Origin of the sequence: Acidovorax sp. MR-S7 (assembly GCF_000400995.2) — a bacterium.
Classification (GTDB): domain Bacteria; phylum Pseudomonadota; class Gammaproteobacteria; order Burkholderiales; family Burkholderiaceae_C; genus MR-S7.
Map to the genome: position 1 here is coordinate 1 of NZ_DF238948.1, position 50,021 is coordinate 50,021.

A 50,021-nucleotide genomic window follows, 5' to 3' on the forward strand; every position below is an offset into this window, starting at 1 on the left:
TACCATTCAGTTCGGAGACCGCATCTCCGTCAATTGAAGTCCGACCCGTTTACACAAAAATTCGGACACGCCCATCACAGGACTGCGCGAGAGTACAACGAGTTCACCGGCATTGCCCGCACTACCGTGCGCTCGATTGGGTCGACGATCGCCTCCCACACCTGATCCGCCATGGGCCCGACAACCCCTACCGGGTCCGTCGCCGCATCCAGCCCGAACTGACCCACGCCGAGGATGCCCGCGCGCTCCACGCCGTGCTGCAGCCAGTCCGCGGCACCGTACCCCTGCATGTAGCCCGGCAGCTCACCCGCGCCGAGCATCAGCCCCTTGGTGATGTCTGCGCCGATCATCGTGGGCACGTACCAGGCCAGCGCGCCCATGGGCGCGTAGTTGTTGTGCCCGGCCTCGTTCTTCGCGCGGGTGAGCATCGTGTGGTGGAAGCTGTATGCGAACTGCTTGAGGTGCCAGAACATGCCGAAGTGCGGGTCCGACCCCCACGCCGGGCGCTGGCCGGCGCTCGGGCTCAGGATCGCGCCCTCCACCCAGCGCACGATGGCGCTGTTGACCTTGTCCACGATGGCCTCGGCCTCGCGCACCGTCAGCTCCGGGCGCTCGCGCAGCAGTACGTCCTTGCGGGCGATGAGCTGGCCGTCCGCGTCCAGGGGCAGCTCGCCCACTGCGAAGCCCAGCTCCTTCATCCAACGCGCGCTGTGCTGGTCGCGCCCCTGGTTGTGGCGCAGCATGAACTGCACCGCGCTCTTGGTGGCGGCCACGCGCATGGCGCGGTTCCAAGGCTCCAGGCCGTTGGCCTTGAACATCATCTCGTTGGTGCGCCGCGCGAAGCCCTTGTGGTAGACCGACCCGTATTCGTCGGCCAGCAGGTGGCTGAAGGTCGCCGAGTCGATCACCCCGGCATGCTCGGCCAGCCGCTCCCACTCGTCCTTCTGCCGCTCGGCCGGCTCCTCGCGGATCATGTTGCCCCAGTTGCGGGCCACCTCCTTCATGCCCCGCACGAAGGCGTTCAGCGCGTCCTTCACTTCACCGCCGCGCACCACGATGCCCCCCGCCGTACGGAGACCGGGCCCATCCCGGTCAGCACCACGTCCCGATCCACCTGTCCAGCTGCATGCCCTCTCAAGGGCAACGGCTGCTATGCGGACTCTGGCCCGCTGGCGCTTCACTGGAACGCCGTTTCGAAAGGAACAAGAGGCCATGACATTGACCACTTCTGCAATGAAATCCGTCGGCTCCCCAAGGGCCAACTCTGGCGCTACGGCCAGGCCGGTGATCTCCCAGGCGACACCCATCAAATCGACGCTGAAAGCCTTCAGAAAATCGTCGATGCGAACCGCGGTCGGCGAGGTTTTGCCTATACGCACTACCCAGCTGCTGAGTCTGAGAACGCTCGCGCAGTTGAGAGCGCAAACGCTGCGGGGTTCGTGATCAACCTGTCGGCCAATGACCTCGACCACGCCGACCAGCTCGTTGATCTGGGGATCGCTCCCGTGGTCACCCTGCTACCGGCCGATCAGGTCACACCCACGGTCACACCCGCAGGGCGCACCGTTGCCATCTGCCCGGCCAGCGTCCGCGACGACGTCTCCTGCGCCACATGCGGCGTGTGCGCGGTCGCGCACCGCAAGGCCATCATCGGATTCCCTGCCCACGGCTCAGGTGCCAAGAAGGCGCAGCGCGTGTTTTTCATGCGCCAGGAGCCGGCTGGACACAGTGCGGTCACACTGGAAGACGCGCCGGCTGCCCCGCCGGCCTGAGCGCTGCACCACGGCGCGAGTGCTCAAAAATGGCACCAAAACAGGCCCAGTGTGACCAAACGATGTGTCCACGTCGTCGACGATCAACCGTTTTTAACCGCCGATCGTTCGGGACTGGACAAAGAAAAAGGACTTGAGGATTGCTCCTAAGTCCTTGATCTCATTCAGAAAAAACTGGTGGGTGATACATGGATCGAACATGTGACCCCTGCCGTGTGAAGGCAGTGCTCTACCGCTGAGCTAATCACCCGAACCGGGCCTGCGGTCCGCTTCGAAAAAACTGGTGGGTGATACATGGATCGAACATGTGACCCCTGCCGTGTGAAGGCAGTGCTCTACCGCTGAGCTAATCACCCGTGTCGTTTGCGACAGCCTGCGATTATGGCACAGCTTTCAGGCCGTCCTGGAAAGATCGCCAAATTGTTTTGCCGCCGCTGGCCTTGTCGATCTGCGCCAGCACGTCCTCGTGCTCGGCCAGCTCCTGGGCGCTGGCGGGCAGCACGACCAGCGCGATGCGGCTCAGGTCCACTGCCGCCACGCGCACGCCGCCCTCGCTGCCCTGCGCATCGTCTGCGATCAGCAGCGCGTCCTGGCCGCGGGTCATGTTGATGTAGACGTCGGCCAGCAGCTCGGCGTCGAGCAGAGCGCCGTGCAGCGTGCGGCCGGAATTGTCCACCTCCAGGCGGTCGCACAGCGCGTCCAGCGAGTTGCGCTTGCCGGGGAACATCTCCTTGGCCATGGCCAGGGTGTCGGTGATGCCGCCAACGTAGGTGGTGAACGGCGGGCGGCCCAGGCGCTCCAGTTCCTTGTTGATGAAACCGACGTCGAACGCCGCGTTGTGGATGATGATCTCGGCGCCCTGCATGAAGGCGAGGATGTCGTCGGCCACCTCGGCGAACTTGGGCTTGTCGCGCAGGAACTCCGTCGTCAGCCCGTGCACGCGCAGCGCGTCCTCGTGGCTGTCGCGCTCGGGGTTGATGTAGAGGTGCAGGTGGTTGCCGGTGAGCTTGCGGTTGAGCAGTTCCACGCAGCCGATCTCGATGATGCGGTCGCCGTTCTCGGCCGACAGGCCCGTGGTTTCCGTGTCGAAGACGATCTGGCGCGTCATACGTGCCCCCACGCTCGGCACTTCGTGTGCTCGCTGCCCCCCAGGGGAGCGCGAGCTTGCTTGGGGCGGCCCGGCGCTGCGCTCATCAGTGGTTTTCCTTGGCATGGTTGATGGAGTACTTGGGGATCTCCACGGTCACGTCGCTCTGCGCGAGGATGGCCTGGCACGACAGGCGCGACTGCGGCTCCAGGCCCCAGGCGCGGTCGAGCATGTCTTCTTCCTGCTCGTCGGCCTCGCCCAGCGACTCGAAGCCCTGGCGCACGACGACGTGGCAGGTGGTGCAGGCGGCGACCATGTCGCAGGCGTGCTCGATCTTGATGCCGTTTTCGAGCAGCGCCTCGCAGATCGAGGTGCCGGCGGGCGCGCTGACCTGCGCGCCTTCGGGGCAGTATTCGGGGTGGGGCAGTATCTTGATGACGGGCATGGGAGGTATCCAGGAGTTCAGAGCGAGCCGACATTCTTGCCGGCCAGGGCGTCGCGGATGCCGCGGTTCATGCGCTGGGCGGCGAAGGCCTCGGTGCCCTTGGCCAGCGCGCTGGTCGCGGCCTCGATGGCGGCCGCGGGGGCGCCGGACTGCAGCGCATCCTGCAGCGCCTGCATGAGCGCGTCGATGTCCGCACGCTCCGCTGGTGAGAGCACGTCGCCGTCGGCCTCCAGCGCGGAGCGGGTGGCGATCAGCAGGCGGTCGGCGTCCACGCGCGCCTCGACCAGCGCGCGCGCCTGCATGTCCTGCTGGGCGGTGGCGAAGCCTTCCTGCAGCATGCGCGCGATCTGGTCGTCGGACAGGCCGTAGGAGGGCTTGACGTCGATGCGTGCCTCCACGCCGCTGGTCTGCTCGCGCGCGCCGACGCTCAGCAGGCCGTCGGCGTCCACGGTGAAGGTGACGCGGATGCGCGCCGCGCCCGCCGCCATGGGCGGGATGCCGCGCAGCTCGAAGCGCGCCAGGCTGCGGCAGTCCGCCACCAGGTCGCGCTCGCCCTGCACCACGTGGATGGCCAGCGCCGTCTGCCCGTCCTTGTAGGTGGTGAAGTCCTGCGCCTTGGCGGTGGGGATGGTCTCGTTGCGGCCGATGATGCGCTCCACCAGGCCACCCATGGTCTCGATGCCCAGCGACAGCGGGATCACGTCGAGCAGCAGCAGGTCGCCCGCCGCGTCGTTGCCCGCGAGCTGGTTGGCCTGAATGGCGGCGCCGATGGCCACCACCTCGTCCGGGTTGAGGTTGGTGAGCGGCTCGCGGCCGAAGAACTGGGCCACGGCTTCGCGCACCTGCGGCATGCGCGTGGAGCCGCCGACGAGCACCACGCCCTGCACGTCGTCACGCCCGATCTGCGCGTCGCGCAGCGCGCGGCGCACGGCGGCGAGCGAGCGCTGGGTCAGCACGTCTGTGGCGGCGGCGAAGTCGGAACGCTTGACATCCAATTGGACGGTAGCGCCCGCCAGGAAAGCGCTGAATGCCACGGTTTCCGAAGCAGTCAGTGCCTCCTTGCAGGCGCGCGCGGCCAGGCGCACGGCGGTCTTGTCCTCGGGCGTCGTGGCCTGCAGGCCGAGCTGGCCGAGCACCCACTCGGCGAGCAGCGCGTCGTAGTCGTCGCCGCCCAGGGCCGAGTCGCCGCCCGTGGCGATGACCTCGAACACGCCCTGCGTGAGGCGCAGCACGGAGATGTCGAAGGTGCCGCCGCCCAGGTCGTAGACGGCATAGATGCCCTCGGCGGCGTTGTCCAGCCCGTAGGCGATGGCGGCGGCCGTGGGCTCGTTGATGAGGCGCAACAGGTGCAGGCCGGCCAGCTTGGCCGCGTCCTTGGTGGCCTGGCGCTGGGCGTCGTCGAAGTAGGCGGGCACGGTGATGACGGCGCCGTGGATGTCGCTGTCGAAGCTGTCTTCCGCACGGAAGCGCAGCGTGGCGAGGATCTCGGCGCTCACCTCCACGGGCGACTTCACGCCGGCCGCGGTCTGCAGGCTCAGCATACCGCCCGCGCCCTCGGGCGCGACGAATCGGTAGGGCAGCTTGTCATGGCCGGCGATGTCCGCCAGCCCCCGGCCCATGAAGCGCTTGACGGAGGCCAGCGTGTTGGCCGGGTCCTGCAGGTGGGCGGCGGCGGCCTCGTGGCCGATCTGCCGGCCGCCGTTCTCCAGGTAGCGCACGACGGAGGGCAGCAGCACCCTGCCCTGCGCGTCCGGCAGGCATTCGGCCACGCCGTTGCGCACGGCGGCCACCAGCGAATGCGTGGTGCCCAGGTCGATGCCGATGGCAACGCGCCGCTGGTGCGGGTCGGGGAACTGGCCGGGTTCGGAAATCTGCAGGAGCGCCATGGGGAATGTGGTTCTTGTGGTCGTGTGCGTGGAGGTGCAGGGGCTATTGTCCCAGTTGCTCCCGGCGCAGTTCGATGTCGTGCGCGAATCGCGCAATGAACATGAGGGCTCTGACCTCGCGCGCCGCGCCGGCCCAGTCCTGCCGGTCGTCGATCAGCGTGGCCAGGCGCTCCAGCGCGGCGCGGCGGGCGGCCTGGGTTTCGTCGTCCAATGCGTCAAGCGCGTCGCCGCCCCGTGCATCGTCCAGGGCCTCGCGCCACTCCATCTGCTGCATGAGGAAGGCGGCGGGCATGGCCGTGTTGTCCTCGGCCCGGATGGGCGCGCCGTGCAGCTCGCACAGGTAGGCGGCGCGGCGCTGCGGGTCTTTCAGGCGCTGGTAGGCCTCGTTGATGCGCACCGACCACTGCATGGCCACGCGCTGCGCGGCCGGCCCTTGAGCGGCGAAGCGGTCGGGATGGGCCTCACGCTGCAGTTCCTTCCAGCGCGCATCGAGAAACGCGCGGTCCTGGGCGAAGCGGCGCGGCACGCCGAAGAGCTCGAAGTCGTCGGATTGGAGGTTCATAAAAATGTGAGCGGCTTGCGCTGGCTGGCACTCGTTTTCAGGTGCTTTTCATATGAGAACTGGCTTGCAACAGGCGCAGGCAGCTCACTTTTTTGAAAAGCGTCCATAAAAAAACCGCCAGCACGGTCAGCGGTGGCGGTCTGCTCGGAACGCTCGGCGTCAGACGCGAAAGCTCTCCCCGCAGCCGCAGCGGTCGCGCTCGTTGGGGTTGTTGAAGCGAAAGCCCTCGTTGAGCCCCTCGCGCACGAAGTCCAGCTCGGTGCCGTCGATGTAGGCCAGGCTCTTGGGATCGATGAGCACCTTGACGCCGTGGTTCTCGAACACGATGTCCTCCGGCGCCGCCTCGTCCACGTATTCGAGCTTGTAGGCCAGGCCCGAGCAGCCCGTGGTCTTGACGCCGAGGCGCACGCCCAGCCCCTTGCCCCGGCGGGAAAGGTAGCGGTTCACATGCCGGGCGGCGGCTTCGGTCAGCGTGATGGCCATGGTCTTCAGGCGGCTTCCATGGCCGCGCCGTGCTTGGCCTTGTAGTCGTTGACGGCGGCCTTGATCGCGTCTTCGGCCAGGATGGAGCAGTGGATCTTCACGGGCGGCAGCGCCAGCTCCTGCGCGATCTCGCTGTTCTTGAGCTGCGCCGCTTCGTCCAGCGTCTTGCCCTTGACCCATTCCGTGACCAGCGACGACGAAGCGATGGCCGAGCCGCAGCCGTAGGTCTTGAAGCGCGCGTCCTCGATGACGCCGGTGTCCGGGTTCACCTTGATCTGCAGCTTCATCACGTCGCCGCAGGCGGGCGCGCCCACCATGCCGGTGCCCACGGTGTCGTCGCCCTTGTCGAACGAACCGACGTTGCGGGGGTTTTCGTAATGGTCGATCACTTTGTCAGAGTAAGCCATGGTGTGTTCTCCTTGTCTTTCAGTGGGCAGCCCATTGGATGGTGCTCAGGTCGACACCGTCCTTGTACATCTCCCACAGGGGGCTCAGTTCGCGCAGCTTGGCCACGTTGTGGCGGATGACGGAGATCGCGTAGTCGATCTCCTCCTCGGTCGTGAAGCGGCCGATGGTCATGCGCAGGCTGCTGTGCGCCAGCTCGTCGCTGCGGCCCAGGGCACGCAGCACGTAGCTGGGTTCCAGGCTCGCCGAGGTGCAGGCCGAGCCGCTGGAGACGGCCAGGCCCTTGATGCCCATGATGAGCGATTCGCCCTCGACGAAGTTGAAGCTCATGTTCAGGTTCTGCGGCACGCGGTGTTCCATGCTGCCGTTGATGAACACCTGCTCGATGTCCTTCAGGCCGTCCAGCAGGCGCTGCTGCAGGGCACGGGCCTTGGCGTTCACCTCGTCCATTTCGAGCTTGATGATGCGGAAGGCCTCGCCCATGCCCACGATCTGGTGCGTGGGCAGCGTGCCCGAGCGCATGCCGCGCTCGTGGCCACCGCCGTGGATCTGCGCCTCCAGGCGCACGCGCGGCTTGCGGCGCACGTACAGCGCGCCCACGCCCTTGGGGCCGTAGGTCTTGTGCGCGGTCATGCTCATCAGGTCGATGGGTAGGGTCTTCACGTCGATCTCGACGCGGCCTGTGGCCTGCGCGGCATCCACATGGAACAGGATGCCCTTCTCGCGGCAGATCGCGCCGATGGCGGGAATGTCCTGGATCACGCCGATCTCGTTGTTCACGAACAGCACGCTCACCAGGATGGTGTCGGGGCGCAGGGCAGCCTTGAAGGCGTCCAGGTCCAGCAGACCGTCTTCCTTGACGTCCATGTAGGTCACCTCGAAGCCCTGGCGCTCCAACTCGCGCATGGTGTCCAGCACTGCCTTGTGCTCGGTCTTCAGGGTGATCAGGTGCTTGCCCTTGCCCTGGTAGAAGTGGGCCGCGCCCTTGAGCGCGAGGTTGATGGACTCGGTGGCGCCGCTGGTCCAGACGATCTCGCGCGCATCGGCGCCGATCAGGTCGGCCACGTGGCCGCGGGCCTTCTCGATGGCTTCTTCGGCCTCCCAGCCCCAGGCATGGCTACGCGAGGCGGCGTTGCCGAAGTGCTCGCGCAGCCACGGGATCATCGCGTCGACGACGCGCGGATCCACGGGCGTGGTGGCGCCGTAGTCCAGGTAGATGGGGAAATGCGGGGTCATGTCCATGGCTGGCTCAGGATCGGTTCTGGCTGGCGGAAAAAACGGGATTTAGCGAAGGCGTTGCAGAAATCACGACTTGGCAAATGCATTGCCAAGGGCGAACACCGAGTTGGGCGCGTTCACGCGGATCGGCTTGACCACCGGCGTGGTGGAGATCGCACGGCGCGCGACGGGCTTGTCCTCGATCTGCACGCCCTTGGCGAGCTGGTCGTCCACGAGCTTTTGCAGGGTGACGGAGTCGAGGAACTCGACCATGCGCTGGTTCAGCGATGCCCAGAGCTCGTGCGTCATGCACCGGCCGGCCTCGCCCAGGCAGTTTTCCTTGCCGCCGCACTGGGTGGCGTCGATGGGCTCGTCCACCGAGACGATGATGTCGGCCACGGTGATGTCGGCCGCCTTGCGCGCCAGGGTGTAGCCGCCGCCGGGGCCGCGGGTGGATTCCACCAGCTCGTGACGGCGCAGCTTGCCGAAGAGCTGCTCCAGGTAGGACAGCGAGATCTGCTGGCGCTGGCTGATGGCCGCCAGCGTGACGGGGCCGTTGTTCTGGCGCAGGGCCAGGTCAATCATGGCGGTGACCGCAAAACGGCCTTTGGTGGTGAGACGCATCGCAAGCTCCTTTGGTTTGGCTTGATCGTTATGAAAACGCCATGGAGCGGGCTTGTGACCGCGTCCTGGCTCCGTCCCCGCCCTTTCCCGCAAATCAACCGCCGCTGTGGCGGCCGTCTGGGGCCCTTCTTCGTGTCGTGGGGTTTGCTTTCCTGAGTAATTGACCCGAGTATAGCACAAATCCCTATTGTTTTTGTCGGGTAAATGAACCGTGCGGTCGCGTTTTCGCCTGCTCCGTCACGCCGCGACGTGGTCCCCGCCGTGGGCGCCGAAGACCCGGTCCTTGAGCTTCGCCAGCTGGTCGCGCACACGGGCCGCCTGCTCGAATTCCAGGTTGCGCGCGTGCTCCAGCATGCGTTTTTCCAGCCGCTTGATCTCACGCGCGATGTCCTTCTCGGACATCTCCTCCAGCTCCGCATGGCGCGCGGCCTCCTGCTCCAGGCGCTGCGCCTCCTGCCCCGTCTTCTCGCTGTACACGCCGTCAATCAGGTCTCTCACCTGCTTGACAATGCTGCGCGGCGTGATCCCCATCGCCTCGTTGTGTGCGATCTGCTTGGCGCGCCGGCGTTCCGTCTCGTCGATGGCTTTCTTCATCGAGTCGGTGACGCGGTCGGCATACAGGATGGCCTTGCCGTGGAGGTTGCGCGCCGCGCGCCCGATGGTCTGGATCAGGCTGCGCTCGGCGCGCAGGAAGCCTTCCTTGTCGGCGTCGAGGATGGCGACCAGCGACACCTCGGGAATGTCCAGGCCCTCGCGCAGCAGGTTGATGCCCACGAGCACGTCGAACGCGCCCAGGCGCAGGTCGCGGATGATCTCCACGCGCTCCACGGTGTCGATGTCCGAGTGCAGGTAGCGCACCTTCACGCCGTTGTCGGCCAGGTAGTCGGTGAGCTGCTCGGCCATGCGCTTGGTCAGCGTGGTAATGAGTACACGCTGATTCTTTTCTGTGCGAATGCGTATTTCCTGCAGCACATCGTCCACCTGGTGCGTGGCCGGGCGCACTTCCACCTCGGGGTCCACCAGGCCCGTAGGCCGCACCACCTGGTCCACCACCTGGCCGGAGTGTTCCTTCTCGTAGTCCGCCGGCGTGGCCGAGACGAAGACCACCTGGCGCATGCGCCGCTCGAACTCCTCGAACTTCAGCGGCCGGTTGTCCAGCGCCGATGGCAGCCGGAAGCCGTATTCCACCAGCGTGGTCTTGCGTGAGCGGTCGCCGTTGTACATGGCCGAGAGCTGGCCGATCATCTGGTGGCTCTCGTCCAGGAACATGAGGGCGTCGGGCGGCAGGTAGTCGGTCAGCGTGGGCGGCGGGTCGCCCGGCTGCGCGCCCGAGAGGTGGCGCGTGTAGTTCTCGATGCCCTTGCAGTGCCCGACCTCGCTGAGCATCTCCAGGTCGAACCGCGTGCGCTGCTCCAGCCGCTGGGCCTCCACCAGCTTGCCCTCGCCCACGAAGCACTTCAGCCGCCCGTCCAGCTCCTGCTTGATGGTCTCCACGGCGGCCAGCACCTTGTCGCGCGGCGTCACGTAGTGGCTGCTGGGGTAGACGGTGAAGCGCGGCACCTTCTGCTGGATGCGGCCGGTGAGCGGGTCGAACAGCGAGAGCGTCTCGATCTCGTCGTCGAACAGCTCGATGCGGATCGCCAGTTCGCTGTGCTCCGAGGGGAACACGTCGATGGTGTCGCCGCGCACACGGAACGTGCCGCGCGCGAAGTCCTGCTCGTTGCGCGTGTACTGCATGCGTATGAGGCGCGCGATCACGTCGCGCTGCCCGATCTCGTCGCCCACGCGCATGATGAAGCGCATCTGCGTGTAGTCCTCCGGCGCGCCGATGCCGTAGATGGCCGACACGGTGGCCACGATCACCACGTCGCGCCGCTCCAGCACGCTCTTGGTGGCCGACAGGCGCATCTGCTCGATGTGCTCGTTGATGGCGCTGTCCTTCTCGATGAACAGGTCGCGCTGGGGCACATAGGCCTCGGGCTGGTAGTAGTCGTAATAGCTGACGAAATACTCCACGGCGTTCTTCGGGAAGAACTCGCGGAACTCGCTGTAGAGCTGCGCGGCCAGCGTCTTGTTGGGCGCGAACACGATGGCCGGGCGGCCCAGACGCGCGATCACGTTGGCCATGGTGAAGGTCTTGCCCGAGCCGGTCACGCCCAGCAGGGTCTGGAACACCTCGCCATCGCGCACGCCCTCCACCAGCTTGTCGATGGCCTCGGGCTGGTCGCCCGCCGGCGGATACGGCTGGAACAGCTGGAACGGCGAATCGGGAAACTGGACGAACTGCCCGGCGGCGGGCTCGGTGGCGACTTCATGCATGGCGGCGGTCAACGGCACGCGGGGGCGGCCGTTAAAATTGCGGGTTGACCCGAAAGACTACCGTAGCTGGGGTCACGCCGTCCGATTTCTACCCTCCCAAGGACTTTCCATGTCTCTGTTCACCGCCGTCGAAATGGCCCCCCGCGACCCGATCCTGGGTCTGAACGAACAATTCGCCGCAGATGCCAACCCCAACAAGGTCAACCTGGGCGTGGGCGTGTATTTCGACGACAACGGCAAGCTCCCCCTGCTGCAATGCGTGCAGGCCGCCGAGAAGGCCATGATGGACAAGCCCGCCGCCCGCGGCTACCTGCCCATCGACGGCATCGCCGCCTATGACAACGCCGTCAAGGCCCTGGTGTTCGGCGCCGGCTCCGACGTGGTCAAGGCAGGCCGCGTGGCCACCGTGCAGGCCATCGGCGGCACGGGCGGCCTGAAGATCGGCGCGGACTTCCTCAAGAAGATCAGCCCCAGCGCCAAGGTGCTCATCTCCGACCCGAGCTGGGAAAACCACCGCGCCATCTTCACCAACGCCGGCTTCGAGGTCGGCAGCTACCGCTACTACGACGCGGCCACCCGCTCGGTGGACTTCGACGGCATGCTGGCCGACCTGAACGCCGCCGCGCCCGGCACCATCGCCGTGCTGCACGCCTGCTGCCACAACCCCACGGGCTACGACATCACCGCCGCGCAGTGGGACCAGGTGATCGAGGCGGTCAAGGCCCGCGGCCTCGTGGCCTTCCTCGACATGGCCTACCAGGGCTTCGGCCACGGCATCCAGGAGGACGGCGCCGTCATCGGCAAATTCGTCGCCGCCGGCCTGAACATCTTTGTCTCCACCTCGTTTTCTAAGAGCTTCAGCCTGTACGGCGAGCGCGTGGGCGCCCTCTCGGTGGTCGCCAACGACAAGGACGAAGCCGCGCGCGTGCTGAGCCAGCTCAAGATCGTCATCCGCACCAACTACTCGAACCCGCCCACGCACGGCGGCGCCGTGGTGGCCGCCGTGCTGAACGACCCCGCGCTGCGCGCCCAGTGGGAGAAGGAACTGGGCGAGATGCGCGTGCGCATCAAGGCAATGCGCCAGAAGCTGGTCGATGGCCTCAAGGCCGCCGGCGTGCAGCAGGACATGTCCTTCATCACCACGCAGATCGGCATGTTCAGCTACTCGGGCCTGTCCAAGGACCAGATGGTGCGCCTGCGCAGCGAGTTCGGCGTCTACGGCACCGACACGGGCCGCATGTGCGTGGCCGCCCTGAACAGCAAGAACATCGACTACGTCTGCCAGGCCATTGCCAAGGTCATCTGACGACGGCGCGGCGCTGCGGCGCCGCTTCGTGGGCGAAGCGCTCCAGAACCCGTACAACGCGGCCATTCTGGAGCGCTTGCCGCTTCTGGGCCTGCCCGATGCCTGGCTGGTGGCGGGCTGCTTGTTCCAGACCGTGTGGAACCTGCGCTCGGGCTTCGCGCCCACGGCGCACATCAAGGACTACGACCTGTTCTATTTCGACGCGGCCGACCTGTCCGCGCAGGCGGAGCAGGCCGTGCAGGCCCGGGTCAGCGCGCTCGTCGCCGATCTGCCCATCACCGTCGAAGCCAAGAACCAGGCGCGCGTGCACCTCTGGTACGAGGACTGGTGCGGCCACCCCTATGGCGCGCTGCGTTCGTCGCGCGAGGGCATCGAGCGCTTCCTGATCCCCTGCACCTGCGTGGGCCTGCAGCCCGCCCTCGGGCAGCAGAGCCCCGTGCTGCATGCGCCCAACGGGCTGGAGGAGCTGTACGCGGGCCTGCTGCGGCCCAACCCGCTGTGCCCGCACCTGCCGCTGTTCCAGGCCAAGGCGCGAAGCTACCGGGACCGGTGGCACTGGCTCGGCATCCGGCAACCTGCGGCCACGGCGGAATAAGCATGTTTTTAGCCTCCAGCGCTTATCTAGCAAGCGCTGGCAGCTATCAACTCCAGAGCATCGACCGCATCGAGATCGACGCGCCCTGGAACCCCGTGTTGAAGAAGCGCACCGCCTCGCCCGGCTCCACGGCGCCCGCGGCATACAGCAGCGGCAGGAAATGCTCGTGCGTGGGGTGCGCGAGCTGCGCCATCGGCCCCCACTGCTGGAACTGCGCCAGCCCTTCCAGCCGGCCGCTCTGCACCTGGTCCACCACCCGCAGGTCGAACGCGTTGGCCCATTCGTAGGCCGCGTTGATGCCCGTGCCGGGGCGCATGGCGTGCAGGTTATGCACCACGTTGCCGCTGGCCACGATGAGCACGCCGCGCTCGCGCAGCGGCCGCAGCTGCCGGCCCAGCGCCCAGTGCTCGGAGGGCGGGCGGGCGTAGTCCATGCTGAGCTGCAGCACCGGGATGTCCGCCGCCGGGAACAAGGGCTGGAGGATGCCCCAGGCGCCATGGTCCAGCCCCCACTCCGCTTCGTCCACGCCCAGCGGCCTACCAGTCGCGGGCGAGCGCAGTTCGGCGGCCAGCGCCCGCGCCACGGCGGGCGCGCCCGGCGCGGCGTATTGCTGCTCGAACAGCTCGCGCGGGAAGCCGCCGAAGTCGTGGATGGTGCGCGGCGCGGCCATGCCCGTCAGAAACCAGCCGCCGCGCGTCAGCCAGTGGGCCGACACGCACAGGATGAGCTGCGGCCGCGCGCGCGCCAGCAGCTCCGCGCCCAGGTCCTGCCAGGTGCGGCGCCAGGCGTTGTCCTCGATCGCGTTCATCGGGCTGCCGTGGCCCAGAAACAGCACAGGCATGCGCGGCGAGGGGCCGAGCGCCTCCAGCACGGAAGAAGTCATGGAATTTCCTGAAACAATGCCCGCCATTGTGTTTCCAAGCCGCCCGCCATGCTCCAACCCCTCGCCCACACCCGCATCCTCAGCCTGGCCTTGAACCTGCCCGGCCCCGCCGCCCTGCTGCGCTGCCGCCGCATGGGCGCCGACTGCACCAAGCTGGAGCCGCCCGCCCCGGCAGGCCACGCCAGCGCCGACCCCATGGCGCTCTACAGCCCAGGCGCCTACGCCGCGCTGCACGAAGGCATCCGCGTGCTGCAGGCCCACCTGAAGACCGCCGAGGGCCAGGCCGCGCTGCAGGCCGAACTGGAGCGCGCGGACGTGCTGCTCACGTCCTTCCGCCCCTCGGCCCTCGCCAAGCTCGGGCTGGCCTGGGAAGCACTGCACGCGCGCTACCCGCGCCTGTCGCTGGTGCGCATCGTGGGCACGGCGGGCGCGCGCGCCGAGGAGCCGGGGCACGACCTGACCTACCTGGCCGACGCGGGCCTGGTCACCGGCACCGCCATGCCTCCCACCCTCTACGCCGACATGGCCGGCGCCCTGATGGCCAGCGAAGCCGTGCTGCAGGCGCAACTGGCCCGCGCCGCCACCGGCCTGGGCCAATGCGTGGAGATCGCCCTGGCCGACGCCGCCGCCTGGCTGGCCCAGCCGCGCGGCTGGGGCCTTACGGTGCCTGCCGGCGACGTGGGCGGCGCCCACGCGGGCTACCGCGTCTATGCCTGCGCCGATGGCCGCGTGGCCGTCGCGGCGCTGGAGCCGCATTTCGCCGCCCGCCTGTGCGAAGCCGCCGGCCTGTCGCCCGCCGCCGACCCGCGCGCCGCCGCCACGCACGCGGCCATTGCCGCCTTCGTGCGCGGCCACAGCCGCGCGGCGCTGGATGCGCTGGCGCAGGAGCGGGACATTCCGCTGCATACGCTGGCAAGCGATTGAAGGGCCCCTCGCGCACACGGGAACGCAGCCGCCCCGCCCAGCTCCGCGCGTCCTGGCAGCGGCCCTGGAATGGCGGCCCGATATGCTTCTGTTTTCGTAGCTGCCGGCGCTTTCTGGACAAGCGCTGGAGGCCGATTTGATTTCAATCAACGGCGCATGCAGCGCGGCACCGTCCGACACGGTTGTCGCTTTGTCCCCGACAGCCGTGCTGCCGCGGCTGCGGCTTCAATCGATGGGTATCCATAGAGATTTTGGAGCCCGCCATGAAGCCCTTCGCCCTCGATCCCAGCATGACCTCTGCCGCCGGAACGTTCTACCCCACGGGCTATGTGTTTGCCCTGTTCGCGGACGAGGCCGCCGCCCGCTCGGCCGGCCAGGCCCTGCAGGCGCAAGGCCGCGAAGACGTGGCCCACGCTGCGCCGGACGCCATCCTGCAGCACGTGGTGCGCACGCTGGGCAACGCCGACGAGCCACTGCCGTCGGTGGGCGCGGAGGGCGTGATCGTGCGTCGCATCGCAAAGCACGCGAGCCAGGGCGCGCATGCGCTGTTCCTGAAGGCGCAGGACGGCGACTCGCCCGAGAGCCTGGGCACGCTGCTGCAGTCCCTGGGGGCGGTGGCGGCGTTCTACTATCGCCGGCTGGTGATCGAGGACCTGATTCCCCAGCCGGTGTGAACGCGCGTCAGCGCCTGCGGCCCGGTGCCTTGCCGCCCGTGCCGGCCCTCGGCGGCAGGCCGGTGTGCTGGGTGAGCAGGCGGCCCGGCTGGGGAGTGCTGCTGCGGAAGCGCACGTCGTCCTTCGGCTCCTGTGGCTCCTCGGGGCGGCGGCGCAGCGCGACCGGCTTGCCGTCCTTGTTGATGGCGTAGCCCACGCCGCCACCGCCCTTCGCGGACGTGCTGTTCTTCCTGCGCGCGCTCTGGTAGCTACCGTCGACCATCGGCTGGAAGGTGGGGATCAGGTGGTGCTTGCCGTTGCCGATCAGGTCGGCGCGGCCCATGCTCTTGAGCGCCTCGCGCAGCAGAGGCCAGTTGTTCGGGTCGTGGTAGCGCAGGAAGGCCTTGTGCAGGCGGCGGCGCTTCTCGCCGCGCACGATGTCCACGCTTTCCTGCGCCTCGTCGCGCATCCGGCGGCGCACGCGGGTGAGCGTGTTGCGGCCCGTGTGGTACATGGCCGTGGCCGTGGCCATGGGGCTGGGGTAGAAGGTCTGCACCTGGTCGGCGCGAAAGCCGTTCTTCTTGAGCCACAGGGCCAGGTGCATCATGTCCTCGTCGCTGGTGCCCGGGTGCGCGGCGATGAAGTACGGGATCAGGAACTGCTTCTTGCCCGCCTCTTCGCTGAACTTCTCGAACAGCTGCTTGAAGCGGTCGTAGTTGCCGATGCCCGGCTTCATCATCTTCGACAGCGGCCCCTCTTCCGTGTGCTCGGGCGCGATCTTGAGGTAGCCGCCCACGTGGTGCTGCACCAGCTCCTTCACGTATTCGGGCGACTGCACCGCCAGGTCGTAGCGCAGGCCCGAGCCGATCAGGATCTTCTTGATGCCCTTGAGGGCCCGCGCGCGGCGGTAGATGCGGATCAGCGGGCCGTGGTCGGTGGTCAGGTTCTGGCAGATGCCGGGGAACACGCAGCTGGGCTTGCGGCAGGCGGCCTCGATCTCGGGGCTGCGGCAGCCCAGGCGGTACATGTTGGCCGTGGGACCGCCCAGGTCGGAGATGGTGCCGGTGAAGCCGGCCACCTTGTCGCGGATGTCCTCCACCTCCTGCAGGATGGAGGCCTCCGAGCGGCTCTGGATGATGCGCCCCTCGTGCTCGGTGATGGAGCAGAAGGTGCAGCCGCCGAAGCACCCGCGCATGATGTTGATCGAGGCGCGGATCATCTCCCACGCGGGGATCTTGGTGGCGCCGTCGTGGCTGCCGGTCTCGTCGGCGTACTGCCGGTGCGGGCTGCGCGCATACGGCAGGCCGAAGACCCAGTCCATCTCCGCCGTGGTCAGGGGGATGGGCGGCGGGTTCAGCCACACGTCGCGCGCCGTCGCGCCCTCGCCATGGGCCTGCACCAGCGCGCGGGCGTTGCCGGGGTTGGTCTCCAGGTGCAGCACGCGGTTGGCGTGGGCGTAGAGCACCGGGTCGCTCTTGACCTGCTCGTAGCTGGGCAGGCGGATCACGGTCCGCTCGCGCGGCGGCTGCGCGCCCCTGGCGCGCGCGGGGGGCAGGAACTGCACCACCTTTTCAATGCCATTTTGGCCTGTAGCGCTTGTCTGGCAAGCGCTGGCAGCTCCCGAATCAGGAGCATCCTCCTTGGCGCAGCCCTGCCCCTGGGCGGCGGCCTGCTCGCTGGTGGTCATGTAGGGGTTCACGGGCGGGGCCAGCGGACCGGGCTCGTCCACGCTGGTGGAGTCGATCTCGAACCAGTCGCCGCCCGAAGCGCGGCGCACGAAGGCCGTGCCGCGCACATCGGTGATCTGCTCGATGGGCTCGCGTGCGGCAATGCGGTGGGCCACCTCGACCAGCGCGCGCTCGGCGTTGCCGTACAGCAGCAGGTCGCACTTGCTGTCCACCACGATGGAGCGGCGCACCTTGTCGCTCCAGTAGTCGTAGTGCGCGATGCGGCGCAGACTCCCCTCGATGCCGCCCAGGACGATGGGCACGTCCTTGTAGGCCTCGCGGCAGCGCTGGCTGTAGACGATGGCCGCTCGGTCGGGGCGCTTGCCGCCCACGTCGCCGGGGGTGTAGGCGTCGTCGCTGCGGATCTTCCGGTCGGCCGTGTACCGGTTGATCATCGAGTCCATGTTGCCCGCCGTCACGCCCCAGAACAGGTTCGGCCTGCCCAGCGCCTGGAAGGCCTCGCTGCTGTGCCAGCCGGGCTGCGCGATGATGCCCACGCGAAAGCCCTGCGCCTCCAGCACGCGGCCGATCACGGCCATGCCGAAGCTGGGGTGGTCCACGTAGGCGTCGCCCGTCACCAGCACGATGTCGCAGCTGTCCCAGCCTAGCTGGTCCATCTCTGCCCGGCTCATCGGCAGGAAGGGGGCCGTGCCGAAGCGCTTGGCCCAGTACGGGCGGTAGCTCGCGAGGGGCTTGGCGTCTCGCGGGAAGAAGGAAACGTCTACGAGGGCGTTCATCGGCGGGCTTTCATGGGGGCCGGGCATTTTAGGTGCCCGGCCTTGCCCTTGCACGCCGAAGGGCGCAAGCCCTTACTTGGCCAGCGTCAGCGTGCCCTTCATGATGCCGGCGTGGCCGGGGAAGGAGCAGAAGTAGCTGTAGGACTCGCCGGCCTTGAGCGCGCTGGTGGCGAAGCTCACCGAATCGGTCTCGCCGCCGCCGATCAGCTTGGTGTGCGCCAGCACGCGCGCGTCGCCCGCCTTCACGTAGTCCTTGGCGGCGCCGGCGGCAATGCCGTCGGTCACGGTGCCCTGCATGTCGGCAGTCTTGGTCAGCACCCAGTTGTGGCCCATGGCGGCCTTGGGCAGCTTGCCCACGTGCTTGAGCTTGACGGTGAACTGCTTGCAGCTGGCAGGCACGCTGATCGCCTGCTTGTTGAACTGCATCGCGTCGTTGCCTTCGATCTCCACCGCGCAGTCGGCGGCCCATGCGGGCGCCGTTGCGGACAGGGCCAGCGCCAGCGCGAGAGGCTTCCAGTATCGGGTCATGTGCTTTTCTCCTTCGTAAAAAACGGGCTCAATAGATGAGAACGACTATCAATCATAGGCGTTCCTGGCGCGCACCCTGTTGATGCATGTCAATTCCGCAAACAGGTGTGCCGGGCGGGTCCGCGCTGGCCGGCCCGGCATTGGCGGTACAGTCCCCGCGTCATGCCGCAGACCCTCCTGGCGCCCACCCACAGCGAACTCGTCATCAAGAAAAGCCGCTTCATCGGCTGCGTGCAGCCCGTGGCAGACCGCGCCGGCGCCCAGGCCGTGGTGGCTGCGCTGTGGCAGCAGCACCCGGGCGCCGCGCACGTCTGCTGGGCCCTGCTGGCGGGCGGGCAGTCCGCCGCCGTGGACGACGGCGAGCCCAGCGGCACCGCCGGCCGGCCCATGCTGGACGTGCTGCGCCACCAGGAGCTGGAAGGCGTGCTGGCCACGGTGGTGCGCTACTTCGGCGGCGTGAAGCTGGGCGCGGGCGGCCTGGTGCGCGCCTATACCGACACCGTGGCCCAGGCGCTGCTCCAGGCCGAGAAGATCCCGCTGCAGCGCCAGAGCACCTTGCGCTGCAGCGTGCCCTACCCGCTGGAAGGCCTGCTGCGCCGCGAAATCGAGGCCGCGGGCGCGCAGCTGCTCGACGTGTCCCACGGCACGCTGGTGGAGCTGCACCTGCGCCTGCCGCAGCCGCAGGCGGAAGGCTTCGTGGCACGGGTGAACGACCTGGGCCACGGGCGCGTGGCCTGGCTGCCGGACTGACTTCGGCCTGCAGGCCTACAGCCCGGCCGCCTGCCTGCGGCGACACTGCCCGGGTCGCCCGCCCAAGGGCTTTCTGCAAGGCCTGCCCATGCGTTCGGACCTCGACACCCTCATCATCGGCGCCGGCTCCGCCGGCCTGGCGGCGCTGCGCGAAGTGCGCAAGCGCACGCAGCGCTTCCTGCTGGTCAACGAAGGCCCCTGGGGCACGACCTGTGCGCGCGTGGGCTGCATGCCCTCCAAGATGCTGATCGAAGCAGCCAACGCCTTCCATGCGCGGCACACGTTCGACACGTTCGGCCTGCGCGGCGCGCAGGGGCTGTCTGCCGACATCGCGGCCGTGCTGGAGCGCGTGCGCGCGCTGCGCGACGACTTCGTGGCCGGCACGCTGCGCGCCAGCGACACGGGCGCGCACGCCCTGTCCGGCAGCGCGCGGCTGCTCGGCCCCGGGCGCGTGGACATCGACGGTCGCGTGCACGAGGCGCGCAGCATCATCGTCGCCACGGGCTCGCGCCCCATCGTGCCGCAGGAGTGGCTGGCGTTCGGCGACCGCATCCTGACCACCGACACGCTGTTCGAACAGCCCACGCTCGGCCCGCGCGTGGCCGTCGTCGGCCTGGGGCCGCTGGGCGTGGAGCTGGCGCAGGCCCTGGCGCGCCTGGGCCTGGAGGTGGCCGCGTTCGGCACCCGCGCCCAGGTGGCGGGGCTAGGCGACCCGGCGGTCAACGACGCCCTGCTCGCGCGGCTCAAGCAGGAATTCATCATCAGCGTGGACGGGGAGGTGCGCCTGCGCGAGGTAGCTGGCGGCATCGAGGTGTGCAACGACGCCGGCCCGGTGGTGGTGGACCAGGTGCTGGCCGCCATGGGCCGCCAGCCCAACCTGGAATGCCTGGGGCTGGAGACGCTCGGCGTGCCCCTGGACGCGCACGGCCTGCCGCCGATCGAGCCCTGCACCCTGCAGGTCGGCCACCTGCCGGTGTTCATCGCCGGCGACGCCGACCGCGACCGCCCGCTGCTGCACGAGGCCGCCGACGAGGGGCACATCGCGGGCATCAACGCCGTGCTGGCCGCGCAGGGCGAGCCGCCCCGGCGGTTCCGCCGGCGCACGCCGCTGTCCATCGTGTTCAGCCAGCCCAACGCGGCCGCCGTGGGGCTGCGCCACACGCAGCTCGAGGGACAGCCCCACCTGGTGGGCGAGGTGGACTTCGCGCGCCAGGGCCGCGCCCGCGTGGCCCAGCACAATTACGGCCTGATGCGCCTCTACGCCCAGGCCGGCACCGGCCGCCTGCTGGGCGCGGAGATGTGCGCGCCCGCGGGCGAACACCTCGCGCACCTGCTGGCGCTGGCGATCGACCGCGAGCTCACGGTGCACGAGCTGCTGCGCATGCCCATCTACCACCCCGTGCTGGAGGAAGGCCTGCGCACGGCGCTGCGCGACGCCGCCCGGCAGCTGGCGCCCGCGAGCGATTCCGACCTGTCGGACTGCGAGGCCTTCGGCTCCAGCGCGCTCGACTAGTCCTCAAGAAGAACGGCGAACTGCCGATACAAAGAATTGCCCCTGCGCTTTTCACAGGCCCACCCATGGACATCGCCCTGACCTCCTCCATCCTCCACGCCGCCACCGCGCAGACCCAGCGCGAGACGTCGGACGCCGTGCAGGTCGCCGTGCTCAAGAAGGCGATGCAGGCGCAGGCAGGCGCCGCCATGACGCTCCTGGAGGCCGTGCCGCAGCCGCCCGCCTCCACGCCGGCCGGCCCGCTGGGCCACCAGCTCGACACCTACGCCTGACGCGCGCCCGCGTCAACGCAGCCGCGCGGGCGAGAGCGCATCGCGCGTGATGCCCTCGTCCGCCAGGCGCGGCAGCAAAGGCTCCTCCAGCGCGAGCTGCCGCGCGAGCAGCGCCGCGCCCGCCGCGCTCTGGATGCCGTAGCCCCCCTGCGCCGCCAGCCAGAAGAAGCCGGGCACGTGGTTGTCCCAGCCGATCACCAGGTCGCCGTCGGCCACGAAGGAGCGCAGCCCTGCCCAGGCGTGGGACGGCCGCCGGATCGTGAAGGTGGTGACCTCCTCGATGCGGTGGATGCCCAGCGCCACGTCCAGCTCCTCCGGCACCACGTCGTGGGGCACCACCGGGTCCGCATTGGCGGGCGAGCCCAGGAGCTGCCCCGCGTCCGGCTTGAAGTAGTAGCCCTCGTCGATGCCGATGACGGCCGGCCAGCCGGTGGCGTCCATGCCCGCCGGCACGGGAAAGGTGAACGCGGTGCGCCGCCGCGGCTCCAGGCCGATGGGCGGCACGCCGGCCAGGCCGGCCACCGCATCGGCCCAGGCGCCGGCGGCATTGACCACGGCGCCGGCCGCCAGCGTCTCGCCGCCCGCCAGAGTGACGCGCCAGCCCTCTGCCTGCCGCTGCAGCCCCGTGACCTCCGCATGCGTGCGCACTTCGCCGCCGCGCTGGCGCAGGCCGCGCAGGTAGCCCTGGTGCAGGGTGTGCACGTCGATGTCGGCAGCGCCGGGCTCGCTCAGGCCGCCGCCCACGGCCTCGGGGCGCAGGCAGGGCAGCATGGCGAGCAGCTCCTCGCGCGCCAGCAGGCGCACCTGGGGGTTGCGCGGCAGCGCCTCGGCATGGGCGGCCGCCAGCAGGTCCATCTGGTCCGGCCCCGCCAGGAACACCACGCCGCGCGGCGTGAGGATGGGCGCGGTGCCGAATTCGGGCGGCGGCGCGTCGTAGAACGCCCGGCTGGCCCGCGTCAGCGCACGGATGCGGGGCGTGCCGTAGGTGGCCGAGTACAGTGCCGCCGAGCGCCCGGTGGTGTGGTAGCCGGGCTGCGCCTCGCGCTCCAGCAGCAGCACGCGGCGGTGCGCGGCCAGTTCCCAGCCAATGGAGGCGCCGGCGATGCCCGCGCCGATGACGATGAAATCGCAGGGTTGCATGGGGCGAGGATACGGCCCCGTTCAGGCCAGCATGCGGCCCCGCTGCACGAAGCGCTCATATTCCACGGGGGGAACGAACAGCCCCCCGGTCGTCCAGACCAGGTGCGTGGCCTGCGGCAGGTGCTCCAGCAGCCCGTGCGCGGCCAGCCAGTCCCGGCCGGCAGAGGTGCCCGCGAGCATCTCCGGGCCGCTGAACCCCGCGGCGGCCGAGGGCTCGATGCGCTCGCCCGTGGTGTCCAGCACCTGCACGAGGTGGCGAAACAGCGTGTCGTCGCGCACCGTGAAGGCGCCCGACAGCAACGGCGCCATCAGCTCGGCGGCGGGCAGCGACGCGCGCGGCACGGCCAGGCCGTCGGCCTCGGTGCGGTTGGTGAGGCCCAGGTCGTAGACCGAAGGGTGTTCGCCCGGCCCGGCCAGCATCTGCACCAGGAAACAGGGCGACTGCACGGGCTCTGCGAAGAAGCAGTGCACATGCGGGCCCAGCGCGTGCCGCAGCCCGAAGGTGATGCCCGCGGGCGCGCCGCCCACCCCGCAGGGCAGGTAGACGAACAGCGGGTGCCGCGCATCCACCGCGATGCCCTCCTGCGCCAGCTGCCGCTGCAGATGCGGCGCCGCGGCGCTGTAGCCCAGCAGCAGGGACAGCGAGCGCTCGTCGTCGACGAAGTGGCACAGCGGGTCCTGCGCGGCCTGCGCGCGGCCGGCCGCCACGGCGCCCTCGTAGTCGCCCGCATGCTCCACTACCTGCACGCCGCGCTGGCGCAGGCGCTCCTTCTTCCACTCCTTGGCGTCGGCCGACATGTGCACCACGGCGCGAAAGCCCAGCTTTGATGCCGCCACGCCGATGGCGAGGCCCAGGTTGCCGGTGGAGCCCACCGCCACCGTGTAGCGCCCGAACAGCGCCCGCGCCTGCGCGCCGGCCAGGGCCAGGTAGTCCTGCGGGCCGGCCTGCGCGGGCAGCAGGCCCTGCCGCAGCGCCAGGCCCTCGGCGAACTCCAGCACCTCGTGGATGCCGCCGCGCGCCTTGATCGACCCGGCCACGGGCAGCCAGTGGTCCGCCTTGATCCACAGGCGGCCTTGCCCGGGCGCCAGCCCCGCCGCGGTGTGCAACGCATCGGCCGCCAGCAGCGGCGACTCGACCGCGCCGCCGCAGGCCTGCAGCTCAGGAAACACCTGCGCCAGCACGGGGGCGAACCGCGCGAAGCGCGCCGCGGCCGCCTGGGTGTCTTCCAGGCGCAGGTGCGCCCCCGCCACGGGCTGGGCCGCAGCCACGGCGTGCTGCCGCCGCGGGTTCAGCCACAGGCAGGGCTCGGCTCGGCGCAATGCGCGGCGGACGGTGTCGGAGCGGGTGTCGGAAGGCTGCATGCGGGCCATTGTGACGGATGCTTTCCGTACCACAAAAGCCACTCTTGAATATCTTTTAAACAAAAAAGAGTATAAAAGCGATCATGCAACACGATCTGATCTCCTCCCTGGCCGACGCCCGCAAGGCCCGCCGCATGACGCAGGCCGATCTGGCCGCGCAGGCCGGCCTGTCGCGCATGGCCGTGCAGCGCACGGAAACCGGCGACGTGGACCCGCGCTTTTCCACCCTGGCCGAGATGGCCCGCGTGCTGGGCATGGAACTGATCGCCGTGCCCAGCGCGCTGCGCCCCGCACTGCAGGCCTTCATCCAGTCCGGCGGCAGGTTCCTGGCCCAGCCGCCGGGGGCCGACGCCCCGCCCTCGGTGGTGGATAGCCTGGGGCGCTGACCCGTGTCCACCGCCATCCGCTACCTGCGCCTGTACCTGCACCGGCCCGCGGCGCAGGGCGGCGGACGGCGTGCCATCGGCTACCTCTCGCAGTACGGCGACATCCTGCGCGTGTCGTTCGACGAGGACTACATCGCCGACCCCGCGCGGCCCACGCTCTCGCTGAGCTACCAGGGCGCGAGCGACGCGCAGACGCAGCAGATCCTGCGCTCGGCCCGCGACGCGCGCCTGGTGCGCACCGACGGGCGCTGGCCCGTGTACTTCCAGAACCTGCTGCCCGAGGGCCACAACCGCGAGCGCCTGGCGCGCGAGCGCGGCTGCGCGAGCGACGACGAGTTCGAGCTGCTGGCCGCCGCCGGCCACGACCTGATGGGCGCGCTGGAGGTCGAGCCCCTGCCCCCGCAGGAGGGCGTGCCCGACGTGGTGCGCCACTGGCACACCACCCAGGGGCTGGACGTGCTGGAGCCCGGCTTCGTCGAATACCCGGTGGAGGACGCCGCCTCCCTGCCCGGCGTGGTGACCAAGTTCAGCGCCGTGCACGACGGCCGCCGCTACCTGGTCAAGCGCCGGGGCGCGGCCGGCAGCGTGATCCTCAAGCTGCCCACCACGGCCCACCCCGACCTCGTGGCCAACGAATTCGCCTGCTACCGCCTCGCGGGCAGCCTGGGGCTGGACTGCGCGCAGGCGCGCGTCATCACCCGCGCCGAGGCCGAGCTGCCCGAGGCCGTGCCGTTCGGCGAGATCCTGGCCGTGCAGCGCTTCGACCACCTGCCGGACGGCTCGCGCGTGCACATGGAGGAGTTCAACCAGGCCCTGGGCTACGCGCCGCGCCAGAAATACGGCAAGGGCCTGCTGCAGGACTGGGCGACCATGCTGCGCGTGGTCGACCGCCTGAGCGCGCGGCCCGTGCAGGACACGCGCGAATTCCTCGCGCGCATGGCGGCCTTCGTCCTCATGGGCAACACCGATGCGCACCTCAAGAACTGGGCGCTGGTCTACCCGGATGGGCGCACGCCGCGCCTGGCGCCGCTGTACGACCCCGTCTGCGTGGCGGCTTTCTTCGAGGGCGCGCCGGAGCACCAGTACGCGGTGAACCGCGCCATCGACCGCAGCATGCAGGCGCTGGACTGGGACGGCCTGCAGGCCCTCATCCAGGCCGCCGGGCTGCTGCGCGCACCCCGCCACCTGGCCCTGCTGCGCGACCTCGTGCGCCGCGCGCAGGCCGACTGGCCGGCGCTGCTGGCGGATGCGCCCGAGGCCATGCAGCGCACCGTGCAGGCGCGGCTGGCCGGCGGCGTGGCGTTGGCGCGCGCGTGACACCGGGCCCCGCACAGCCGGGCCCGAAAGGCCGATAGTCGGGCCCTCGTCCACGAACCACGGAGAAACGATGCCCTCTTCACAACGCCGGCGCGTACTGCGCCTGGGCCTGGGCGGTGCGGCTGCCACGGCGGGTCTGGCCGCCACGGGGTGCGGCCCGGCCCAGGCCGTGGACCGCGCCCTGCGGTGGTCCTCGCTGTCCGAGGCGCAGGCCGAGGTGCTGCGCCTGGCGCGGGCGCCGCAGCGCGTGTCCTCCGCCCGGTGGGACTGGGCCGGCACGCTGGTGCACTGCGCGCAGAGCATCGAATACTCCATGGCGGGCTACCCCCAGCCCAGGTCCGCGCTGTTCCGGCGCACCGTGGGGCCCGCCGCGCTGGCGGTCTTCGCCTGGCGCGGGCGCATGGCGCACGACCTGGCCGAGCCCATTCCGGGCGCGCCCGCGCTGCCCGTCCAGAGCGACGCCGGCGCCGCGCTCGCGCGGCTGGAAGCCGCCATCGCCGCCTTCGGCCGGTGGGCGGGACCGCTGCAGCCCCACTTCGCCTATGGCACGCTCACCAGGGCCCAGTACGAGGCGGCGCACGCCATGCACCTGGCCGAGCACCTGTCGGAGTTCGACGCGCAGGCGCTGGCCTGAACGCTCCTCCATCGATAGCTGCCTGCGCTTGCTGGACAAGCGCTGGAGGCAATTTTGGCGATCAATGCCCGGTGGTCTTGGACAGCAGCTGGATCACCAGTACGCCGCCCACGATCATGGCCATGCCCGCAACGGCCGGCAGGTCCAGCTTCTGGCCATAGAGCAGCCAGCCCACCAACGAAATCAGCACGATGCCCAGGCCCGACCACACCGCATACACCACGCCCGTGGCCATGTGGTTCATCACCTTGGACACCAGGTAGAACGCCACGCAGTAGCCCAGCACCGCCAGCGCGCTGGGCGCCAGTCGCGTGAGCCCCTGCGAAGACTTGAGCGCCGAGGTGGCCACGACCTCCGCCACGATGGAGATGCCGAGCAGCACGTAGGGATGCATGGCGGCTCAGCCCCCGACGCAGGCCAGCCGCTGCTCGCCCAGCCCCGTGGCTCCCAGGCGCATCACATCGCCCGCGCGCAGGAAGCGCGGCGCGGGCTTGCAGCCCAGCCCCACGCCCGCCGGCGTGCCGGTGAGCACCAGGTCGCCCGGCTCCAGCGTCATGAAGCGGCTGATGTAGGCCAGCACCGTGGGCACGCCGAAGATGAAGTTGCGCGTGCTGCCGTCCTGCATGCGCTCGCCGTTCACCTCCAGCCACAGGGCGACGGCGTGCGGGTCGGGCACCTCGTCGGCCGTCGCCAGCCAGGGGCCCACGGGGGCGAAGCTGTCGCAGCTCTTGCCCTTGTCCCACTGGCCGCCGCGCTCCATCTGGTAGCTGCGCTCGGACACATCGTTGGCGAGCACGTAGCCCGCCACGTGGGCCAGCGCATCGGCCTCCTGCACATGCCGCATGCGCGTGCCGATCACGATGCCCAGCTCCACCTCCCAGTCGGTCTTGAGCGCGCCGGGCGGGATGCGCACCGCATCCGTGGGGCCGCACAGCGCGCTGGTGGCCTTCATGAACAGCACGGGCTCGGCGGGCGCGGGCAGGCCGGCCTCGGCCGCGTGGTCGGCGTAGTTCAGGCCCACGCAGACGATCTTGCCCACGCCGCCCACCGGGCAGCCCAGGCGCGGCGCGCCTTCCACGGCCGGCAGGCGCGCGAGGTCCAGCGCGGCCAGGGCCGCGAGCGTGCGCGGCGCGAGCTGCGCGGGGCCGATGTCGGGCAGCAGCATCGACAGGTCGCGCAGCACGCCCTGCGCATCGATCGCGCCGGCGCGCTCGGCGCCGGGCTGTCCGTAGCGGACGAGTTTCATGTGTGTCCTCCTGCGGGCAAAGCGCCGAGTGTAGTAACCCGCTAACACCCGCGCCGCAGTCAGCGCCGCAAGAATGACCAGCCATCAGCAACCACCGACAAGGAGACAAGCATGGCTGGCAAGAAAATCCTCATGGTCTGCGGCGACTATTGCGAAGACTACGAAACCATGGTGCCCTTCCAGGCGCTGCAGGCCGTGGGCCACACGGTGCATGCCGTGTGCCCCGACAAGAAGGCCGGTGACCACATCAAGACGGCCATCCACGATTTCGAGGGCGCGCAGACCTACAGCGAGAAGCCCGGGCACAACTTCACGCTGAACGCGAGCTTCCAGGACGTGAAGCCCGAGCAGTACGACGCCCTGGTCATCCCCGGCGGACGCGGCCCCGAGTACCTGCGCAACAACGCGGCGGTGTGCGCCGCCGTGCGCCACTTCTTCGACGCGGGCAAGCCCGTGGCGGCCGTCTGCCACGGCGCGCAGCTGCTGGCCGGCGCGGGCGTGCTCAAGGGCCGCACCTGCTCGGCCTACCCCGCCTGCCGCGCCGAGGTGGAGCTGGCCGGCGGCACCTATGCCGACATCGCGGTGGACCAGGCGCACACCGAGGGCAACCTGGTTTCCGCCCCCGCCTGGCCCGCGCACCCGGCCTGGATCGCCCAATTCCTCGCCCTGCTGGGCACGCGCATCACGCACTGAGCACAATGTGCGTCGGCGCCCGTTCCTGCGGGGCGCGAGGAGACAAAGCATGTGCGAGGTGTTCATCAGCGCAGATCCGCGCCTGTACGAGAGCCGGGCGCGGTCGGTGCGGCTGCACGGCGTGGCCACCAGCATCCGGCTGGAGAACCTGTTCTGGCAGGTGCTGGAGGAAATCGCCGCGCGCGACGGCATGACCGTGCCGCAGCTGTGCGCGCGGCTGCACGACGAGCTGGAGCACGAGCGCGGCGGGGTGGACAACTTCGCCTCGTTCCTGCGCGTGTGCTGCGGCCGCTACCTCGCGCTGCAGCTCTCGGGCGGTATCCCGCGCGACCGCAGCGTGCCCATCCGCAGCCTGGACGCGCGCAGCGTGCTCGCCACCGAGCCGCGGCACGCGCCCGCCGCGATGGCCTGACCCATCTGTTTCACGCATGCCCGCATCGCGCGCAGCGATGGCTGGCGCGCGGCGGGCTGCCCGTTTCGGCCGTACCATCGGGCGCCCACAGACCAATCCGACCCGCATGCCCGAGCCCCAGCCCCCCTCCCCCGCCACCGAGGAGCGGCCCCGGCCGCGCAGCACCGGCGACCTGTTCTGGTCGTTCACCTGGCTAGCCCTGCAGGGCTTCGGCGGCGTGCTGGCCGTGGTGCAGCGCGAGCTGGTCGAGAAGAAGCGCTGGATGACGAACGAGGAGTTCGTCGAGGACTGGGCCGTGGCGCAGATCATGCCCGGCCCCAACGTGGTCAACCTCTCGGTGATGATCGGCGACCGCTACTTCGGCCTGCGCGGCGCGGTGGCCGCGCTGGCGGGCATGCTCACCTTCCCCCTGCTGCTGGTGCTGGTGCTGGCCATCACCTATGCCCAGTTCGCCAGCCACCCGGCCGTGGCCGGCGCGCTGCGCGGCATGGGCGCGGTGGCGGCGGGTCTGGTGGCTGGCGTGGGCCTCAAGCTGTCGATGGCGCTGCGCCGCCACCCGCTGGGCGCGGTCGGCTGCGTGCTGGTGGCGGCACTCACCTTCGGCGGCATGGCGCTGCTGCGGCTGCCGCTGGCCTGGGTGCTGCCGGTGCTCGGCGGCACGGCCTGCGCGCTCACCTGGCGGAAGATTCCCGCATGAACGCCATCGCGCTGCAGCCGCTCGACTGGCTCAACCTCTTCCTCTACTACATCTCGCTGTCGCTGCTGGCCGTGGGCGGCGCCATCGCGGCGGCGCCCGACATGCACCGCTTCCTGGTCGAGCGCCAGGGCTGGCTGACCGACGTGCAGTTCAACGCCTCGATCGCCATCGCCCAGGCCGCGCCGGGCCCCAACGTGCTGTTCATCGCGCTGCTGGGCTGGAACGTGGGCCTCAACGCCGGGGGCGCCGGCGCCATCGGGTGGGCCAGCGGCGCGCTCGGCGTGCTGCTGTGCATGGTGGGCGTGATGCTGCCCAGCACCACCCTCACCTGGCTGGCCACGCGCTGGGGCCACCGCAACCGCGACCGGCGCGGCGTGCGCGCCTTCAAGCAGGGCATGGCGCCCGTGGTGATCGGCCTGCTGCTGGCCACGGCCTGGATCCTGGGCAGCGCGCACGGCAACCCGGCCACCGATTGGTCGCTGTGGCTGCTCACCGCGGCCACCATGGTGCTGGTGTGGCGCACGCGCCTGCACCTGCTGTGGCTGCTGGGCGCGGGGGCGCTGCTGGGTGCGCTGGGCTGGGTTTAACGCTTCAGCGCCGCCAACGGCTCCAGGGGCATGCCCTGCAGGGCAGCCTTCAGATCCGGCATGGGCATATGGCCATTGGACTCCAGCAGCACGCCGTTGGACAACAACATGGCAAAGCTCGACTGGCTGCCATCCTTGCGGTATTCCTCTTTGTGGAACACGCCATCCTTCTTGTACACACGCTCGACCTCCTCGGCCGTTTCGCGGTCCACCATGCTGCGCGACCATGAGGCCATGCCCATGGCCAGCATGGGCACGGCACCGATGTCGAGCATGCGCACCTCGATCATCCGCTCTCCTTCGGAGAACTGAGCGGTAACGCTGCTGAACTGCATGCCCGCCATGCCTTCGGTGCGCACGTCCACCGACGTGCGCGGCATGCCAGCCAACGTGGCGGGCATCAGGCCCTTCAAGGTGTCCGCGGGAATGGGATCGCCGCCCTGCCCACCCAGCGCTGCGCTCAGCGCCTCGCCCATGGCCTTGCCCGCCTCTTGCGCATTGCCGCGCGCCTGGGCCTGCTCCATGCGGCGCGAGGCCGCCTCGGCCTTGGCAGAGTCGATCACGATCTTCGTGCCTGGCACACTGATCTTGGCGTTGCCTCCCTCCCCGCCGACTGGGCCGCCCAGCCCCGCGGCCCCTCGCGGCATGAGCAGCGCGGACGCAGCACCCACCACCATCCCCAACAGCACGGCGCAGCCCACCAGCGCCGCCGTGTAGCCCACGGCCTTCTCAGGTGGAACGCGCATCAGCACGGACGCACCCTGGTAAATCAGATACACGCTGTACAACGCCGCCACCAGTCCCAGCATCGCCAGCGACGGCAGCAGGCTGAACACGCCGCCCGCCATGCCCGCCGTGGCCCCGTAGGCCAGCAGCTTGAAGGCCGAAGGCACGTGCGCCTGCCCTTGGAACCTAGGCGCCAGGGCGCTCGCCACCAACGCCATGCCGTATACCAGCGCCAGCGTCAGCGCATAGCCCACTGCCATGCCCGCCAGCCCTTGCACGATGGGCACTCGCACCGTGACGCCGAACGCCCCCACTCCCACCAGGCTCTGGCCGATGAAGCCCGACACCGCCGGGATGGCGGCAAGGTAGATGAGATACGTTTTGTAGATGCGGGCAGTGCTGTCGTCCTCGCTGGCGATCACGGGCCAAGTGGTGCCAGGGCGCAGAAGGATGGCCTGCGCACGCTCCAACATGCCCAGAGCGGCGGCACTGCCTGGGGAAGAGGCTGCGGGGGTCATGAATATCTCCTCAGAAAAATATGAATCAAACAGGCCTCTGGCGCTTTCCAGACGTGCGCAAGCAGCTATCAAAAGAAGAGTTCACTCGCAAGCCGCTCCGCCTTCCTTGACGATCTGGCGCACACCTTTCTTCACGCCCACGGCGTTGCCCGGATGCGCCTCGCTGGGCGCGCTCAGGGCAGCCACGCCGTCCCAGCGGAAGCACATGGGCAAGGTGCGAAAGTTGCTGCCTATGGCCTCGAATGCCCAGGCGGTGCAGGCCTTGTCGTCGTTGCACAACTTCTGGCATGAGCGTGCATCAGAGTCCGCACCCATTTCCATCGGGTCGAATGTCTTGGGCGTGGCAGAGCGGCTGGCATGTCCGCCCGTCGCCCAGGTACCCATGTTCATGGCGAACTCAGGACCTTCGACGAACTTGCCGCAATCAGGCGGCGGCGCGGGAGGGACCGGTGCGGGAGCAGGCGCCTGGGCCACCTCGCGCAGCGCCTTGTTCAGCTCGCCCGCGTCCTTAGCGTCCAGGTAGCGCCCGCCAGTGCTGCTAGCAAGGCATTGCAACTGGGCCTTGGCCTGGGGGTTCTTGTCGATGTCGAAGCCCACCACGTGCGCAGTGAAGTCCACACCCAGCTTCTCCAGCTCCTTGCCCAGCGCGCAGGGGTCGGCGTGGCAGGTTTCCTCACCGTCGCTGACCAAAATGACGGTGGCCTTGCGCTCGCTGAACTTGAGCTGCTCCGCCGCCATGCGCACCGAGGCCGATATGGGCGTCATGCCCTTGGGCTGCAAGGCGTTCACCACCTGCTGAAAGCGGGCCTTGTCTAGGCTGCCCGGGGCCTTGAGCAGTTCGATGTCGGCGCAGTTGCCCTTGCTGCGGTGGCCATAGGCCATCAGCCCCAGTTGCTGGCTGGCAGGCCAGCTTTGCAGCATGTTGCCCACCGCCTCGCGGGCAATCTCGATCTTGGGCGTGCCGCCGATCTGCCCCCACATGGAGCCGGAGGCGTCAAGCACCAGCATGGACTGGCCGGGGCCTTGCGGGACGGCGGGCTGGGTCTTCGCCTGCGCGCCGATGGCGCAGGCCAGCACGGCTGCGGCGAGCGTGGATGCATTTTTGGTCATGGAAACATTCCTGGAACGGGATCGACTCGTCATGGCGTCATTGGTCGCGCAGCGGCACTTCGGTGAAGGCAAAGCGCCCGTTCACGCTGGGCAGCGTCTGGCCTTTGAGCTTTTTGGCCATGACACCGGGCCTCAAGTCCGCTGCAGAGAAGCTGCCGGACACGGCAAATACGTTGCCGCCCACTCGCTCGATCTTGTCGATGCTCACGGTGGCCGGTACTTTCTTGTCGGTGGTGAAGTCGTTGGAGAAGTCCTTGCCTTCGGGGTAGTAGGACACTTTGGCGTCCAGCACGGCCAGGCTTTTCTCGTCCAGCTGCATGTTCAGCGCCACACGCGGACCGTTAGCGGCCTTGGCGTCCAGCGTGAGCATGTAGCGCCGCACCACCTTCACGTGCCGCATGGACGAGTCGTACACCGTCTTGCCTGCGTACTGGTCGGCAATGGCCTGCACGTCGGCGGCACCCACGCCCCTGCCCGTGGCCGCCTTGGCGCGGGCATCGCCCTTTTGCACAGCGGCCTGTCCTTCGGCCGTCTGCAGGCGCGCAGCGGTCTGCTGGCCCAGGTTGTCGGGCAGCGTGGTGGCACGCGAGGTCATCTCCACCATGCCGCGCCCAGCGTCGGCATGGATGGTGCCCTGCACGCGCTGGGTGCTGCCGGGGGCCAGATTCTCCTGCGCGCCGGCGGGGCCGACCACGCCCAGAACCACGGCTGCGAAGAAAGATACGAAACCCAGACGAAGGCCAGTACGTTGTAAGGGGTTCATGGAAATTCCTCCCAAGGTTGAAACGCAGCTACTGCCGCACAAAGGTGAACGGCGTGCTGAGCGTGCAGGCCGAGGGAACGCTGACGCGCACGATGGAGTCGCCCTCCATGCGCGTAGGGCTGGTCACGCGGACGTCCCATTCCATGCGCATGGCGCTGCCGCCCGCACCGGTGAGCGTGCCGCGCCAGTGGTTGGGCGCAATGCGCTTCCACGCCACCTGCGGGCTGCGGATGATTTGCGAGGCGTTGAACGGGCGCGCAAAGGTGACGGGGCCGGACTGCGGCGCGGGCATTTGCTTGCTGACGGCCTCGGCCACGCCGGGCAGGCACTGGCCGCTGGCTCGGGGGCGGCTGCCGTGGGTGAATGTCCAGTGGCCGTCCTGCGGCTGGATTTCGCCGCCGGGCGCGGGGGCGGGCGGGCGCAGGTCGATTTCCGTGGGGCCGGGCTTGTTGACCTCTACCTCGATGCCCCCGCGTGGCTTGGCGGGTGGCGTGCCCGCAGGTTTGGCGACGGGCGCTTGCGCCACGGCGGGCGGTGCGAGCGGCTGCCTGCCGCGCACGACCTCGGCGGGGGCGAAGGCTTCTTCGGGCAAGGGGATCATCACCCGCGCCTCGTTCTGCGTCATGTTCGTGCAGCCGCTGCCGGTGGCGGCGCAGCGCCACAGGTCGTCCGGGAAATCACGGCTGGCGTCGATGAAGGCGCGCTCGGCCTCGTGCTGGCTGTCGAAGCCCAGCACCACGCGCGCCTCATCCGGCGGCAGCGCGCCGCTGCAATGCACGCCCGCCGCGCAGGCCAGCTGGTCGAGCGGCTGGGCGCTGGCAGCGCCGCACAAGGCCGCCGCGCCCGCCAGCAGATACCGGGTTGCCTTCATCATCGCTTGGCGGCGGGCTTTGCCACGGGCTTGAGCGTGCCGCAGTCGGCGGACAGGCGGCGGGCCTCGGTGTTCATGTCGATACGGCCATGCTCCTTGCTGGTCAGCGCCGCCTGGGTGGTGAAGTGCGTGGAGCTGTGCAGCGTGGTGGTGAAGTCGCCCTGGCTGGGCGGCTCCTTGCAGGTCAGGCGGCCCGTCCAGGTGTTGCCGCTGCGCTTGACCTGGGTGTAGGTGCAGTCCCCTTCGGTATGGCCCTCGCGGATGGGGTCTTGCTTCGCGTCCTCGGAGCCGATGCACAGGCGCAGCGCGCCGTCCGCGCCCATGCCCATGCCGTGGCCCGCCATCTGCTGCTCCATCATCTTGCGCGCCTCGGGCGGCAGGTTCTTCATCTGCTCGCGCATCTGCGCCATCTGAGCGGCCACGTCGGGCCGGCTGGGCATGCGCATGTCGTGCTTGAACTCCCACAGGCCGGGCTGGATGGTCTGGGCCTGGGCGGCAAAGCCGATGCAAGCGGCGGCGAGGGCCAGGGTTTTTTTCATGTTGAACGCTCTCTTTCGGTGATGGTTTTTATTGCGCGTCGCGCTCGATGCGCACGTGCCAGCGGATGTCGCCGCGCGTGCTGCTCAGGGTGCCCTGCACCGCCTCGCCAGCCTTGGGACGGCGCACGAAATGCAGGGTGAAGGGGTCGTCCGGGTCGGCGCTCACGGCCAACGGCGCGGTAAGCCCGCCGCCTTGCGTCTGCCGCGCATGGGCCGATTCGCCCGCCGCGCCCGCCCATTCGCAAGGCTCGCCCGCGGGGTCTTCGCACATGGCACGCCCTGCTGTCCATTGCAGCTCCAGCACGCGGCTGCCCTGCTCCTGAATGATGTGCAGGCGGGCCAGCTCGGCCCCGGCGCGGGTGCGCATGCGCGGGTCGTCCCGCGTCACGCGCCAGTTGCCTTGCCAGGGGCCGGGCGCTGTCTCCAGCGCGCGTTCTGCGGCGGTCTGGCCGTGGCCCGCGCCGGCGGCCAGTGCCGCCAGGGGCAGGCAGACGGCGGCCAGCAGCAGGCTGAGTCGGTGCGGCGGCATAGCGCTTGTGTGTTTCATGGGAGCGGATGGTGCCCAGGCCCGGCCTGCGCGGCCATATGCCGATCGGCCTATGCCCGTCGCGAGGGCCGCAGGCTATCCTTCGTTGCGTGAAAAATGTCACGACAAAAGGAGACCCTGCCTTGGACGCGCTCGACGGTTTCGCCCTGCTGCTGGTGGACGACCACCCCCTGTTCCGCGATGGCTTGGCGGCTGCGCTACGCCACCAGGCGCCGGGGCTGCGCGTACAGGCCGTGGGCTCGCCCGCCGAGGCGCTGGAACTTTTGATGAACGATGGCGAAGGCTTCGACCTGGTGCTGCTGGACTACCGCCTGCCCGGCACCGACGGCCTGCGCTGCGCTGCGCAGGTGATGGAGCGCCACCCCGGCCTGGGCGTGGGGCTGATGTCGGGCGCGGACGACCCCACGCTGGGCCGCCGCGCGCAGGACGCCGGGCTCGTGGCCTACCTGCCCAAGACGCTCGAAGTACCTGCCCTGCTCGCCCAACTGCGCCAGCTGGCCGAGGGCGAGCCCGCCTTTGCCGATGCCGCGCGGGCGCCCGATGCCGACCAGGCACCCACCGGCCCCTACGGCCTGACGGTTCGGCAGGTAGACGTGCTGCGCATGCTGGCCTCGGGTGGCAGCAACAAGGAAATTGCGCGCGAGATGGGCATCTCCCCCGGCACGGTGAAAAACCATCTGAACGCCATCTTCACCAAGATGGGTGCGGCCAACCGCACGCAGGCGGTGATGATGGCGCGCAGCGCGCTCGAACAAGATGCCGCAGGCTGAACCCGCACTGCCTCCAGCCGCGCAGCGCTGGCGCGAGCGTTTCATGCTGTCGGGCGACAGCATGTTCCCCCGCATTGGCGATGCAACGCAGCGCGCGCAACTGGAGGCGCGTACGCTGGCATTGCTGGCCGCGGGCATTCGCACTGCGCTCATCACGGCACTGATCGGCCCGGCACTCATCGCCTGGCTCACCGCGCCCACCATCGGCCTGGCCGCTGCCATCGGCCCGGCCGCGCTCCTCTACCTCATCACCATCGACCGCGTACTGTTCGCGCGCCGCGTGGCGCGCTACCTGGCTGCTCCGGGCCGTGCCAGCGCGCGGCCCTGGCTGAATGCGTTCACCTGGCGCACGGGCCTGTCGGCGCTGGTGGTGGCGCTGTGGGGCTATCCGGTGGTCACATCGGGCGACACCACCCTGGTCTTCATGATCCTGGCACTGGCCACCATCGTGTCGGCAAGCTCCATGGCGCAGTTTTGCTGCTGGCCGCCCGCCATGTGGGCATCATTCACTCCGATCCTGCTGGGCCTGGGCTTGCAGCTGCTGGTGTTCGGCGGCAGCCACGGCGCGTTCGGCGTGGCCTTCACGGTGCTGCTGTGGATCACATTGGGCATGGCCGGCCTGCGTTTTGCGCGCACGCTGCACAACGACATGTCCACCCGCCTGCTCAACGAGCAACTGGTGCACGAGCTGGATGTGAAGCGCCAGCAAGCTGAGGCGGCCAATGCCGCCAAGTCCCGCTTCTTCGCCGCTGCCAGCCACGACTTGCGCCAGCCATTGCAGGCCATGGGCCTGTACCTGAGCGTGCTGCAAGGCGACGGCCCCACCCTGGCCCGGATGGGCGAGTGCATGGACGCACTCGACCGCCTGCTGGCGCAGGTCATGGACCTGTCGCGCCTGGACAGCGGTCAGACCACTGCCCACCCCGAACCCCTGGCCCTGCAGCCGCTGCTGCAGCGGCTGGCCGACACCTACGAGGCCGCAGCGCGAAAAAAGGGCCTGCAACTGCGCGTGCACCCCACCACGGCCTGGGCGCAAAGCGACCCGGTGCTGCTGGAGCGGGTGCTGGCCAATCTGCTGACCAACGCCATCCGATACACCGAACGCGGTGGCGTGCTGCTGGGCGTGCGCCGCCAAGGCGCGGGGCTGCGCCTGTGCGTGGCGGACACGGGCATCGGCATCCCGCCCGAGGCGCATGAGGCCGTGTTCGAGGAGTTCGTGCAGTTGGACAACGCCGAGCGCAACCCTGAGCGCGGCCACGGCCTGGGACTGCCTACCGTGCGGCGCATCGCCGCGCTGCTGGACCACCCCGTGGGCTTGCACTCCTGCGTGGGGCGGGGCAGCGTCTTCACGCTGGACCTGCCCGCCGCCCAGCCCAGCGACGCGCCCGCACCCCGCACGCAACCAGCCGCCGCGGGGCGCCTGCAAGGGCGCGTGCTGGTGGTGGAGGACAACGCCTTGGCGCGCGACGCGCTGGTGGTGCTATTGGGCGGCTGGGGCCTGGACGTAACCGCCGTCCACGACGCGCCCGGCGCGCTGCAGGCCCTGCGCGCCATGGCCTTTGACGCCGTGCTGAGCGACTGGCGCCTGCCGGGCGCCGACGACGGGCTGGCCGTGCTGCGCCAGGCACGGGCGCTGCAGCCGGGCCTGAAGCTGGCCGCCATGATCACGGGCGAGGACACGCAGCGCATGGCCGAAGCGCCGCCGGACTTCCCCGTGTTGCGCAAACCCGTGCGGCCCTTGCGCCTGCGCGCACTGCTGGCGCGGTATCTGCGCGAGCACAAGGCCACATAGACGGGAAATGCAGCTTGCGCCAACGGGCAATTTTTTCTATGCCTTTTCGGCCTCCAGCGCTTACCCATCAAGCGCTGGCAGCTATTTATTCAATAGCAATCAGCTAATCCGCCGCCCGTTCTCCGCGTACACGGCCAGGTAGATCGCTTCCGAACCGATGTAGGGCGCCTTGCTGCCGAAGCCCACGTTGAAGTCGCCGAACGACAGCGAGCGGATGCCGGCCAGGCCCGCGCGCAGGCGTTCGCGCGTGAGGTCCTTGCCGGCGTTCTTCAGGCCCTCGATCATGATCTGGGCGTTGAGCCAGCCTTCGAGCGCGCTGCCGCTGTTGAGGTAGGCGGCCTCGGCGCCCACGGCCTTCATCGTGGTCTGGAACTTGCGCACCGCCACCGACTTCTGCGAATTGGCGTCGGGGAACACCTGCACCAGCGCCAGGCCGCGCGTGGAGGCCGCGAGCTTGGGCATCTCCGAGGCGATCACCGTGACCGACAGGCCCGCCAGCGGCACGCCCGGTGCCTTGGCGCGGAAGGCTTGCACGAAGGCGGTGTTGGCCGTGCCCGTGGTGGCCAGCAGCACGGCGCCGGGGCGCTCGGCCGCCACCTTGTCGGCCAGCTCGGCGCCGTTCTTGCCGTCCACGGCCAGCGCGAACTCGCCGCCGCGCTCCACCTGGATCTCACCGAGCGCCTTGGACATGTCGCCCAGCACTTCCTTGCCGAAGGGGTTGTCCAGGTACACCACGGCGATGCGCTTGAGCCCCATGTCCACGATCTGCCGCACCAGGCGGTGGGTCTCCTCGCGGTAGGTGGGGCGCAGGAAGAACACGTGGCGGTTCTCCGGCGCGCGCAGCGAGGTGGCGCCCGTCACCGGCCCCACCGTGGGAATGCCCTTGGACTCCACCAGCGGCAGGATGGACGCGGTGTTGGCCGTGCCCAGCGGGGAGATCAGCGCGAACACCGACTGCGCCTCGACCATCTCGGTCACATTCTTGAGGGTGCGGCTGGCCACGTAGCCGTCGTCCTTCAGGTCCAAGCGGATCTCGCGGCCCTGCACGCCGCCGGCCTGGTTCACCTCGGCGAACGCCGCCTTCATGCCCGCCACCTGCTCGATGCCGGCCTGGCCCAGCGGCCCCGTGAGCGCGATGGAGCAGCCCAGCGTCAGCGACCGGGCCGTCAGCCCCTCCTCGGCCGCCATCGCCGTGTGGGCCCATGCGGGCAGCCCGGTAGCGGCGACGGCCTGGGTGGCGCGCAAGAGAAAGTGACGACGGCTCATGGTGTGGTCTGCCCCAGAAAACAAAAGGTGCAGCAGCCTACCGGCAATCGCGCCGTGCGCGTGTCAGTTCAGTGACAGAAAGCGGCAGCGGTGTTCAGGTGCCGCCCAGCAGATGCGGCAAGGCATGGGCGGCGTCGTTCAGAGGGAGCGCTGGCGCAGGGCTTCGTACAGGCACACGCCGCTGGCGACGGAGACGTTCAGGCTTTCTACCGCGCCCTTCATGGGGATGCTGACCAGCTCGTCGCAGGTCTTGCGCGTGAGTTGGCGCATGCCGTCGCCCTCGGCGCCCAGCACCAGGGCCACGGGGCCTTTCAGGTCCACCTGGTATACGGTCTTGGGCGCATCGTCGCTGGTGCCTATGCACCAGATGTTGCGTTCCTTCAGCTCATTGAGCGTGCGCGCCAGGTTGGTGACCATGAAGTACGGCATGGTCTCGGCCGCGCCGCTGGCCACCTTGGCCACGGTGGCGTTGATGCCCACGGCGTGGTCCTTGGGCGCGATGACGGCATGCGCGCCCGCGCCGTCGGCCACGCGCAGGCAGGCGCCCAGGTTGTGCGGGTCGGTCACGCCGTCCAGCACCAGCAGCAGGGGTTGTTCCACGCCGGCGGCTTCAAGGTCTTCGAGCAGTTCGTCGAGCGATGTGGCCTGCTTCACGGGCTCCACGCGCGCGGCCACGCCCTGGTGGCCGTGGCTGCCGGCCAGCTTGGCGATGCGCAGGGCGTCGGCCTCGATCAGGCGGGCGCCGGCCTCGCGGGCGCGGTCGAGGAACTGGCGCATGCGGGCATCGCGCCGCGTGGCTTCGTAGTAGATCTCGATGATGGATTTGGGCGCGGTTTTCAGGCGCACGCCCACGGCGTGGAAGCCGAAGAGGACTTTGGGGGTGGACATGATTTACTCTTATTTTAATAGCTACCAGCGCTTACTGTATAAGCGCCAGAGGCCAAAAATGCTTCAAATTTTTCAAACAACATGCCCGGCCTCGATGGTGATGCGCCGCTCGCACTGCGCGGCGATGGCGCGGTCGTGCGTGACCAGCACCAGCGTCGTGCCCTGCTCGCGGTTGAGCTCGAACATGAGTCGCATGATGGTCTCGCCCGTGGCGAAGTCCAGGCTGCCCGTGGGCTCGTCGGCCAGCAGCACGGCAGGCTGGACCACGAAGGCGCGGGCCAGCGCCACGCGCTGCTGCTCGCCGCCCGAGAGCACCTTGGGGTAGTGCGACAGGCGCTGGCCCAGGCCCACGCGGGCCAGCATGTCGGCGGCGCGCTTGCGGGCGTCGCGGGCGCCCGCGAGTTCCAGCGGCAGCATCACGTTCTCCAGCGCCGTGAGGTTGCCCATGAGCTGGAAGCTCTGGAACACGAAGCCCACCTTCTGCGCCCGCAGGGCGGCGCGGGCGTCCTCGTCGATGGCGAAGAGGTCGTGGCCGTCCAGCCGCACCGTGCCGCGCGTGGGCACGTCCAGCCCCGCGATGATGGACAGCAGCGTGCTCTTGCCCGAGCCGGACGCGCCCACGATGGCGGCTGTTTCCCTCGGGGCCAGGCGGAAATCGATATCCCGCAGAATGTCGAGCGTGCCGGTGGAGTCGGTGACGGACTTGGATACGTGCTCCACCGCGATGATCGGGGCGTGGTTCTCTGGCATACAGGCAATGGAAAGGTTTCGATGAATCGGCGTGACTTTATCGTGGCGGGAGCAATGGCCCTGGGCGGCGCGGCGGCTTGGGGCCAGAAGAAGCCGCCCGTGGTCCTGGTGGTGGGCGATTCGCTCTCGGCCGAATACGGACTGGCGCGCGGCACGGGCTGGGTGGCGCTGCTGGAAAAGCGGCTGGCGCAGGAGAAGATCGCCGCCACGGTGGTCAACGCCAGCGTGAGCGGCGACACCACGGCGGGCGGGCGCGCGCGGCTGCCCGCGCTGCTCAAGACCCACGCCCCAACGCACGTGGTGATCGAGCTGGGCGGCAACGACGCGCTGCGCGGCCTGCCGCTCAAGAGCACCGAGGACAACCTGGCCGCGATGGCCGCCGAGTCGCAGAAGGCCGGCGCACGCGTGCTGCTGGTGGGCATGCAGGTGCCGCCCAACTACGGCACGGACTACGGGCGCCGCTTCGCCGCGCTGTTCGGGACGGTGGCCCAGGCGCAGAAGACGGCGCTGGTGCCCTTCCTGCTGCAGGGCGTGGCCGACGGGCCGGACCCCACGCGCCTGTTCCAGCCGGACCGCATCCACCCCCGCGCCGAGGCGCACCCGCGCATGCTGGACAACGTCTGGCCGGAGCTGCACAAGCTCCTGAAATAGGAGCTGCTCGCGCTTGTCTGGAAAGCGCTGGAGCCCGATTTCATTCAAACTTTACGCGAAGGCCTGGCGCAGCGCCTGGGCCAGGTCGGCGCGCAGGTCCTCCACCGCTTCCAGTCCCACGGAAAAGCGCACCACCGTGCCGGGCTTGAGGTGCGGCGTGGCGCCCGCGCGCATGGCGGGCAGCTCGTAGGGCACGACCAGGCTCATCGGCCCGCCCCAGCTGTAGCCCAGCTTGAAGAGGCGCAGCCCGTCGCAGAAGGCATCGACCTGCGCCTGCGTGTAGCGCGCGTCGATCACCACGCTGAAGAGGCCCGCCGCCGCGTCCGCCTTGCCGCACAGCGCCTGCCAGTGGGCATGGCCGGGCGAGCCGGGCAGCGCCGGGTGCAGCACCTGGGCCACGGGGCCTTGCGCGCCCATCCAGCGCGCCAGTTCGCGCGCGGCGGCGTCGTGCGCGCGGTAGCGCAGCGCCATGCTGGGCAGGGAGCGCAGCACGGCCTCCACGTCGTTGGCACCCACGCCCAGGCCCAGGCGCATGTGGGTGAGCTTGATCTTCAGGTGCAGCGCTTCGTCGCGCGTGACGATGCTGCCCATGAGCACGTCGCCGCCGCCGCTGGGGTACTTGGTGAGGGCGTGCGCGGACACGTCCACGCCCAGGCGGCCGTCGCCCGCCAGGTCGAACGCATTGAACGCGAGGCCCGCGCCCCAGGTGTTGTCGAGCACGCTCGTCACGCCGCGCTCGCGGCAGATGCGCGCCAGCGCGGGCACATCGGGAAACTCCAGCGTCACCGAGCCCGCCGCCTCCAGCCACACGAGGCGCGTGCGCTCGCCGATCTTGGCGGCGAGGTCGTCCGGGTCCAGCGGGTCGTAGATGCGGTGCGTGATGCCGTAGTGCCGCAGCTCCACCTCGGCCAGCGCCTTGTTGGGGCCGTAGGCGTTGTCGGGGATCAGTACCTCGTCGCCCTGGCGCAGCAGCGCCAGCGACACGGTGGCGATGGCCGCGAGGCCGCTGGGCACCAGCAGGCACTGGCGGCCGCCTTCCAGGGTGGCCAGGCGCTCCTCCAGCAGGTAGGTGGTGGGCGTGCCGTGCAGGCCGTAGGTGTAGCCGCTCTTGTCCTTCCACTCGCGCTCGCGCATGGCGGCCACGTTGGGAAAGATGACGGTGGAGGCCTTGTGCACCGCGGGCTGCGGCGCAGCGAACCCCGCGGGCGGGGTGTACTCGTGGTGGACAAGGCGGGTGGGCAGGTCGTGGATAGGTTGCTCGCTCATCCACGCATGGTAGCCGCAGGAAAGGGGGTTATCCCCCGCTGCTGATGGTGAGGTTGTTCACCACCGAATTCACGCCCTGCACGCCCTGGGCGATCTGCGTGGCGCGCTCGCGCGCCTGTTCGGTCTTCACCGGGCCGTTGAGCGTGACCACGCCGGCGCGCGTGTCCACGTCGATCTTGATGGCGCTCAGGTCCGGGTCCTGCGCCAGGCCGGCGGACACCTTGGCGGTGATGCCGGCATCGTCCATGAGCGCGGCGGCGTCGGCGGCGGCCGAGCGCGTGGCATCGCCGGCCTCGTGCGCGGCGGACTCCATCTTCTGCTTGGCTTCCTGGGCGGCCTGCTCGGTCTTCTCGATCGCGGAGTCCAGGCGTTGTCCAGCGGTGGGCTCCTCTGTCTTGTTGCAGGCGGCCAAGCCCGCGGCCAGGGCCAGGGCAGCGGCGAGCGCGCCCAGGCGCGGCAGGGTGTGCGGTTGGAAACGCGAGGTGTTCATAACGGTCTCTCCTTCCAGTGGATATGCCTGCCACTGTAGGACCGGCAGGCCCGCCGTGCGGGTCGGAGAGGACCGAATCCGCAGTAGGACAAGGGCGCCCCGCCAAGCACCCTGTCGCGCGGGAGACGACAATCGCCCCCCATGTCCACCCCGCTGCTGCACCGCTGGTTCCCGTTCCTCGCCTGGCCCCGCCCTACGCCAGCGCTGCTGCAAGGAGAGTTCTGGGCCGGCATGACCGTCGGGCTGATGCTGGTGCCGCAGGGCGTGGCCTACGCGGCGCTGGCCGGGATGCCGCTGGTCACGGGCATCTACGCCTCGCTGGTGCCGGCGCTGGTGGCCGTGCTCTGGAGCTCGTCCACGCGGCTGGGCGTGGGGCCCACGGCGCTCACCAGCCTGCTCATCGGCGCATCGCTCACGGGCATGGCCGAGCCGGGCAGCGCGCACTGGGTGCAGCTCGCGGCATGGATGGCGCTGCTGTCGGGCCTGCTGCAGCTGCTGCTGGGGGCCCTGCGCTTCGGCTGGCTGCTCAACCTGGTCACCTCGCCGGTGCTGGGTGGATTCACGCAGGCGGCGGCGCTGCTCATCCTAGCCTCGCAGCTGCCCGCGCTGCTGGGCCTGCGCACCACCTGGGGGGCGCTGGCGTCCGACCCGTCGGTCCACCACTTCGACCTGCGCGCGCTGGCCTTCGGCCTGGGCAGCCTGGCGCTGCTGGTGCTGGCGCGGCGCTGGCGGCCGAGCTTTCCGGCCGCCATCGTGGTCATCGCCCTGGCGGCGCTGGCCAGCTGGGCCATGGGCTACGCCGATGCCGACGGCGCCGTGGTGGGCCACCTGCCCTCGGGCCTGCCCTCGCCGTACTGGCCGGGATGGCTGCCGTGGGACGAACTGGGCGGGCTGGTCATGCCGGTGATGGTGGTGACGCTGGTGAGCTTCCTGGAAACGGCGTCGAGCGCCAAGGTGGAGCACAGCCGCGGCGGCACCCGCTGGAACGAGAACCAGGACCTGATCGCCCACGGCATGGCCAAGATGAGCGCAGGGCTGTGCGGCAGCTTCGCCACCAGCGCCTCGTTCTCGCGCTCGGCCATCAACCTCTACGCGGGCGCCAAGAGCGGCTGGGCGACGCTGTTCGCGCTGCTGCTGGTGCTGGCCACGCTGCTGTGGCTCACGCCCGCGCTCTACCACGTGCCGCAGTCGGTGCTGGCGGCGGTGGTGGTGACGGCCGTCACGGGGCTCATCAAGCCCATGTCCATGCTGCGGCTGTGGCGCATCTCGCGGGTGGAAACCGCCATCGGCCTGGTCACCTTCGGCCTCACGCTGGCCACGGCGCCGCGCATGTACTGGGGCGTACTGGTGGGCCTGCTGATGAACCTGAGCCACTTCCTCTACCAGCGCCTGCACCCGCGCATCATCGAGGTCGGCCTGCACCCGGACGGCAGCCTGCGCGACCGCCACCTGTGGCAGCTCGCCCCGCTGGCGCCGCAGGTGCTGGCGCTGCGCATGGACGCGGAGCTGGACTTCGCCTCGGCCAACGCGCTGGAGCGGCGCGTGGCCGACGAGCTGGCCGCGCGGCCGGACACGCGGCACCTGTGCCTGTTCGCCCTGCCCATCAACCGCATCGACGTCACCGGCGTGGAGGCCTTCGTGCGCCTGCACCACCTGCTGCAGACGCACGGCGGCACGCTGCACGTCAGCGGCCTCAAGCTGCCCGTGCAGCGCACGCTGGAGAGCGCTGGCGCACTCGCCGAAGGCCCCCACCTGGCCACCTACCGCACCGACGCGGAGGCCATCGCCGCGCTGCAAAAGGCCGCCCCAGCGACCGCCTGACACCGGCAGGCGCGGGCATGCCCCGCGCCCCTGCCCGTCCATCCTTTGAAAACCGCCGCATTTCGCCCAGAATGGGCCGGCTTTACTTTTTCCATTCAAGGGACATGAACCTCGACGCATCCACATACTGGTGGCTTCTGGCCGGCGCTGCCGTGGTGGCCGAACTGCTCACCGGCACCTTCTACCTGCTGATGCTGGCCGTCGGCCTGGCCGCGGGCGCCGTGGCCGCGCATGCCGGGCTGGGCACGGCGGCGCAGATCCTGGCCAGCGCCGTGGTCGGCGTCGCCACCGTGCTCGGCGCGTATTTCGCGCGCCGCAGCCGCCCGGGCGAGCCCTCGGCCCGCGCGGACCGCAGCGTCAACCTCGACGTGGGCGAAACCGTCCACATCGACGCCTGGCAGCCCGACGGCACCGCCACCGTGAAATACCGCGGCGCGAGCTGGACGGCCATCCACCGCCCCGGCATCACGCCCGCCACGGGCCCGCACCGCGTGGCCGAGCTGGTGGGCAACCGGCTGCTGGTCGATCCCCTTTGATCCATTCCCTCGCAGAAAGACACTCCATGGAAATCGCCATCGTCCTCTTCGTGATCGCCGTGATCTTCATCGTGCGCGCCGTCAAGATCGTTCCGCAGCAGCACGCCTGGGTGAAGGAGCGCCTGGGCAAGTACGCCGGCACGCTCACGCCCGGCCCCAAGTTCATCATTCCCTTCGTGGACCGCATCGCCTACCGGCACAGCCTCAAGGAGATCCCGCTGGACGTGCCCAGCCAGATCTGCATCACCAAGGACAACACGCAGCTGCAGGTGGACGGCATCCTCTACTTCCAGGTGACCGACCCGATGCGCGCCAGCTACGGCTCGTCCAACTACATCATGGCCGTCACCCAGCTCGCGCAGACCTCGCTGCGCAGCGTGATCGGCAAGCTGGAGCTGGACAAGACCTTCGAGGAGCGCGACATGATCAATGCGCAGGTGGTGTCGGCCATCGACGAGGCCGCGCTGAACTGGGGCGTGAAGGTGCTGCGCTACGAGATCAAGGACCTGACGCCGCCCGCCGAGATCCTGCGCGCCATGCAGGCGCAGATCACCGCCGAGCGCGAGAAGCGCGCGCTGATCGCCGCGTCGGAAGGCCGCCGCCAGGAGCAGATCAACATCGCCACCGGCGAGCGCGAGGCCTTCATCGCCCGCTCGGAAGGCGAGAAGCAGGCCGTCATCAACAAGGCCCAGGGCGAGGCCGAATCCATCAAGGCCGTGGCCGACGCCACCGCGCAGGCGCTGGAGCGCGTGGCCGCGGCCATCCGCCAGCCGGGCGGCGAACAGGCGGTGCAGCTCAAGGTGGCCGAGCAGGCCGTCACCGCCTACGGCAGGCTGGCGCAGGACGCCACCACCACGCTGGTCGTGCCGAGCAACATGACCGAGGTCTCCGCGCTCATCACGTCGGCCATGAAGATGGTGCAGGCGGGCACGCAGCGCGGGTGAGCCCGGAGCCTGTGCGGCCATCGCCGCACGGGGCCTACCCCCACGTCGGATAGCGCTTACGGGGCCGCCAAAACCGGCGGCGCACATTTATCTCCGCAGGTTGGAATTCGCCAGCATGCTTCTTTTTCTTGGGAACTCCATAGGAGATATGTAATGCCTACCAACAATCCTCAGGGACATAACCAGCACACGAACGAGAGCAACCGCCAGGGCAGCCAGAGCCACAACCAAAGCAACCAGGGCAACCAGGGCAATCAGTCGGGTGGCCGCGGCTTCGCATCGATGGACCCCGAACGCCAGCGCGAAATCGCGGCGGAAGGCGGCCGCGCCGCACATGCCTCGGGCAATGCCCACGAGTTCAGCTCGCAGGAAGCCCGCGAAGCCGGCTCCAAGAGCCACGGCGGCAACCAGGCCTCCTCGCAGGCCGCCAACAACACGCGCAGCGCCTCCAGCACGGGCAGCACCCGCGGCGGCTCCAGCGAGCAGCCGTCACGTGCCGGCACCCAGAGCCACAAGAACGACCGTTGACGGTGTTCTGACCTGACCGGAAGGCCCGCAGGGCCTTTCGGCTCCGCGCCACGCGGCACTCAGGGGCCCCTCGGGTGCGCAGCACCCTGCCGCCCACCGTGCGGCGTGGCGTTTTTCCAAGGAGGCTTCCATGCGCATACCCAGCACATCCCGCGAACCGGCCGTCGATCCCTCGGACCGCACGGCAGCCGATCTTCCGAGCGGAGAAGATCTCAACGACCACCTGAGTGCGGAAACCGACGTGGCGGACGGCGTGAACGACCTTCCCGCTCATGCCCTCGACGACCTGCCGAACGACGGCCCGCTGAATTTCGACGACGGCACCGACATGAGCCACCCGCGGGGCGACACGCGCCGCACGGGCGGCAGCTGGGATGCCGAGGGAACCGATCAGGGCAGGCTCAAGCCGCCTTCGGAAATGTCCTCCACGCCGCCCCCTTCTTCCCGCCGGTAAGACGCCACGGCCCCCCGCCGAGGGCCGCGCCGCACTTCATGCGCCGTCTCCCGCATTGCCCGTGATGGGCAGCACGATGCCGGTGATGTAGCTGGAACAGGCGGGCGCCGCCAGGAACACATAGGCCGGGGAAATCTCCTCCGGCTGCGCGGGCCGGCCAAGGTGCGTGCTCTCGCCGAACTTGGCGATCTCCTCGGGCGGCTTGTCCGCGGGGTTCAGGGGCGTCCAGACCGGCCCCGGGGCCACGGCGTTCACGCGGATGCCCTTGTCCGCCAGGTTGTGCGCCAGGGCCTTGGTGAATGCATGGATGCCCCCCTTGGTCGCGGAATAGTCCAGCAGCTCCTTGCTGCCCCGCAGCCCCGTGACCGAGCCGGTGTTGATGATGCAGTCGCCCGGCTGCAAGTGCGGCAAGGCGGCCTTGGCCATGTGGAAGTAGCCATAGATGTTCGTCCTGAACGTCTCGTCGAAGTGCTCCTCGGTCAGGTCCTCCAGCGACTGCGCATGCTCCTGGAACGCGGCATTGTTGACCAGCACGTTGAGCCGGCCGAACGCCTTCACGGCCGCCTGCACCGCCTTCTTGCAGAACCGGGGGTCCTTCACGTCGCCGGCCATGGCCAGGCTGCGCCCGCCTTCGGCTTCGATCAGCCGGCAGGTTTCCTGCGCGTCCTCGTGCTCGCTCAGGTAGACGATGGCCACGTCCGCTCCTTCGCGGGCGAACAGCACGGCGACCGCCCGCCCGATGCCGGAATCGCCCCCCGTGACCAGCGCGGTAAAGCCCTGGAGCTTGCCGCTGCCGCGGTAATGCGGCGCCTGGAACCGCGGCCGCAGCTGCATGTCTTTTTCCACCCCGGGCTTGGCGAGGTGCTGCCTGGGCAGGGGCGGCTTGGGCTCGGCGCGGCCAGGCCCCGGGGCGCTGCGCCCGGATGCCTTGCCTGCGCCGGCCTTGGCGGGCGCGGCCTTTTTCTTGTCCTGGCGTTCCTGGATTTGCCGTTGCTTTTGCAGTGTCATGGTGGTGGCCTCGGAAAGTAAATGGTGCACCCGGGCTATCGCATGCAGGGCACCCATAAAAATCGGCTAATCCGCCCTATACCCCTCACTTGTACGCAGTTGTGCGTTCATGTAATGTTCTGCTCCGTGATTTATCGAAGCCCTCCACGTCCACTGACAATCTGTGCAACTTGCAAGGAGTGACCCGATGCCCATGGAACTCATGGTGGCGCTGGCGCGCGGCAAATTCCCTACTGCCGTGGATAATCCAGCAGACGTCGACAAACTGCGGGTGCTCGCGGCCGCAGGCCTGGTAGAAGCCCAGCTGCCGGATGTGGAAAGCGAGGCCCAGTGCGCGCAAGTGCTCGCCATTACGCCGGAAGGTAAAGCTGCCCTGGATAAAAGCATGGCGAAACCTGGATAGCGCCTATTTTTCAGCGCTATCCATTTGCAGCAGAGGGGCCTCCGTCGCAATGGCATTTTCACGGCCATCGCCGCCGATGCGAAAATGCGCAGCAGGGTTATTGACCAGTTGCAGGACGGAGCCAAAACACGACGCCGGCAGCGTGAGCGTGCCGATGGCGATGGATTCGTACAAGCCGAATCCCGGCGGCGGCAGTTCCGCCGCATTCGTGAAACCGATCTGGAGCAAGGTGCGCAGCGGGCCTGCGCGAGAGCCCAGCAACTCGATGAAACCCGTGGCCTGCGCCACGGAATAAGACCCCTGTGAAAATGTATGCAGGCCTGAAAGAGCAACGGCCCGGACGCTTTTCACCTTGATGGTGACATAATTTTCCCAATCATGGCTGAAATCCTGCGGCTTTAATGTCGATTTGCCCCAGGGGCGGGTGGTTTGAGGGGAGATCATTCATTGCTCCATATTTCGATGACTCCCAAGAGAGCCTGAAAACCCAAAAATAAACAGAAACCCTAACCCTCTCTGTCGGACAAGATCGGCTCCGGTTGCCAGCGTCCGGCAAAACAAAGCGGATGCAACCATTCGCTTCATATATTGCAGCCATGTTGCCCTTGTCGCTTTCCATGGTTGAAAATCATCCCTCCCCGGATTTTTTCTTTTTCTGAACGCTGATGCTGCCGTCGGCCTCCAGAAACGCATAGCGCAGCTCCTGCAGGTCGCAGTCCGCCTCGCGCAGGGCCTTTTCGATATCGTTTTGCGAGACGCGGTGCTTTTTCCGCGCGGAGTCGAAGATCTCTCCATCGCGCCCCAGCAGCACCGCCTCCCCTTCGAGCAGCTTTTCGGCCAGGCGGAACCGCGCCGTGACCACGCCCACTACGGTGTTCAGGCCGATCAGCACCAGGCACACCACGAGGCCGCCCCACAGGGACTGGTCCTTGCCCGTCATCGACGGGCCGGCCGCTTCGCTGACCAGCATGACCACCAGCAGGTCGAAGGGAGTGAACTGGCCCACTGTGCGCTTTCCGCTGGCGCGCATCAGCAGCAACAGCACGCCGTAGACCACGGCGGCACGGACCACCAGTTCCACGCCAGGGAGATCGAAGTCCAGCATGGGCGCCCTCCTTTGCAGATCTCACGCGCGGCGCCGCACGGCGGCATGCACGGAGCACTTGAAGACGCCATGGAGCTGGCGCAGCGCATCGCCCTTGCGGCGCTCCGACTCCGCGGCCGTGCAGTCCTGCGGCACCCAGACCTTGTAGCCCAGCATGCGCGCGTCGGTGGCCGTGAGCATCACGCACATGTCTGCGGCCACGCCCACGATGACGAGCTTTTCGGCTCCCATCCTGTCCAGCAGGTGCTGCAAGGGCGTGGAATGGAACGCCGAGTGCTGGGGCTTGAGGATGACCAGGTCCTGGCCGGTGGGCGCCAGCAGGCGGGCGATCTCGCCGCGCTCGCCCGGCAGGCTGGAGCAGGCGGCCAGGATGTCGCGGAACTCGCTGTGCCATGTGCCATAGTTGTCGTTCGCATAGATGGCGGCAACGCCGCGCCGTGCAAGCCGCGCCTTGAGCCGGGCAATCGCGTGCGACGCGGCCACGGCGCCCGGCAGAAGGTCGCGGGCCGTGGGGAAGTTCAGCGGATTGATCACGTCCACCAGCAAAAGCACCTCCTTGCTGCGCGGCAAGGAGGTACGCTTCAGCGAGGCGGGCCGCGGCACGGGCGTCACAGCATCTTGCTGCGCTGCTGCTCCGCGCGGGACGCGCCGATGGCGGTTTCCACCTGCTTGACCTCTTCGGGCGGAGGCAGCACCGCCGGCATGCCCAGGCTCTCGATCCACAGCTCGCGGCACCACCCTTTCGTGTGGTAGAGGTGGTGGTCCTCGTCCTTCTCCACCTTGTCGTGCGCGTCCTTCAAGGCCTGGCCCACGGGCCCGCTGGCCGCTTGCGCGACCTTGCCCAGCAGCTCCCAGTTGGCGTGGTCCTTGGTTTCCGCATGCACCACGCACTCGCAGGCCACGAGCTGCGCCGCGGCCGGGCCGCCGCCCTGCTTGGCCAGCTCCATGGCTTTCACCAGGGACTGGCCGATGTGCCGGACGACCAGGCGCGAGGGAACCGCCTCGTCCGCATCGATACCCAGGCTCTCGCAGGCCATGCGCGAGGGTGTGCAGAATTTTGTGTAAACGGACAATCCACCGCCGGCGCGAGCCGGCCTGTCCGTAAGCACAAT

At 69.2% G+C, this 50,021-nt stretch carries 57 protein-coding genes, 2 tRNA genes and 1 pseudogene; 25 read left to right on the plus strand and 35 right to left on the minus strand.

Annotated elements, in window-relative coordinates; all coding sequences use genetic code 11:
* Positions 1-74 precede the first annotated feature (74 nt).
* Positions 75-1,052, minus strand: a complete 978-nt coding sequence (locus AVS7_RS15775; RefSeq protein ID WP_200405932.1) for a hypothetical protein — start codon at positions 1,050-1,052, stop codon at positions 75-77.
* 160 nt (positions 1,053-1,212) lie between these two features.
* Between AVS7_RS15775 and AVS7_RS24920 the strand changes: the two genes are divergently transcribed.
* A complete protein-coding gene (locus AVS7_RS24920) occupies positions 1,213-1,443 on the plus strand; it encodes a hypothetical protein (RefSeq protein WP_200405933.1) in 231 nt (76 codons plus the stop codon).
* The gene (locus tag AVS7_RS24925) at positions 1,440-1,772 is read left to right on the plus strand and encodes a hypothetical protein (RefSeq protein ID WP_024001679.1); all 333 of its coding nucleotides are present in this window, start codon (positions 1,440-1,442) and stop codon (positions 1,770-1,772) included. The genes AVS7_RS24920 and AVS7_RS24925 overlap by 4 nt, the downstream gene beginning before the upstream one ends.
* Before the next feature lie 175 nt (positions 1,773-1,947).
* Here AVS7_RS24925 and AVS7_RS15785 read toward each other — a convergent pair.
* The 11 genes from AVS7_RS15785 to uvrB all read right to left on the minus strand — a co-directional run bounded on the left by AVS7_RS15785 (position 1,948) and on the right by uvrB (position 10,801).
* Positions 1,948-2,022 (minus strand) — tRNA-Val (locus tag AVS7_RS15785).
* Positions 2,023-2,053: 31 nt separating this feature from the next.
* A tRNA-Val gene (locus AVS7_RS15790) sits at positions 2,054-2,128 on the minus strand.
* Positions 2,129-2,151: 23 nt separating this feature from the next.
* Positions 2,152-2,880: a DNA polymerase III subunit epsilon gene (gene dnaQ / locus AVS7_RS15795; RefSeq protein ID WP_020229307.1), complete on the minus strand. Its 729-nt coding sequence runs from the start codon at positions 2,878-2,880 to the stop codon at positions 2,152-2,154.
* An 85-nt stretch (positions 2,881-2,965) separates the two neighbouring features.
* Entirely contained in the window at positions 2,966-3,304 is a 339-nt protein-coding gene (gene fdx / locus AVS7_RS15800) for an ISC system 2Fe-2S type ferredoxin (RefSeq protein WP_020229308.1), read from the minus strand.
* 17 nt (positions 3,305-3,321) lie between these two features.
* Positions 3,322-5,190 carry a Fe-S protein assembly chaperone HscA gene (gene hscA, locus AVS7_RS15805; RefSeq protein WP_020229309.1) on the minus strand — a complete coding sequence of 623 codons (1,869 nt, stop codon included), beginning with the start codon at positions 5,188-5,190 and terminating at the stop codon, positions 3,322-3,324.
* Between the two features lie 43 nt (positions 5,191-5,233).
* Entirely contained in the window at positions 5,234-5,752 is a 519-nt protein-coding gene (gene hscB / locus AVS7_RS15810; protein WP_020229310.1) for a Fe-S protein assembly co-chaperone HscB, read from the minus strand.
* 159 nt (positions 5,753-5,911) lie between these two features.
* Complete coding sequence (gene iscA, locus AVS7_RS15815; RefSeq protein ID WP_020229311.1) at positions 5,912-6,235, minus strand: iron-sulfur cluster assembly protein IscA; 324 nt, start codon at positions 6,233-6,235, stop codon at positions 5,912-5,914.
* Positions 6,236-6,240: 5 nt separating this feature from the next.
* Positions 6,241-6,642, minus strand: coding sequence for a Fe-S cluster assembly scaffold IscU (iscU, locus tag AVS7_RS15820; protein WP_020229312.1), 402 nt, complete (start codon positions 6,640-6,642; stop codon positions 6,241-6,243).
* Between the two features lie 19 nt (positions 6,643-6,661).
* Positions 6,662-7,882 carry an IscS subfamily cysteine desulfurase gene (locus tag AVS7_RS15825; protein WP_020229313.1) on the minus strand — a complete coding sequence of 407 codons (1,221 nt, stop codon included), beginning with the start codon at positions 7,880-7,882 and terminating at the stop codon, positions 6,662-6,664.
* A gap of 63 nt (positions 7,883-7,945) precedes the next feature.
* A complete protein-coding gene (iscR, locus tag AVS7_RS15830; protein ID WP_020229314.1) occupies positions 7,946-8,482 on the minus strand; it encodes a Fe-S cluster assembly transcriptional regulator IscR in 537 nt (178 codons plus the stop codon).
* A 237-nt stretch (positions 8,483-8,719) separates the two neighbouring features.
* Positions 8,720-10,801, minus strand: a complete 2,082-nt coding sequence (gene uvrB, locus AVS7_RS15835; RefSeq protein WP_024001680.1) for an excinuclease ABC subunit UvrB — start codon at positions 10,799-10,801, stop codon at positions 8,720-8,722.
* Positions 10,802-10,910: 109 nt separating this feature from the next.
* Between uvrB and AVS7_RS15840 the strand changes: the two genes are divergently transcribed.
* Together AVS7_RS15840 and AVS7_RS15845 are read left to right on the plus strand one after the other, a co-directional pair.
* Positions 10,911-12,107: an amino acid aminotransferase gene (locus AVS7_RS15840; protein WP_020229316.1), complete on the plus strand. Its 1,197-nt coding sequence runs from the start codon at positions 10,911-10,913 to the stop codon at positions 12,105-12,107.
* Positions 12,091-12,702 carry a nucleotidyltransferase family protein gene (locus AVS7_RS15845; RefSeq protein WP_200405934.1) on the plus strand — a complete coding sequence of 204 codons (612 nt, stop codon included), beginning with the start codon at positions 12,091-12,093 and terminating at the stop codon, positions 12,700-12,702. The genes AVS7_RS15840 and AVS7_RS15845 overlap by 17 nt, the downstream gene beginning before the upstream one ends.
* A gap of 46 nt (positions 12,703-12,748) precedes the next feature.
* Here the strand turns inward: AVS7_RS15845 and ygiD are convergent, their stop codons facing one another.
* Positions 12,749-13,585: a 4,5-DOPA dioxygenase extradiol gene (gene ygiD / locus AVS7_RS15850; RefSeq protein WP_020229318.1), complete on the minus strand. Its 837-nt coding sequence runs from the start codon at positions 13,583-13,585 to the stop codon at positions 12,749-12,751.
* Between the two features lie 48 nt (positions 13,586-13,633).
* On the opposite strand from ygiD, the gene AVS7_RS15855 reads away from it, so the two are divergent.
* Together AVS7_RS15855 and AVS7_RS15860 are read left to right on the plus strand one after the other, a co-directional pair.
* Positions 13,634-14,509: a CoA transferase gene (locus AVS7_RS15855; protein WP_020229319.1), complete on the plus strand. Its 876-nt coding sequence runs from the start codon at positions 13,634-13,636 to the stop codon at positions 14,507-14,509.
* 263 nt (positions 14,510-14,772) lie between these two features.
* A complete protein-coding gene (locus AVS7_RS15860) occupies positions 14,773-15,183 on the plus strand; it encodes a hypothetical protein (protein WP_020229320.1) in 411 nt (136 codons plus the stop codon).
* Between the two features lie 7 nt (positions 15,184-15,190).
* Here AVS7_RS15860 and AVS7_RS15865 read toward each other — a convergent pair whose 3' ends face one another.
* Both AVS7_RS15865 and azu read right to left on the minus strand, forming a co-directional pair.
* Positions 15,191-17,626: a YgiQ family radical SAM protein gene (locus tag AVS7_RS15865; RefSeq protein WP_020229321.1), complete on the minus strand. Its 2,436-nt coding sequence runs from the start codon at positions 17,624-17,626 to the stop codon at positions 15,191-15,193.
* A gap of 72 nt (positions 17,627-17,698) precedes the next feature.
* Entirely contained in the window at positions 17,699-18,154 is a 456-nt protein-coding gene (gene azu / locus AVS7_RS15870) for an azurin (protein WP_020229322.1), read from the minus strand.
* Positions 18,155-18,316: 162 nt separating this feature from the next.
* Here azu and AVS7_RS15875 point away from each other — a divergent pair, with 162 nt between their 5' ends.
* The 3 genes from AVS7_RS15875 to AVS7_RS15885 all read left to right on the plus strand — a co-directional run bounded on the left by AVS7_RS15875 (position 18,317) and on the right by AVS7_RS15885 (position 20,689).
* The gene (locus AVS7_RS15875; protein ID WP_020229323.1) at positions 18,317-18,904 is read left to right on the plus strand and encodes a YigZ family protein; all 588 of its coding nucleotides are present in this window, start codon (positions 18,317-18,319) and stop codon (positions 18,902-18,904) included.
* Between the two features lie 88 nt (positions 18,905-18,992).
* Positions 18,993-20,417 (plus strand): dihydrolipoyl dehydrogenase, encoded by a 1,425-nt coding sequence (locus AVS7_RS15880; protein ID WP_020229324.1) that lies wholly within the window; start codon positions 18,993-18,995, stop codon positions 20,415-20,417.
* Positions 20,418-20,482: 65 nt separating this feature from the next.
* Positions 20,483-20,689 (plus strand): YjfB family protein, encoded by a 207-nt coding sequence (locus tag AVS7_RS15885; RefSeq protein WP_020229325.1) that lies wholly within the window; start codon positions 20,483-20,485, stop codon positions 20,687-20,689.
* Positions 20,690-20,701: 12 nt separating this feature from the next.
* Here AVS7_RS15885 and AVS7_RS15890 read toward each other — a convergent pair whose 3' ends face one another.
* A complete protein-coding gene (locus AVS7_RS15890) occupies positions 20,702-21,829 on the minus strand; it encodes an FAD-binding oxidoreductase (protein ID WP_020229326.1) in 1,128 nt (375 codons plus the stop codon).
* 21 nt (positions 21,830-21,850) lie between these two features.
* On the minus strand, positions 21,851-23,200 hold the full coding sequence (locus AVS7_RS15895) for a D-serine ammonia-lyase (RefSeq protein ID WP_020229327.1): 1,350 nt from the start codon (positions 23,198-23,200) through the stop codon (positions 21,851-21,853).
* Positions 23,201-23,274: 74 nt separating this feature from the next.
* On the opposite strand from AVS7_RS15895, the gene AVS7_RS15900 reads away from it, so the two are divergent.
* From AVS7_RS15900 to AVS7_RS15910, 3 genes are all read left to right on the plus strand, one after another.
* The gene (locus AVS7_RS15900; protein ID WP_020229328.1) at positions 23,275-23,577 is read left to right on the plus strand and encodes a helix-turn-helix transcriptional regulator; all 303 of its coding nucleotides are present in this window, start codon (positions 23,275-23,277) and stop codon (positions 23,575-23,577) included.
* Between the two features lie 3 nt (positions 23,578-23,580).
* A complete protein-coding gene (locus AVS7_RS15905; protein WP_020229329.1) occupies positions 23,581-24,894 on the plus strand; it encodes a type II toxin-antitoxin system HipA family toxin in 1,314 nt (437 codons plus the stop codon).
* 70 nt (positions 24,895-24,964) lie between these two features.
* On the plus strand, positions 24,965-25,528 hold the full coding sequence (locus tag AVS7_RS15910; RefSeq protein WP_020229330.1) for a DUF1569 domain-containing protein: 564 nt from the start codon (positions 24,965-24,967) through the stop codon (positions 25,526-25,528).
* Positions 25,529-25,589: 61 nt separating this feature from the next.
* On the opposite strand, the gene AVS7_RS15915 is transcribed toward AVS7_RS15910, so the two are convergent.
* Positions 25,590-25,922 carry an SMR family transporter gene (locus tag AVS7_RS15915; protein ID WP_020229331.1) on the minus strand — a complete coding sequence of 111 codons (333 nt, stop codon included), beginning with the start codon at positions 25,920-25,922 and terminating at the stop codon, positions 25,590-25,592.
* A gap of 6 nt (positions 25,923-25,928) precedes the next feature.
* Positions 25,929-26,774 (minus strand): fumarylacetoacetate hydrolase family protein, encoded by an 846-nt coding sequence (locus AVS7_RS15920; protein WP_020229332.1) that lies wholly within the window; start codon positions 26,772-26,774, stop codon positions 25,929-25,931.
* Between the two features lie 111 nt (positions 26,775-26,885).
* Here AVS7_RS15920 and AVS7_RS15925 point away from each other — a divergent pair, with 111 nt between their 5' ends.
* The 4 genes from AVS7_RS15925 to AVS7_RS15940 all read left to right on the plus strand — a co-directional run bounded on the left by AVS7_RS15925 (position 26,886) and on the right by AVS7_RS15940 (position 29,163).
* The gene (locus AVS7_RS15925) at positions 26,886-27,467 is read left to right on the plus strand and encodes a DJ-1/PfpI family protein (protein WP_020229333.1); all 582 of its coding nucleotides are present in this window, start codon (positions 26,886-26,888) and stop codon (positions 27,465-27,467) included.
* Positions 27,468-27,516: 49 nt separating this feature from the next.
* Positions 27,517-27,879 (plus strand): ribbon-helix-helix domain-containing protein, encoded by a 363-nt coding sequence (locus AVS7_RS15930; RefSeq protein ID WP_020229334.1) that lies wholly within the window; start codon positions 27,517-27,519, stop codon positions 27,877-27,879.
* A gap of 106 nt (positions 27,880-27,985) precedes the next feature.
* Positions 27,986-28,576 (plus strand): chromate transporter, encoded by a 591-nt coding sequence (locus tag AVS7_RS15935; RefSeq protein ID WP_020229335.1) that lies wholly within the window; start codon positions 27,986-27,988, stop codon positions 28,574-28,576.
* Positions 28,573-29,163 carry a chromate transporter gene (locus tag AVS7_RS15940; RefSeq protein ID WP_020229336.1) on the plus strand — a complete coding sequence of 197 codons (591 nt, stop codon included), beginning with the start codon at positions 28,573-28,575 and terminating at the stop codon, positions 29,161-29,163. The genes AVS7_RS15935 and AVS7_RS15940 overlap by 4 nt, the downstream gene beginning before the upstream one ends.
* Here AVS7_RS15940 and AVS7_RS23945 read toward each other — a convergent pair.
* The 6 genes from AVS7_RS23945 to AVS7_RS15970 all read right to left on the minus strand — a co-directional run bounded on the left by AVS7_RS23945 (position 29,160) and on the right by AVS7_RS15970 (position 34,219).
* The gene (locus AVS7_RS23945) at positions 29,160-30,407 is read right to left on the minus strand and encodes a Yip1 family protein (RefSeq protein ID WP_024001684.1); all 1,248 of its coding nucleotides are present in this window, start codon (positions 30,405-30,407) and stop codon (positions 29,160-29,162) included. The two genes, AVS7_RS15940 and AVS7_RS23945, sit on opposite strands and share 4 nt — an antisense overlap.
* Positions 30,408-30,488: 81 nt before the next feature.
* Complete coding sequence (locus tag AVS7_RS23360; protein WP_020229338.1) at positions 30,489-31,517, minus strand: VWA domain-containing protein; 1,029 nt, start codon at positions 31,515-31,517, stop codon at positions 30,489-30,491.
* Positions 31,518-31,554: 37 nt separating this feature from the next.
* Complete coding sequence (locus AVS7_RS15955; RefSeq protein ID WP_144425125.1) at positions 31,555-32,280, minus strand: hypothetical protein; 726 nt, start codon at positions 32,278-32,280, stop codon at positions 31,555-31,557.
* Positions 32,281-32,308: 28 nt separating this feature from the next.
* A complete protein-coding gene (locus tag AVS7_RS15960) occupies positions 32,309-33,154 on the minus strand; it encodes a hypothetical protein (RefSeq protein WP_144425126.1) in 846 nt (281 codons plus the stop codon).
* The gene (locus AVS7_RS15965; RefSeq protein WP_020229341.1) at positions 33,151-33,690 is read right to left on the minus strand and encodes a DUF3617 domain-containing protein; all 540 of its coding nucleotides are present in this window, start codon (positions 33,688-33,690) and stop codon (positions 33,151-33,153) included. Before AVS7_RS15965 ends, AVS7_RS15960 begins: the two co-directional genes overlap by 4 nt.
* A gap of 28 nt (positions 33,691-33,718) precedes the next feature.
* Positions 33,719-34,219 carry a hypothetical protein gene (locus AVS7_RS15970; RefSeq protein ID WP_020229342.1) on the minus strand — a complete coding sequence of 167 codons (501 nt, stop codon included), beginning with the start codon at positions 34,217-34,219 and terminating at the stop codon, positions 33,719-33,721.
* 140 nt (positions 34,220-34,359) lie between these two features.
* Here AVS7_RS15970 and AVS7_RS15975 point away from each other — a divergent pair, with 140 nt between their 5' ends.
* Together AVS7_RS15975 and AVS7_RS15980 are read left to right on the plus strand one after the other, a co-directional pair.
* Positions 34,360-35,007, plus strand: a complete 648-nt coding sequence (locus tag AVS7_RS15975) for a LuxR C-terminal-related transcriptional regulator (protein WP_020229343.1) — start codon at positions 34,360-34,362, stop codon at positions 35,005-35,007.
* Positions 34,994-36,799, plus strand: coding sequence for a hybrid sensor histidine kinase/response regulator (locus tag AVS7_RS15980; RefSeq protein WP_020229344.1), 1,806 nt, complete (start codon positions 34,994-34,996; stop codon positions 36,797-36,799). Before AVS7_RS15975 ends, AVS7_RS15980 begins: the two co-directional genes overlap by 14 nt.
* Positions 36,800-36,898: 99 nt before the next feature.
* Here the strand turns inward: AVS7_RS15980 and AVS7_RS15985 are convergent, their stop codons facing one another.
* The 3 genes from AVS7_RS15985 to AVS7_RS15995 form a co-directional block, all read right to left on the minus strand.
* Positions 36,899-38,065, minus strand: a complete 1,167-nt coding sequence (locus AVS7_RS15985; RefSeq protein ID WP_034691087.1) for an ABC transporter substrate-binding protein — start codon at positions 38,063-38,065, stop codon at positions 36,899-36,901.
* 138 nt (positions 38,066-38,203) lie between these two features.
* Positions 38,204-38,953 carry a 23S rRNA (guanosine(2251)-2'-O)-methyltransferase RlmB gene (rlmB, locus tag AVS7_RS15990; RefSeq protein WP_020229346.1) on the minus strand — a complete coding sequence of 250 codons (750 nt, stop codon included), beginning with the start codon at positions 38,951-38,953 and terminating at the stop codon, positions 38,204-38,206.
* A gap of 72 nt (positions 38,954-39,025) precedes the next feature.
* Positions 39,026-39,703, minus strand: coding sequence for an ABC transporter ATP-binding protein (locus tag AVS7_RS15995; RefSeq protein WP_020229347.1), 678 nt, complete (start codon positions 39,701-39,703; stop codon positions 39,026-39,028).
* A 21-nt stretch (positions 39,704-39,724) separates the two neighbouring features.
* Here AVS7_RS15995 and AVS7_RS16000 point away from each other — a divergent pair, with 21 nt between their 5' ends.
* On the plus strand, positions 39,725-40,354 hold the full coding sequence (locus tag AVS7_RS16000; RefSeq protein WP_034691088.1) for an arylesterase: 630 nt from the start codon (positions 39,725-39,727) through the stop codon (positions 40,352-40,354).
* 51 nt (positions 40,355-40,405) lie between these two features.
* On the opposite strand, the gene AVS7_RS16005 is transcribed toward AVS7_RS16000, so the two are convergent.
* Entirely contained in the window at positions 40,406-41,620 is a 1,215-nt protein-coding gene (locus AVS7_RS16005) for a PLP-dependent transferase (protein ID WP_020229349.1), read from the minus strand.
* A 28-nt stretch (positions 41,621-41,648) separates the two neighbouring features.
* Complete coding sequence (locus AVS7_RS16010) at positions 41,649-42,110, minus strand: BON domain-containing protein (protein WP_020229350.1); 462 nt, start codon at positions 42,108-42,110, stop codon at positions 41,649-41,651.
* 141 nt (positions 42,111-42,251) lie between these two features.
* Between AVS7_RS16010 and AVS7_RS16015 the strand changes: the two genes are divergently transcribed.
* From AVS7_RS16015 to AVS7_RS16035, 5 genes are all read left to right on the plus strand, one after another.
* Positions 42,252-43,931 carry a SulP family inorganic anion transporter gene (locus AVS7_RS16015; protein WP_020229351.1) on the plus strand — a complete coding sequence of 560 codons (1,680 nt, stop codon included), beginning with the start codon at positions 42,252-42,254 and terminating at the stop codon, positions 43,929-43,931.
* Positions 43,932-44,035: 104 nt separating this feature from the next.
* Positions 44,036-44,467 carry an NfeD family protein gene (locus tag AVS7_RS16020; RefSeq protein WP_020229352.1) on the plus strand — a complete coding sequence of 144 codons (432 nt, stop codon included), beginning with the start codon at positions 44,036-44,038 and terminating at the stop codon, positions 44,465-44,467.
* A 26-nt stretch (positions 44,468-44,493) separates the two neighbouring features.
* The gene (locus AVS7_RS16025) at positions 44,494-45,411 is read left to right on the plus strand and encodes an SPFH domain-containing protein (RefSeq protein ID WP_020229353.1); all 918 of its coding nucleotides are present in this window, start codon (positions 44,494-44,496) and stop codon (positions 45,409-45,411) included.
* Positions 45,412-45,564: 153 nt separating this feature from the next.
* Positions 45,565-45,939, plus strand: coding sequence for a KGG domain-containing protein (locus AVS7_RS16030; RefSeq protein ID WP_020229354.1), 375 nt, complete (start codon positions 45,565-45,567; stop codon positions 45,937-45,939).
* Between the two features lie 130 nt (positions 45,940-46,069).
* Positions 46,070-46,393, plus strand: coding sequence for a hypothetical protein (locus tag AVS7_RS16035; RefSeq protein ID WP_020229355.1), 324 nt, complete (start codon positions 46,070-46,072; stop codon positions 46,391-46,393).
* Positions 46,394-46,429: 36 nt separating this feature from the next.
* On the opposite strand, the gene AVS7_RS16040 is transcribed toward AVS7_RS16035, so the two are convergent.
* A complete protein-coding gene (locus tag AVS7_RS16040) occupies positions 46,430-47,401 on the minus strand; it encodes an SDR family oxidoreductase (protein WP_020229356.1) in 972 nt (323 codons plus the stop codon).
* Positions 47,402-47,588: 187 nt separating this feature from the next.
* Between AVS7_RS16040 and AVS7_RS16045 the strand changes: the two genes are divergently transcribed.
* Complete coding sequence (locus tag AVS7_RS16045) at positions 47,589-47,804, plus strand: hypothetical protein (protein WP_020229357.1); 216 nt, start codon at positions 47,589-47,591, stop codon at positions 47,802-47,804.
* A 3-nt stretch (positions 47,805-47,807) separates the two neighbouring features.
* On the opposite strand, the gene AVS7_RS16050 is transcribed toward AVS7_RS16045, so the two are convergent.
* The 4 genes and pseudogenes from AVS7_RS16050 to AVS7_RS16065 form a co-directional block, all read right to left on the minus strand.
* A complete protein-coding gene (locus AVS7_RS16050) occupies positions 47,808-48,248 on the minus strand; it encodes a hypothetical protein (RefSeq protein ID WP_024001688.1) in 441 nt (146 codons plus the stop codon).
* Between the two features lie 184 nt (positions 48,249-48,432).
* Positions 48,433-48,909, minus strand: coding sequence for a DUF421 domain-containing protein (locus AVS7_RS16055; RefSeq protein ID WP_020229359.1), 477 nt, complete (start codon positions 48,907-48,909; stop codon positions 48,433-48,435).
* Positions 48,910-48,930: 21 nt separating this feature from the next.
* Positions 48,931-49,512: an isochorismatase family cysteine hydrolase gene (locus tag AVS7_RS16060; protein ID WP_034691103.1), complete on the minus strand. Its 582-nt coding sequence runs from the start codon at positions 49,510-49,512 to the stop codon at positions 48,931-48,933.
* A gap of 5 nt (positions 49,513-49,517) precedes the next feature.
* Positions 49,518-49,949: pseudogene (locus tag AVS7_RS16065) on the minus strand (hypothetical protein); the annotation flags it as partial.
* Positions 49,950-50,021: the final 72 nt, after the last annotated feature.

What these genes read in the sequence shown, in the direction of transcription:
- fdx (WP_020229308.1), bottom strand. Translation starts at nt 3,304, where the DNA reads ATGCCCGTCATCAAGATACTGCCCCACCCCGAATACTGCCCCGAAGGC.
- AVS7_RS16000 (WP_034691088.1), top strand. Translation starts at nt 39,725, where the DNA reads ATGAATCGGCGTGACTTTATCGTGGCGGGAGCAATGGCCCTGGGCGGC.
- AVS7_RS15890 (WP_020229326.1), bottom strand. Translation starts at nt 21,829, where the DNA reads ATGCAACCCTGCGATTTCATCGTCATCGGCGCGGGCATCGCCGGCGCC.
- AVS7_RS16015 (WP_020229351.1), top strand. Translation starts at nt 42,252, where the DNA reads ATGTCCACCCCGCTGCTGCACCGCTGGTTCCCGTTCCTCGCCTGGCCC.
- azu (WP_020229322.1), bottom strand. Translation starts at nt 18,154, where the DNA reads ATGACCCGATACTGGAAGCCTCTCGCGCTGGCGCTGGCCCTGTCCGCA.
- AVS7_RS23360 (WP_020229338.1), bottom strand. Translation starts at nt 31,517, where the DNA reads ATGACCAAAAATGCATCCACGCTCGCCGCAGCCGTGCTGGCCTGCGCC.
- AVS7_RS16030 (WP_020229354.1), top strand. Translation starts at nt 45,565, where the DNA reads ATGCCTACCAACAATCCTCAGGGACATAACCAGCACACGAACGAGAGC.
- AVS7_RS15855 (WP_020229319.1), top strand. Translation starts at nt 13,634, where the DNA reads ATGCTCCAACCCCTCGCCCACACCCGCATCCTCAGCCTGGCCTTGAAC.
- hscB (WP_020229310.1), bottom strand. Translation starts at nt 5,752, where the DNA reads ATGAACCTCCAATCCGACGACTTCGAGCTCTTCGGCGTGCCGCGCCGC.
- AVS7_RS15875 (WP_020229323.1), top strand. Translation starts at nt 18,317, where the DNA reads ATGCCGCAGACCCTCCTGGCGCCCACCCACAGCGAACTCGTCATCAAG.
- AVS7_RS16020 (WP_020229352.1), top strand. Translation starts at nt 44,036, where the DNA reads ATGAACCTCGACGCATCCACATACTGGTGGCTTCTGGCCGGCGCTGCC.
- uvrB (WP_024001680.1), bottom strand. Translation starts at nt 10,801, where the DNA reads ATGCATGAAGTCGCCACCGAGCCCGCCGCCGGGCAGTTCGTCCAGTTT.
- AVS7_RS15885 (WP_020229325.1), top strand. Translation starts at nt 20,483, where the DNA reads ATGGACATCGCCCTGACCTCCTCCATCCTCCACGCCGCCACCGCGCAG.
- AVS7_RS16055 (WP_020229359.1), bottom strand. Translation starts at nt 48,909, where the DNA reads ATGCTGGACTTCGATCTCCCTGGCGTGGAACTGGTGGTCCGTGCCGCC.
- AVS7_RS15960 (WP_144425126.1), bottom strand. Translation starts at nt 33,154, where the DNA reads ATGATGAAGGCAACCCGGTATCTGCTGGCGGGCGCGGCGGCCTTGTGC.
- AVS7_RS15995 (WP_020229347.1), bottom strand. Translation starts at nt 39,703, where the DNA reads ATGCCAGAGAACCACGCCCCGATCATCGCGGTGGAGCACGTATCCAAG.
- AVS7_RS15940 (WP_020229336.1), top strand. Translation starts at nt 28,573, where the DNA reads ATGAACGCCATCGCGCTGCAGCCGCTCGACTGGCTCAACCTCTTCCTC.
- AVS7_RS15925 (WP_020229333.1), top strand. Translation starts at nt 26,886, where the DNA reads ATGGCTGGCAAGAAAATCCTCATGGTCTGCGGCGACTATTGCGAAGAC.
- AVS7_RS16050 (WP_024001688.1), bottom strand. Translation starts at nt 48,248, where the DNA reads ATGATCTCCCCTCAAACCACCCGCCCCTGGGGCAAATCGACATTAAAG.
- AVS7_RS16040 (WP_020229356.1), bottom strand. Translation starts at nt 47,401, where the DNA reads ATGACACTGCAAAAGCAACGGCAAATCCAGGAACGCCAGGACAAGAAA.
- AVS7_RS16035 (WP_020229355.1), top strand. Translation starts at nt 46,070, where the DNA reads ATGCGCATACCCAGCACATCCCGCGAACCGGCCGTCGATCCCTCGGAC.
- iscR (WP_020229314.1), bottom strand. Translation starts at nt 8,482, where the DNA reads ATGCGTCTCACCACCAAAGGCCGTTTTGCGGTCACCGCCATGATTGAC.
- ygiD (WP_020229318.1), bottom strand. Translation starts at nt 13,585, where the DNA reads ATGACTTCTTCCGTGCTGGAGGCGCTCGGCCCCTCGCCGCGCATGCCT.
- AVS7_RS15865 (WP_020229321.1), bottom strand. Translation starts at nt 17,626, where the DNA reads ATGAACGCCCTCGTAGACGTTTCCTTCTTCCCGCGAGACGCCAAGCCC.
- AVS7_RS15965 (WP_020229341.1), bottom strand. Translation starts at nt 33,690, where the DNA reads ATGAAAAAAACCCTGGCCCTCGCCGCCGCTTGCATCGGCTTTGCCGCC.
- AVS7_RS15955 (WP_144425125.1), bottom strand. Translation starts at nt 32,280, where the DNA reads ATGAACCCCTTACAACGTACTGGCCTTCGTCTGGGTTTCGTATCTTTC.
- AVS7_RS15920 (WP_020229332.1), bottom strand. Translation starts at nt 26,774, where the DNA reads ATGAAACTCGTCCGCTACGGACAGCCCGGCGCCGAGCGCGCCGGCGCG.
- iscU (WP_020229312.1), bottom strand. Translation starts at nt 6,642, where the DNA reads ATGGCTTACTCTGACAAAGTGATCGACCATTACGAAAACCCCCGCAAC.
- AVS7_RS15840 (WP_020229316.1), top strand. Translation starts at nt 10,911, where the DNA reads ATGTCTCTGTTCACCGCCGTCGAAATGGCCCCCCGCGACCCGATCCTG.
- AVS7_RS16045 (WP_020229357.1), top strand. Translation starts at nt 47,589, where the DNA reads ATGCCCATGGAACTCATGGTGGCGCTGGCGCGCGGCAAATTCCCTACT.
- AVS7_RS15915 (WP_020229331.1), bottom strand. Translation starts at nt 25,922, where the DNA reads ATGCATCCCTACGTGCTGCTCGGCATCTCCATCGTGGCGGAGGTCGTG.
- AVS7_RS15910 (WP_020229330.1), top strand. Translation starts at nt 24,965, where the DNA reads ATGCCCTCTTCACAACGCCGGCGCGTACTGCGCCTGGGCCTGGGCGGT.
- AVS7_RS15935 (WP_020229335.1), top strand. Translation starts at nt 27,986, where the DNA reads ATGCCCGAGCCCCAGCCCCCCTCCCCCGCCACCGAGGAGCGGCCCCGG.
- dnaQ (WP_020229307.1), bottom strand. Translation starts at nt 2,880, where the DNA reads ATGACGCGCCAGATCGTCTTCGACACGGAAACCACGGGCCTGTCGGCC.
- AVS7_RS24920 (WP_200405933.1), top strand. Translation starts at nt 1,213, where the DNA reads ATGACATTGACCACTTCTGCAATGAAATCCGTCGGCTCCCCAAGGGCC.
- AVS7_RS15900 (WP_020229328.1), top strand. Translation starts at nt 23,275, where the DNA reads ATGCAACACGATCTGATCTCCTCCCTGGCCGACGCCCGCAAGGCCCGC.
- AVS7_RS15930 (WP_020229334.1), top strand. Translation starts at nt 27,517, where the DNA reads ATGTGCGAGGTGTTCATCAGCGCAGATCCGCGCCTGTACGAGAGCCGG.
- AVS7_RS15860 (WP_020229320.1), top strand. Translation starts at nt 14,773, where the DNA reads ATGAAGCCCTTCGCCCTCGATCCCAGCATGACCTCTGCCGCCGGAACG.
- AVS7_RS15980 (WP_020229344.1), top strand. Translation starts at nt 34,994, where the DNA reads ATGCCGCAGGCTGAACCCGCACTGCCTCCAGCCGCGCAGCGCTGGCGC.
- AVS7_RS15825 (WP_020229313.1), bottom strand. Translation starts at nt 7,882, where the DNA reads ATGGACATGACCCCGCATTTCCCCATCTACCTGGACTACGGCGCCACC.
- hscA (WP_020229309.1), bottom strand. Translation starts at nt 5,190, where the DNA reads ATGGCGCTCCTGCAGATTTCCGAACCCGGCCAGTTCCCCGACCCGCAC.
- AVS7_RS15895 (WP_020229327.1), bottom strand. Translation starts at nt 23,200, where the DNA reads ATGGCCCGCATGCAGCCTTCCGACACCCGCTCCGACACCGTCCGCCGC.
- rlmB (WP_020229346.1), bottom strand. Translation starts at nt 38,953, where the DNA reads ATGTCCACCCCCAAAGTCCTCTTCGGCTTCCACGCCGTGGGCGTGCGC.
- AVS7_RS15970 (WP_020229342.1), bottom strand. Translation starts at nt 34,219, where the DNA reads ATGCCGCCGCACCGACTCAGCCTGCTGCTGGCCGCCGTCTGCCTGCCC.
- iscA (WP_020229311.1), bottom strand. Translation starts at nt 6,235, where the DNA reads ATGGCCATCACGCTGACCGAAGCCGCCGCCCGGCATGTGAACCGCTAC.
- AVS7_RS16005 (WP_020229349.1), bottom strand. Translation starts at nt 41,620, where the DNA reads ATGAGCGAGCAACCTATCCACGACCTGCCCACCCGCCTTGTCCACCAC.
- AVS7_RS23945 (WP_024001684.1), bottom strand. Translation starts at nt 30,407, where the DNA reads ATGACCCCCGCAGCCTCTTCCCCAGGCAGTGCCGCCGCTCTGGGCATG.
- AVS7_RS15880 (WP_020229324.1), top strand. Translation starts at nt 18,993, where the DNA reads ATGCGTTCGGACCTCGACACCCTCATCATCGGCGCCGGCTCCGCCGGC.
- AVS7_RS16010 (WP_020229350.1), bottom strand. Translation starts at nt 42,110, where the DNA reads ATGAACACCTCGCGTTTCCAACCGCACACCCTGCCGCGCCTGGGCGCG.
- AVS7_RS15985 (WP_034691087.1), bottom strand. Translation starts at nt 38,065, where the DNA reads ATGAGCCGTCGTCACTTTCTCTTGCGCGCCACCCAGGCCGTCGCCGCT.
- AVS7_RS16025 (WP_020229353.1), top strand. Translation starts at nt 44,494, where the DNA reads ATGGAAATCGCCATCGTCCTCTTCGTGATCGCCGTGATCTTCATCGTG.